We start from the raw sequence: 51,662 nt of genomic DNA, 5'->3' as shown, positions 1-51,662 counted from the left end.
ATGAGAATCGTCCCCTCGACCGGTGCGCAGCCGCACCGCCTCCTCGCATGGTGCCACTCCCGCACACGCGCGTGCAGGCGCTCTGCACCCGTTCGGCCCCCAGAAATCCCCGATCGGTAGGTTGGGACCCATGCGAGCTGTGGTGCAGAGGGTGGACGGCGCGAAGGTCGTCGTCGCAGGGGAGACGGTCGGCGAGATCACCGGCGAGGGGCTGTGCGTCCTGGTGGGGGTCACCCACGACGACACCCCCGAGCAGGCCGCCCGATTGGCGAGAAAGCTCTGGTCCGTCCGGGTGCTGGAGGACGAGAAGTCCTGCTCCGACGTGGCCGCGCCGCTCCTGGTGATCTCCCAGTTCACGCTCTACGGCGACGCCCGCAAGGGCCGCCGCCCCACCTGGAACGCCGCCGCCCCCGGCCCCGTCGCCGAACCCCTCGTCGACGAGGTCGTCGCCCAGCTGCGGAAGCTGGGCGCGCACGTGGAGACGGGCCGCTTCGGAGCCGACATGCGCGTCAGCCTCACGAACCACGGCCCGTTCACGGTCCTGCTGGAGGTCTGAACCCCTACGGCTCGACGACGGTCTCCTGCGCGGCGGCCGTCGTCCCCGCCACCAGCGGCGCGTCCACCGGCACGTTCCGCTTCACCAGCGCCAGGGCGATCGGCCCCAGCTCGTGGTGGCGGACGGCCGTCGTCACGAAACCGAGCTGACGCCCGTCCGGCCCGTCGGTCGCGAGCCGCAGCGGCGTACCGTGCGCGGGCAGGGCCACCTCGCTGCCGTCCAGGTGCAGGAAGACGAGCCGGCGCGGCGGCTTCCCCAGGTTCTGCACCCGGGCGACCGTCTCCTGCCCCCGGTAGCAGCCCTTCTGCAGGTGCACGGCCGTGCCGATGAGCCCGACCTCGTGCGGGATCGTCCGGTGGTCGGTCTCGAAACCGAGCCGCGGCCGGTGCCCCTCCACCCGCAGCGCCTCGTACGCGAGGACGCCCGCGGCCGGCCCGTGCGCCCCCGCGAAGGACTCCAGCTCCGCGCGCGGCAGGAACAGGTCGCGCCCGTACGCCGTCTCCCGCACGACGACGCCCTCGGGCGTCTCCGCGGTGGACCCGGCCGGCAGGTGCACGACGGCGAACCCGTCCGTCCGGTCGGCGACCTCGACCCGGTAGAAGAACTTCATCGACTCCAGGTAGGCGATCAGCTCGCCCTGCGTCCCCGGCTCGACGTGCGCCCACACCGTCTCGCCGTCGTCGACGAGGGAGAGGGCGTGCTCGATGTGCCCGTTGGCGGAGAGGATCAGCGCCTCCGTGGCCCGACCGGCCGGAAGCTCGCTGACGTGCTGGGTGAGCAGCAGGTGCAGCCAGCTCAGCCGGTCGTCGCCGGTGACGGTGACGACCCCCCGGTGCGAGAGGTCGACGAACCCCGCCCCGTCGGCGAGGGAGCGCTGCTCACGGAACAGGTCGCCGTAGTGCGCGGCGACGCCTTCGTCACGGCCTTCGGCGGGAACGGCGCCGGGCAGGGACAGCAAAGGGCTCTTCATGGGAAAAGCCTACGACTCCACCGTCAGGACTCCGCGGCGGCGGCCTTCCGCGCGCAGTCCGCGCACCGCCCGAAGATCGCGAAGTGCTTCATGTCGGTCTCGAAACCGAAGGTCTCGCGCAGCTTCCCGGTGAACCCGGCGGCCACCTCGACGTCCGCCTCGATGACCTCCGAGCAGTCCCGGCACACGAGGTGCAGATGGTGGTGCCGGTCCGCCAGGTGGTACGTCGGGGCCCCGTGCCCCAGGTGCGCGTGGCTGACCAGCCCGAGCTCCTCCAGGAGCTCCAGGGTCCGGTACACGGTGGAGATGTTCACCCCGGAGGCGGTCTTCCGCACCTCGACGAGGATGTCGTCCGGCGTGGCGTGCTCCAGCACGTCCACCGCCTCCAGGACAAGCTGCCGCTGCGGCGTCAGCCGGTAACCGCGCTGCCGCAGATCGCTCTTCCAATCGGTGCTCACCACGCCCCCCAGTGTAAGAGGGCGCGGCGGCCGGCCGGAGGTCCCGCGGGGGCCTACTTGAAGAAGGCGATGCCGTCGTCGGGCATGTCGGGGAGGTTGCGCGCCATCTCGGCGACCTCCTCGGGCGTGACGACCTTCTTCAGGTGGGCGGACATGTAGGGACGGAGCGGGACCTCGGGGGTCGCCTTCTCGCCGACCCACATGAGGTCGCTCTTCACGTAGCCGTACAGGCGCTTGCCGCCGGAGTACGGGCCGGAGGCCGCGGTGCGGGCCACGGCGTCCGTCGCCAGGTCGATCTGCGGCTTCTGGTCGGCGAGCTCGCCGTACCAGACCTCGACGACGCCGTCGTCGCGGACCATCACGACCTCGACCTTGCGGTCCTTGTCGATCCGCCAGAAGCCGCTCTCGCTCTCCAGCGGGCGGACCTTGTTGCCCTCCGCGTCGAGCACCCAGGAGTGCGAGTGGTACTCCAGGAAGTCCCGGCCGTCGTGGCTGAACGTCACGGACTGGCCGAAGTTGCACTTCTCGGCGCCGGGGAAGTCGGACACGCCGGCGCCCTCCCAGGTCCCGAGGAGGAACGCGAGCGGGACGAGGTCCGGGTTGAGGTCGGACGGGATCTGGATCATGAGCGACTCAGACGATCTGTGAAGGGGGCCGGGTGAAAGGGGAGGGACCGAGGGGTCAGCGCTGACCCTGGTACAGCTTCTTCACGGCCAGACCGGTGAAGGCGAGCACGCCGACGGCGACCAGGACCAGCAGGGTCTCGAAGAAAATGATCACGGGGTGCTCCTCGGCTGAGCGGTGAAGGCGGAACGGACCGGATCCCAGCTTAGTGGGCGGGGGCCCGGCCCACGCGGTGAGGTGGGTCTCCCCGGCGATCAAGCACCGGGACGGACCCGGCACTACAGTTCGGTCCATGGCGAAGAAGCTCGTGATCAAGGTGACCACCGGGGCCGACGCCCCGGAACGCTGCTCCCAGGCCTTCACCGTGGCGGCCGTCGCCGTCGCCAGCGGCGTCGACGTGTCGCTGTGGCTGACCGGCGAGTCCTCGTGGTTCGCCCTCCCGGGCAAGGCGGCCGAGTTCGAACTGCCGCACGCCGCCCCGCTGCCGGACCTCGTCGACTCGATCCTGGCGACCGGCCGGATCACCCTGTGCACCCAGTGCGCGGCCCGCCGCGAGATCACCGAGCAGGACGTCCTGCCGGGCGTCCGCATCGCCGGCGCGCAGGTCTTCGTCCAGGAAGCGACGGCCGACGGCGCCCAGGCCCTCGTCTACTGACCCGGGGCCGATCCGGCCCTACCGGTCCCGGCGCCTCCTGCCGTCGAGCTCGTCCCACCACTCGTCCGACTGCGGATCCCCGGACGGATCGTCCCACCACCGGTCCTCCGGCCCCCGCCGGTTCGCCACCATCGCCGCGACCGGCGGAATGACCATGGCGACCACGCACATCCCGATGGCCACCGGCATGGAGAACAGGCGCACGACGGCCCAGGCGCCCACGAAGAGCAGCAGGCAGGCGCCCATCATCCAGAAGTAGACACGCCGACGCCGTGCGTACACCCCTCCAGCCTACGACCGGCCCCCTGCTCCCGGACAGACCCTGGTGATGGCGTCCAACCGTCCCTCGGCACCGGAACGGACGTGTTCCCGGCGGGCTGCCCCGAACGGTGCTGGGCGGCCTGGAGCGCTGTCGGCGTCCGTCGGCGGGGCGCATCCCGTGCGCCGTCCTCCGGACCGTCGGCGGTCCTCTGCGCGCGAAGGGAACCGGGACCGCTGTCGTACGCGGCCGGGCGATGGGTCTCCGTGCCGGCCCGGCAGTGCGCATCGACGCGCGACCGCCCGGCCTCTTCCGTCTTCCCGCGGGGTACGGCCTTCTCTGCCCTGCGCCGCGCGCCCAGCCCCTGGCCGCGCCTCCCGATCACGATGGCCGAAGCCTCGTGCCGGGACGTCTTCACTCGTGTCGTACTCGTACTCCGCCGCCAGTGCTGCGCGCCCCACCGAGTGGTGTACGCGGGATCCACCGCGATCACCACAAGGTCGGCCCGATGGGCCATCACCACGAGCCGGGACAGGAAACGCCCGTACGGAATGCCTGCCACAGACGAACGGAAACGCCGCCCGGCCCGTCCTGACCATCCACAACGCTCCCGGCCGGCGCCGAACGCCAGGTCTTCGACGACCAGGGCTGTCGCACCGGTCCTCCTGGCCAGCCTGATGAGTTCGCTGCACAGGTGCCTCACCCGCGCATCGCGACGAGACGCCGTGCCGTGCTGAACGGCGTCGAGCCGGCTCGGCCGCCCCACCGGGTTCCCGTGCGCGTCCAGACGCCAGACGGCAAGGTGGTCCACGTTCTGGTCGATCCCCAGCACCCCGCCGGACAGCGCCGACGCCATCGGCGACTCGTCGTTCGAACCCATCGGCGGACGGGCTTCCGCCGGGGTGAACGAAGCGGCCAGATAACAGCGGCCACCCTCGAACCGGACGGTGTAGCCGACCGCCCGGTGCGCCTCGACCTGCGCCCGCCACTCCTCTGCCCGGTAGGCGAACCGACAGCGGGCGTCCAGGGTGTAACGGCCGAAGCGGTCGCAGTGCTCCCGGTGTCGCTCGGCAAGCGTCGGTGGAAGCTTCACCACGACGGCGCCGTCCGGTCCGACCCTCAGGGACTGGTTCCCGTAGGTCTTCCCGGCCTCGCCGTCGGCCTCGATCCGGTTCCGCGCCTCCCACCAGCGGTCCCGCCACTCCTCCAACGACCGCCCTGATCGGTCCAGATGCAGGCGGTCGCGCAGGAGAGCCTTGCTCCCGCGTACGACGTGCACCCGCCCCGCCGAGGCGTCAGCGGCGACCTCGGCCGCTCGCGCCCGAAGGATCTGGAGGCGCTGCTGCTTGGCAGCCCGCACGCGCCGCGTCGGATAGCCCTTGGCGCGTGTGGCTTCGTCGCGCCCGCCGACCGGCGTGGAGAGCCGCTGCTCGATCGCCTTGATCTCGGCGGCGAGCTGCTTGATGTGGGCCGCCTGCGCCCGTCGGGCCAGCTCCCATTGGTCGTTCGAACCGCGAGTGATCGTGCCCGCCCACCGGGAGGACGTGAGGGCCGTCAGCTCGCGTTTGCGACGGGCGAAGTCAGCGACGGTGTGCCGATCGCCCAGGGCCACCCGCTCGGCCAGATCGCGGGCAGCGAGCCGGGAAAGACACTCCGCGAGCTCACGAAGGATCACTGCGTCACGGTCGGACAACCGCAGCCTCGTCCGCACGGTCAGCGCCCCGGCCGGGGTGACCACACGCGGGAGAGAGAGCATTCTCAGCCCGGATGCCGCACGCTCGGCCGAATCCCCGGACAGGAAACGGCACGAAGGGCCGTGCCTCGTTGCTCGGCAGCGTCCAACCCCCGAGAGGCACGGCCCTCCGGCCGTCTGTGGTGTGACGGGTCAGACCGCGATGGCCACGTCCGTCAGGCTGCCCGTCTCGGTGACGACGACCTTGCGGTCGGCCTGGGCGCCGGGGACGAGGGCGCGGAGGGTCCACTCGCCGGTGGCCGCGTAGAAGCGGAACTGGCCGGTGGCGGAGGTGGGGACCTCGGCCGTGAACTCGCCGGAGGCGTCCAGGAGGCGGACGTAACCGGTGACGGGCTCGCCGTCCTTGGTCACCTGGCCCTGGATGGCCGTCTCACCGGGCTTGAGGGTGCTGACGTCGGGGCCGCCGATCGGTGCTCCACACATGTTCTCTGTCCTGTCCTAGAGGGGAGGGAAGGTCGCGCGACCCGGTCCTACTTGTTGGCGCCGAGCTCGATCGGCACGCCGACGAGGGAGCCGTACTCGGTCCACGAGCCGTCGTAGTTCTTGACGTTCGGGACCTCGAGGAGCTCGTGCAGGACGAACCAGGTGAGGGCGGAACGCTCGCCGATGCGGCAGTAGGCGACGGTGTCCTTCGCCAGGTCGACCTGCTCGGCCTCGTAGAGGGCCTTCAGGTCCTCGTCGGACTTGAAGGTGCCGTCGTCGTTGGCGTTCTTCGACCAGGGGATGTTGCGGGCGGACGGGACGTGGCCCGGGCGCTGCGACTGCTCCTGCGGGAGGTGGGCCGGGGCGAGCAGCTTGCCGGAGAACTCGTCGGGCGAGCGGACGTCGACCAGGTTCTGGGTGCCGATGGCGGCCACGACGTCGTCGCGGAAGGCGCGGATGGAGAGGTCCTGGGCCTGGGCCTTGTACTCGGTGGCCGGGCGGTTCGGGACCTCGGAGCCGTCGACGAGGTCGCGGGAGTCGAGCTCCCACTTCTTGCGGCCGCCGTCGAGGAGCTTGACGTCCTGGTGGCCGTACAGCTTGAAGTACCAGTAGGCGTACGAGGCGAACCAGTTGTTGTTGCCGCCGTAGAGGACGACCGTGGTGTCGTTGGCGATGCCCTTGGCCGAGAGGAGCTTCTCGAAGCCCTCCTGGTCGATGAAGTCACGGCGGACCGGGTCCTGGAGGTCCTTGGTCCAGTCGATCCGGATGGCGTTGCGGATGTGGTTCTTGTCGTAGGCGGCGGTGTCCTCGTCGACCTCGACGATCGCGACGGCCGGGTTGTCGAGGTTGGCCTCGACCCAGTCCGCGTCGACCAGTACGTCGCTGCGAGCCATGTCTGTTCTCCTCCGGGGCAGTGTGCGGCGGTGTGGTGCGGGGGTGGTGCTGCATGTGCGGGTGCGCGTCGGGTGGGGTTGCGCCCGACGGCGTCGTGCTGCGCGGTGCGGCCTCGACCTCGGGGGTCGGCGGACCGTGGGGAATACGGGCGCGGAGCGCGTCCCGCTCAGACGGAGCGACAGAGCATGGCGGCGATGCGGCACAGGTCTACTGCCCGCCGCTTCGTGAGTTCCGCCTGTCGCTTCATGCCGTCGATCGTAGGGACGGACAGGCGACCGTGTCACCGGCGTGTCGTATCGTGAGACGCGATCATCCGGAGAGTGAGATGGGAGGGGGGTCGCGAGGGGGTCCCGAGGGGCGGTGGACCGGCGCCCGGGCCCGTGCTTCTACGGATCGGACCCGGGCGTCTCAGTATGTGGAGGACGGGCCGCGGCGGGCCCTTTCGGCGGCCCACCGCCGGTCTTCCGGGGCCTGCCGCCGGCTTCCGGGCCGCCCTCGGCTTCCGGCGGCCCTCCGGTCCTTCGTCGCGACGCCCGCGGATCAGCCCGCGATCGCGACGTCCCGGCCGTGCACCGTCACCGCGAGCCCCTCGGGGCGCGGTTCCACCTTCGTGACCCGCATGCCGGCGACGCGGCCGATCGGGCGCTCGAAGTCGGTGCGCTCGCGGACCAGGTCCTCCAGGAGCGGGATGCCGCCGCCGGGCACCTCGTCGGCGCGGACCTTGATGGTGTCGCCGCCCACCAGCGTGACGGAGGAGACGACGGTACGGGTGACCTTGCGGCCCAGGACCTCGACGCTGCCCGTCACCTTCACCTTGCCGGGGCCGCCGTACTCCATGGCCGTGGCCCGCTCCGAGGCCTCGACCAGGTCCGCGTAGGAGATGAGCGCGGTGCCGGTCGCCTCGCCGGCGCGGTAGCCGCTCCAGTCGCCGGTGACCGTCACGTCCCGCAGGTCGACGGTGAGCTCGCCGATCCGGACGGGCTTGCCGCCGGCCTGGGTGCGGACGCCCCGCGCGACCACCTCGACCTCGCCGAAGCGCTTGTCGGCGGCCTGGGTGAGGAAGGGGAAGCCCTTGATGTCGACCTCGACCGACTCGGTCCCGCCGCCGGCGAGCGAGGCGCGCCCGGCGACCTCCGACTCGGCCCAGGTGGCGGCGAGCCGGTCGGTGCCCAGCAGGATTCCGCCCAGCACGACGGCCACGACCAGCAGGATCCGCAGTGCTCGCATGGCTTGTCTCTTCCCCCGTCGCCAGTTCGTCAGTGTGCCGGTGATGCGTGCCGGCCCCCCGACACGAAGATCGACGTGTCGGGGGGCCGGACGGTTCCCGGGCGCCCCGGGCGGGCCGTGCGTCGGTCAGACCAGGGCGCGGCCGAGAAGGTACACGGCGGGCGCGGCGGCCGTCAGCGGCAGGGCCACCCCGGCGGTCATGTGCACGAAGCGCGACGGGTAGTCGTAGCTGGCCACCCGCAGGCCGACGAGGGCGCAGACGCCGGCGGCGAGGCCGAGGAGCGCCCCGGAGGCGCCCATGCCGTTCAGGGTGCCGGCGGCGATGCCCGCGCCGGCGCCGGCGAGGAGCGAGACGACGAGCGAGACCGGGCCGGGCAGCGGGAGCGCGCGGGCCAGGACGGTCGCGCCGACCGCGACCGCGCCGGCGGTGACCGCGGCCGGCTCGGCGCCGAGGTGCCCGGCGGCGAGGACGGTCAGCGCCGCCGAGGTGACGGTGGCCATGAGGCCGTACATCCGCTCGTCGGGTTCGGCGTGGCTGCGCAGCTGGAGGACGAGGCAGAGCAGCACCCAGACGCCGAGGGTGCCGAGGAGGGCGGGGGCGGCGTGCTCGCGGCCCGTGGCGAGGAGGGCGGCGTCGGCGACGGCTCCGCCGAGGAAGGCGAGCGCGATGCCCTGCCGGGCCGGCCACATGCCGTTGAGCCGGAACCAGCCGGCGGCGGTCAGTGCCTGGAGCGCGACCAGCGGCAGCAGGAGCCCGTAGGTGCCGAGCGCGGCGCCGCCGGCGAGCAGCAGTCCGAGGACGGCGGTCAGCGCGGCGGGCCGCATCCCGGGCTCGATGATCGGCGACCGGCCCTCGGCGCGGGCGCGCTGCGCGTCGGTGATCCGGGTGTTCCCGGAGGTGGTGGGCGAGGAGTACGCGGGCGCCGCCGCCTCGTCGACGGGGGCGGGTACCGGGGCGGGCGCGGGCTGCGCGTAGGGCTCGGGCTGCGCGTACGGCTCCGGCCGGCCGTACGGCTGCGCGTAGGGCTCGGGCTGCGCGTACTGCTGCGACGCGTACTGCTGTTCCGGCTGCGCGTACGGTTCCGGCCGGCCGTACGGTTCCGGCTGCGCGTACGGGGCGTACGCCTGCCCGCCGTGGCTCTCCTGCCCGCCGTAGGACTCCTGCGGGTGCCCGTACGGCTGCTGCGCCTGCGTGCCCGGATGGCCGTGCGCCGCGTCCTCGGGGCGGACCGCCGGCTGGTACGCGGTGTCCCAGGTCTGGCCCTCCCAGGTCTGGGTGATCGAGGGGTCGTACGCGTTCGGGTCGTGCGGCGCGCCGCCGTACCGCTGGTCATTGCTCATGCTGTGGGGTTCACCCTCCTGCGAACGGGGGGAGCACCTCGACCGTGCCGCCCTCGGCAAGCCGTACCGTCTCATGGCTCCGGGTGCCGACCGGATCGCCGTCGACGAGGAACGAGCACCGCTGGAGGACCCGGACGAGCTCGCCCGGGTGGTCCGCGCGGGCGGCGTCCAGGGCCTCGGCGAGGGTCTCGGCGGTGTACGGCTCCTCGGCGACCCCGGCGGCGGCCTTGGCCGCGGCCCAGTAGCGGATGGTTCCCGCTGCCATAGCGGCGCTCCCTTCGTTCGTGTGCGCGCCGCTCCCCATGATGGGCTATCGGCGGACGAGCCAGGCGCCGAGCCGGTCGAGGAGCTCCTCGCCGGCCGCGTTCTCGGCGTGGCCCATGCCCCGCTCCAGCCACAGTTCGACCGGGGCGCCTTCGGGGGCGGCCGCGGCGAGCATCCGCGGGTGGTCGAGCGGGAAGTAGGGGTCGCGGTCGCCGTGGACGAGGAGCAGCGGCGCGGGGGCGATCAGGGGGACGGCCCGGAAGGGCGGGAGCGGTTCGGGGTCCCAGGGGCGGGCGTCGACGCGGGTGCGGAGCCCGTACCGGCCGACGAGCCGGCCGACGGGGCGGGTGACCATCCAGTGGAGGCGGCGCATCGGGGCCGTGCCCCGGTAGTACCAGCGGGCGGGGGCGGAGACGGCGGCGACCGCGTCGGGCCCGGCGGGGTCGGAGCGGTCGAGGGCGGCCTGCCGGAGGACGACGGAGCCGCCCATGGAGAAGCCGACGGTCGCCACGCGCGCGTGCCCCAGCTCACGGGCCCAGCGGACGGCGGCGGCGAGGTCGAGGACCTCGCGGTCGCCGAGGGTGGAGAGGCCGCCGGACCGGCCGTGGCCGCGGAAGGAGAAGGTGACGACGGCGGCCGCGTGCCGGCCGAGGACCCGGGCGGCGCGCCGGACGGCGGGGCGGTCGACGGCGCCGGTGAAGCCGTGCGCGACGACGACGGCGGTGTCGGCCACACTGGCGGGGAAGGGTTCGTGAACCGCCTCGATCCGGACGCCGTCGTCCGTCCTCAGCATGGCGCGGCGAGGTCCGGAAGTGAGCGAGGAAACATCCATCATGTGAAATCGGCCCTCTGCCTCGGAACTCATGTGGGCTATTCTCCTGGGCAGGGATCCGGGCGATGTCGCCACCGGGTCCTTTTGCGTTTTCCGGCCGTTGTTACGGACGGATGAACAAAAGCTCTCGGGGCGCGGGAGCAGCATGTGAGACCGCAGTACCGCAGATGTCCTCGCAGGGACCGAGGAGGAACCGACGTCATGGACGAGCGTACGAAGCACGACCGACCGACGAGCCGGCCGACCCTGGCAGGGGGAGAGGCCCGATGAGTTCTCTGCTGCTCCTCACGAACGCCCTCCAGCCGTCGACCGAGGTGCTGCCCGCCCTCGGCCTGCTGCTGCACAACGTGCGGGTGGCCCCCGCGGAGGGCCCGGCGCTGGTGGACACCCCCGGTGCCGACGTGATCCTCGTCGACGGACGGCGCGATCTGCCGCAGGTCCGTTCGCTCTGCCAGCTGCTGCGCTCCACCGGCCCCGGCTGTCCGCTGGTCCTGGTGGTCACGGAGGGCGGTCTGGCGGCGGTCACGGCCGACTGGGGCATCGACGACGTGCTGCTCGACACGGCGGGACCGGCCGAGGTCGAGGCGCGGCTGCGGCTCGCGCTCGGCCGCCAGCAGATCGTCGCGGACGACTCCCCGATGGAGATCCGCAACGGCGACCTGTCGGTGGACGAGGCCACGTACAGCGCGAAGCTGAAGGGCCGGGTCCTGGACCTCACCTTCAAGGAGTTCGAGCTGCTGAAGTACCTGGCGCAGCACCCGGGCCGGGTGTTCACGCGGGCGCAGCTGCTCCAGGAGGTGTGGGGGTACGACTACTTCGGCGGCACCCGCACGGTCGACGTCCACGTGCGGCGGCTGCGGGCGAAGCTGGGCCCGGAGCACGAGTCGCTGATCGGCACGGTCCGCAACGTGGGATACCGCTTCGTGACGCCGGAGAAGGTGGAGCGGGCCGCCGAGGAGGCGCGCGCCAAGGAGGCGAAGGGGTCGGCGGGCCGCGAGTCCGGCGGGACGAAGCGGGCGGAAGCGGGGCAGGACACCCGGGAAGAGGCCCGCACCGGGGGGCGTGCGGGGGCTCGCGCGGGGTCCGGAGTCAAGGGCGCCACGGCCGACACCACTCGTTAGGGGGACGGTAACGTGGCGTACGCCACAACGCGACCTGCCGGTAGGTAGGTCACCCCGCGTAGACTTCCGCGCGTGGCCAAGGTGACGCGGGATGACGTAGCGCGACTGGCGGGTACTTCGACCGCGGTCGTGAGTTACGTCATCAACAACGGACCCCGGCCGGTCGCCCCGGCCACGCGCGAGCGTGTCCTCGCCGCCATCAAGGAGCTGGGCTACCGGCCCGACCGGGTGGCCCAGGCGATGGCGTCCCGCCGCACCGACCTCATAGGCATGATCGTCCCGGACGCGCGCCAGCCCTTCTTCGCGGAGATGGCGCACGCGGTCGAGCAGGCCGCCGCCGAGCGCGGGAAGATGGTCCTGGTCGGCAACTCCGACTACCGCACCGAGCGCGAGATCCACTACCTGCGGGCCTTCCTCGGCATGCGGGTCTCCGGGCTGATCCTCGTCAGCCAGGGCATGAGCGAGCAGGCCGCGAGCGAGATCGAGGCCTGGGACGCGCGCGTGGTGCTGCTGCACGAGCGGCCCGAGGCGATCGACGACGTCGCCGTCGTCACCGACGACATCGGCGGCGCGCAGCTGGCCACCCGGCACCTCCTGGAGCACGGCCACCCGTACGTGGCGTGCCTCGGCGGCGTCCCCAACACCCCGGCCGTCGGCGACCCGGTCGCCGACCACGTCGAGGGCTGGCGGCGCGCCATGCGGGAGGCCGGCCGCGAGACCGAGGGCCGGCTGTTCGAGGCCCCGTACAACCGCTACGACGCCTATCAGGTGGCCCTGAAGCTCCTCGCGGGCCCGGACCGTCCGCCGGCCATCTTCTGCTCCACCGACGACCAGGCCTTCGGCGTGCTGCGCGCCGCCCGCGAGCTGCGCATCGACGTGCCGACCGAGCTGGCGGTGGCGGGCTTCGACGACGTGAAGGAGGCGGCGCTCACCGACCCGCCGCTGACCACCGTCTTCTCCGACCGCCCGGCCATGGCCCGCGCCGCGGTCGACCTGGTCCTCGACGACTCCGTCCGCGTCAACGGCTCCCGCCGCGAGCGCGTCAAGCAGTTCCCGTCGGCCCTGGTGGTCCGCCGCTCCTGCGGCTGCCGCTGATCCCGGCGGGCAACCGCCCCCTCACGCCTTTATTTCGGGCATACAGGGTTCTGTCGGGCTTCTCAGCCGGTCCTCAGACGGCTCTCATCTCCCGGGCGGAGAGTCGTTGCCATGACGGACCACACGCAGCCCCAGCAGCCGCACCACCCGCCGCGCCCGCCGTACGAGCCGACGCGGCCGATCACCACCGAGCCGGGCACCACGGTGTGGCCGTCCGGGAACGGGTCGGGGTACGGGCACGCGTCCGGGTACGGGTCCGGTGACGCCGGGCACGGCGGCGGCCATGGCGGGTACCCCGCTCCGCCGCCGACCGCGCCCCTCCCCGCCGCGCCGGCGCCGGGCGCCCGACGGCGGGCCAGGCGCGGGGTCGGCCTGATGGCGGCCGTGGCGATCGCGGCCGCGGCCGTCGGCGGCGGCACCGCCACCCTCGTCCAGCAGCTCACCGCCCAGGACGCGCCCGTCGCCGCCTCCTCCGCGGTGAGCGGCACCAACGTCTCCGCGGACAGCACCGGCACGGTCGCCGGGGTCGCCGCGGCCGTCTCCCCCTCCATCGTGGAGATCTCCGCGGCCTCCGCCTCCGGCGCGTCGACCGGCTCCGGCGTGATCATCACCGCGGACGGCGAGATCGTCACCAACAACCACGTCATCTCCGGAGCCTCCGAGCTCACCGTGCGGACCAGCGACGGCAAGACGTACGAGGCCGAGGTCGTCGGCACGGACCCCGACAAGGACCTCGCGCTCGTCAAGCTCAAGGACGCCTCCGGCCTCGAGGCCGCCGCCCTCGGCGACTCCTCCCGGGTGAGGGTCGGCGACGAGGTCGTCGCGATCGGCTCCCCCGAGGGCCTCACCGGCACCGTCACCAGCGGCATCGTCTCCGCCCTCGACCGCGACGTCACCGTCGCCAAGGACGACGGCGGCTCCGGGGGTCAGGACGGACAGCGGCAGTGGGACCCGCGGCAGGGCTGGCCGTTCGAGTTCGGCGGACAGCAGTTCAACGGCGACACCGGCTCCTCGAAGACCACCTACAAGGCGATCCAGACCGACGCCTCCCTCAACCCCGGGAATTCCGGCGGCGCGCTGATCAATATGAACGGAGAGATCATCGGGATCAATTCGGCCATGTATTCGCCCAGTTCTTCGAGCGGTTCCACCGCCGGCAGCGTCGGCCTCGGATTCGCCATCCCGGTGAACACCCTGAAGGCGGACCTCGACGCCCTCCGCTCCGGGGGCACGAGCTGAGCACACCGGCCCGGGACGCGTGGCACGCTGACACCATGACCGGGCAGCCGAACGACTCCGAACGCATCCTCATCGTCGACGACGAACCCGCCGTGCGGGAGGCCCTGCGCCGCTCCCTCGCCTTCGAGGGGTACTCGACGCGGGAGGCCGTCGACGGGGCCGACGCGCTCGCCGCCATGGAGTCGTACGCCCCCGACCTCGTCGTCCTCGACGTGCAGATGCCCCGCATGGACGGGCTGACGGCGGCCCGCCGGATCCGGGCCGCCGGCTCGACCGTGCCGATCCTCATGCTGACCGCCCGCGACACCGTCGGCGACCGCGTCACCGGCCTCGACGCCGGCGCCGACGACTACCTCGTGAAGCCCTTCGAGCTCGACGAGCTCTTCGCCCGCATCCGCGCCCTGCTGCGCCGCAGCTCCTACGCCGTCCCGGCCGCGCCCCCCGGCGAACCCGAGGACGTCCTGTCCTTCGAGGACCTGCGGATGGACCTGGCGACCCGCGAGGTCACCCGCGCCGGCCGGCCCGTCGAGCTCACCCGCACCGAGTACACCCTCCTGGAGATGTTCCTGGCCCACCCCCGCCAGGTCCTCACCCGCGAGCAGATCCTCAAGGCCGTCTGGGGCTTCGACTTCGAACCCAGCTCCAACTCCCTGGACGTGTACGTGATGTACCTGCGGCGCAAGACGGAGGCGGGCGGCGAGCCCCGCCTCGTCCACACCGTGCGCGGCGTCGGATACGTGCTCCGCGGCGGAGGCGGCACCGAGTGATCCGACCTCGTACCCCCCTGGCCTGGTTCCGGTCCCGGCCGCTGCGCTCGCGCCTCGCGCTGCTCACCGCCTTCGCCGTGGCCGTGGCCGTCGCCGCCGTCTCCGCGGCCTGCTGGTTCGTCACCCGGGCGCAGCTGGAGGGCGAGATGGACTCCGCGCTGCGGAACACCCGGCTGGACGCGAACGCCGTCCGCAGCCTCCTCACCCTCTGCCGACAGGGCGAAACCCCTCCGCCGGCGGCCGGTTCGTACACCGTGCAGATCATCGACTCGGCCGGCGGCGTCTGCACCTCCGGCAAGGCGGCGCTCCCGGCCGGCGAGGGTGACCTCGCGGTGGCCCGGGGCACGCTCGCGTACGTCCTGCACACGGTGAAGGACGCCGACGGGCGGGAGATGCGCGTCTACACCTACCCGCAGCCGGTCCCGCCCGGCCTCGCCGTCTCCGTGGCCCGCCCGCTCGCCGAGATCGACAACTCGCTCTCCACCCTGGGCTGGGTCCTGCTCCTGGTCTCCGGCATCGGCGTCGTCGGCGCGGGCGCGGCCGGCCTGTGGGTGGCGCGGACCGGCCTGGAGCCGGTGAACCGGCTGACCGGGGCGGTGGAGCACGTGGCGACGACGGAGGACCTGACGGTACGGATCCCGGCCGACGGCGAGGACGAGATCGCCCGCCTGTCGCGCGCCTTCAACCAGATGACGGCGGCGCTCGCCAGCTCACGGGACCGGCAGGCCCGGCTGATCGCCGACGCGGGTCACGAGCTGCGGACCCCCCTCACCTCCCTGCGCACCAACGTCGAGCTCCTGGTCCGCAGCGAGGAGACCGGCCGGGCGATCCCCCCGGAGGACCGCCGGGCCCTGATGGCCTCGGTGAAGGCCCAGATGACGGAACTGGCCGCGCTCATCGGCGACCTCCAGGAACTGGCCCGCCCGGACGCGGTCCGGCCCGGCCCCCTGGAGGTGGTCCCCCTCCACACCGTGCTGCGCTCGGCGCTCGACCGGGCGCGGCTGCGCGGCCCGGAGCTGACCTTCACGACGGACCTGGCGCCCTGGTACGTACGCGCCGAACCGGCCGCCCTGGAACGGGCCCTGGTCAACGTCCTCGACAACGCCGTGAAGTTCTCGCCGCCGCGCGGCACGGTCGAGGTGACCCTGATGCGCGGCGAACTGACCGTCCGCGACCACGGGCCCGGCATCGCCGCCGACGAACTCCCGCACGTCTTCGACCGCTTCTGGCGCTCCCCGTCGGCCCGCAGCCTCCCGGGCTCGGGCCTGGGCCTCTCGATCGTCGCCCACACGGTGAAGCGGGCGGGCGGCTCGGTGTCCCTCTCCCCGGCGGAGGGCGGCGGCACGGTGGCGACCCTCCGCCTCCCGGGCGCGCCGACGCCCCCGCCGGAGGTCGCGGCGTGACCGCCCGGTGACGCCTACTGGCCGACGCGCCCGTCGACGCGCTCGCGGAGGAGGTCGGCGTGGCCGCAGTGGCGGGCGTACTCGGTGATCTGCATGGTGAGGAGCTCGCGCAGCTGCCCGCCGCCGGGGGTCCGGGCGCCGAGGTCGGGGGCGGCGGCGAGGTACGCGTCGGTGGCCGCCGCCTCCTCCTTCCAGCGCCTCCGTGCCTCGGCGACGACGTCCGGGTCGGCGACCGCTCCGGTCCAGTCGGCCTCGCGGTCGTCCGGGGTGCGGTAGATCCGGGGCGACTCCTCGCCGGCGAGGCGCCGGAAGTGGCGTTCGTCCTCGGCCATGTGCCGGATCAGGCCGAGCAGGGACATGGTGGAGGGCGGCACGGACCGGCGGGCGAGCTGCTCGGCGTCCAGTCCCTCGCACTTCAGCTCCAGGGTGAGCCGGAAGTGGCGCAGGGCGTCGAGGAGGGCCCCGCGCTCGTCGCCCACGGCGGCGCCGCCCTCGCGCGGGTCCTCGCCGGGGTCGGCCCACATGTCGGTGTGGACGGTGGCGGCGGTCCACCGCCGTACGTCCGTGTCGCTGTCGCTGCTCTCCATGCGGGCATCGTCGTACGGGCGGAGGGGACGGCGCCACCGGACGGGGCCCGGGTTCAGTTGTGCCGCAGCAGCGACTCCACCAGTCCGGTGCGGGTCGCGGGGAAGTCCAGGGGGACGATGCCGAGGCCGGTGCGGCCGGCCAGTTCGGCGCCGTCGAGGAAGCCGTGGACCCAGGGGTTGAGCCGGTCGGAGTTCCAGCGCGGCGGCAGGTAGGCGGAGGTGCTGACGAAGTTCACGTACAGCGGGCCGGGCCGGGCGACGGCCGCGCGGAAGTGTTCCTGGATCTTGGGGTACTTGGCGTCGGGCAGCGCGTTCCAGTCGTCCTGGACGGCGAAGTACCGGGGGTCGGCCCAGCGCAGCCCGGGCAGGCCGCCGTTGTCGGCGAGCAGCACGACCCGGCCGCGCGCCTCGCCGAGGAGCGGTGGCGCGTCCCCGATCCGGAAGAGGGGGCGCCAGCCGCGCCGGTCGAGGTAGTCGTCGAAGACGGCCCGGAAGGTGGCGTCGGACTCCTCGGAGTACTCCTGCTTGACGCGCATGAGGACGGTCTCGGAGGGGTGGGCGGCGAGGAAGTCGCGGCAGGCGACGAGGACGTCGCCGAACATCATGTTCTGGTACGAGGCGCCGTGGTGGATGGCGAAGGACCCGCCGGTGACCCGGCAGCGCACGTCGAGGAAGCGCACGCCGCTGTCGAGCTGCTGGGCGACGGTGGTGTTCTGGCATGCGGCCCAGGGGCCGCCGAAGCGGGCCCCGGAGTCGTGCGTGCCGGGGATGGTGAGCCGCGCGAGCGCGGTCCCGTCCGCGTGTGCCGCCATCCACGCGCGCGTGTCCAGGGCCGAGGTGGTCGCGGCCCGCGCCGCGGGGGCTCCGGCGAGCAGTACGGCTCCGGCCCCGAGGGCCCCGGCGAGAAAGCGTCGTCGCTCCATGGGACGGGATAATGACAGGTCCGCGTCAATAAACGCCAGGGTGCCGCCGGACACGGGAAGAGGGGGCCGTCCCCGCGCCGGTCCGGCGCGGGGACGGCCCCCTTCACCCTTCGCCCCGGGCTACGGCGCCGCCGTCACCGCGTGACGGTGAACGCGCACCACGGGGTCCAGGCTGAGGTCGCGTTGCCGCCGACAGTCCGCAGGCGGAACCGGTAGTCGCCCGGCTTCAGCCGGCCCGCGCCGACAGCGAGATTGAAGACCATGCCGTTCGGCCAGATCTTCTCGGTCTTGGTGAGGAGCGCGGCCTCGTCCGGCTTCGCGACCTCGAAGGTCGCCTTCAGGGCGTGGTAGCTCCTGTTCTTGCCGGCGTCCTTGCCGAACGCGGTCGCCGAGGCGGCGAGCGCGCCGCCGTTCGCGCCGGAGATCGCCGGCGTCGGGCCGTTCTCGCAGAACTGCGCCTGCTCGTACGGGCCGGCGAAGACCCGGAGGGTCCCCGGGACGCTGGGTTCGGGCTGCGACGCCGTCGCGTTCGTACCGGCGACCGCGACGGAGGCGGCGACGAGCGCGGCGATCGCGCCGGCGACCGCGCCGGTGCGACGGAGATGCTTTCTGTTCACGGGAAGAGCATCCTTTCCAGTGTCCGGTACTAGCGCGGGACGTAGTAGATGTGCGACTGGCCGTCGTAGCCGTTCGCGCAGGCGTACGAGTTCCAGAGCAGCTGGTGGTAGGACATATCCGCCCCGTACTCGTCACACCAGTACCAGTTCTCGCTGGCGCCGCCGTACATGTGCCCGGCGCTCGTGGCGCCGATGTACTTGATCAGCCATTCCTTGCCCACGGTGGAGAGAGTCGGGCTGTAGTACCTGGGATTCATGTCACTGGCGCTCGTCCAGCCGTATCCGTTCCTGAGGACCTGGCTCGCGGCCTTCCGGCCCGTCGCGACGCCCAGATCGCCGTCCCACTGGTAGTGGACGCCGAGGTAGACACGGCTCCGGGCGTTCTCGGTGGCCGCCGCGCTGAAGCTGGGGAAAGTGCGGGTGACCCCGACCGCGTGCGGATCGTCGGTGGTGCCGGTGAAGGAGATCGCGTCCGTTCCGAAGAACTGCTCCATCGACTCGGCCCACGCTCCGCCGAAGGTCGCGTGTCCGGAGACGTAGGCGGGGAACGGCGGGCTGAAGTGGTTCCCGGCGGTGTCGGCCGAGAGCGGCTGCCAGGAGCTGTCCTGCGCGGTGTCCGGGTTGCCGTCCGAGTCGGCCAGCCGGACGGCGCTCTCGGGCCGCCACAGGTCGATCGCGGTCTGGTACTTCTGGTCCCAGGCGGAGATCCCCGCGTCCGCCATCGCGCCCGCGACCAGCGCGAAGAGCTGGACGTTGGCGGTCTGGTCGAGTCCGCGCTGCGCGGAGACGATCCGGGTGTGCTCGAAGAGCTGGCCCGGAGGCTTGTAGGTGCCGTTCAGGTCGTTGGCCCAGAACCAGGCGATCTCGGTCTGTTCCGCGGTCCGCGTCGTGCTGTTGGCAGCGCCGAGCTCCGCGACCTCCTTGAACTGGGCCGCGTAGGCGGGGCTCTTCAGCAGCTCGGGCATGGTCGCGATCCCGCCCGGTGCCTGCGGACGCAGGTCGGCCGCCGTGGTCTTGTAGTACGTCCACGGGTAGTTGCCGTAGTCGACGAACTTCTTGACCTTGCCCCAGTTCGGATCCGCCGCGGCGCCGGAGCCCGTCGGCCGCCACTGGCCGGGTGCGGTGCCCGGGGTGTACGGCGTGGCGTCAGTGGAGCCGTCGCCGGTGCGGCGGGCGATCATCGCGGCGGCGGCCTTCTGGCCGACGCTCTGACCCTCCGCGGTGGTGGCGTCGACCGGCTCACCGGAGCGGGCCGCCGTGAGATAGGGGGTGAAGTCGAGGGCGGGGAAAGCGGATTCGAGGACGTTGTAGGCGGCGTGGTCCAGGGCCGCGTTCACGTCGGGAGCGACGCCGGCCTTCACGCTGATGCCGGGGGTGTAGAGCGCCCCGAAGCAGTTCTCCGGCTTGAAGCCGCCGGAACTGTAACAACGGCTGGCGTTGGCGGCGTCGTACATGGCCAGGTGCATCATGGCCCCGGCACGGGACAGGGGTCCCGGTGAGCCGCCCGTGGTCACGTAGGCGTCGAGCAGCGCCTGGTTCCAGTAGAGGACGCGGTCGCCGGTGGTCGAACTGGCCTGTGCGGGCGCCGACAGGCCCGCGGACGCCAGGAGCAGGGTCAGGCCGACGGTGATGGAGCGTCTGACGGGTTGTCTCACGTTCTTGCCCCTCCAGAGATCACGAAAATTGATCGCGTACCGACAAGATCACGTGCAGCATAGGAGCAGCGTCCGGCCGAGGGGACGGTTCCGGCCGGAAACGTTCGCCGGCAAGGCCTGCGTCAAGAGAAGTTCGACCGTCCCCCGACGCGCCCGGGGCCCCGCCCGGCCGCCATGGCCGGGCGGGGCCCCGGGGCTGCGCCACCGACGCCGGTTACTGCTTCGGCGGGTACACCACGTCGATGCGGTCCGCCGCCGGCACCTGCAGCGGGGCGTCCGCCGAGGAGTTGGCCCGCAGGTACCCCTCGAAGGCCGCCAGGTCGTCCGCGCCGACCACCTTGTTCGTCCCCTTCGCCAGTTCGCCGAAGCCGTCTCCGCCCTCGGCGAGGAAGGAGTTGACGGCGACCCGGTAGGTCGCGGCCGGGTCCAGCGGAGCGCCGTTCAGCCGCACCGAGTCGGCGACGACGCGGTCCGCGCCGGTCCTGGTGAGGTCCAGGGTGTAGCGGAGGCCCGACGAGGGCTGCAGCACCTTCGGCGCCCCCTCGTTCTTCGGACCGGTGACCTGCTGCTGGAGGACCGTGAGCAACTGCGCGCCGGTCAGGTCGAGCAGCTGCACCGTGTTGGAGAACGGCTGCACGCCGAACGCCTCGCCGTAGGTGACGACGCCGTCGCCCTCTCCGGCCTCGGAGGACGCGTGCACCAGGCTCTCCCGCACCCCGCCCGGGTTCATCAGCGCCAGGTCGGCGCCCGGGTCGAGGGTCTTGGCGTGCGCGAGCTGGGCGTCCGCGACCAGGTTGCCGAGCGGGGAGTCGTCCGTCGTCGCGGGCTTGGCGGCGTCGGAGGCGATCCAGCCGATGGGGCGGTTCCCGATCGGGGCGGACAGCGCCCTGTAGCGGGCGATCAGGTCGGTCATGTCGGAGGCCGGGTTCTCCCGGACGACGACGTGGTTCGCCGACGTCACCGACGTGCGGACGATGTCGCGGGTGCGCCGGTCGTAGGTGAGCGTGGTGTCCGTGTAGAGGCGGCCGAAGGACGCGGCGGAGGTCACCGTGCGCGGCTTGCCCTCCGGGTCCGGGATGGTGCACGCGTACGCGGCGTGGGTGTGGCCGGTGACCAGCGCGTCGACCTTGGCGTCGACGCCCTTGGCGATGTCGACGATGGGGCCGGAGATGCCGCTGCCGGGGCCGTTTCCGTCACAGCCGTAGTTGTACGCCTCGGACGCCGGGGCGCCGCCCTCGTGGATGAGCGCGACGATCGACTTCACGCCCCGCTTCTGCAGCTGACGCGCGTACTTGTTGATCGTCTCGGTCTCGTCGAGGAACTTCAGCCCCTTGACGCCGTCGGCGGTGACGATGTCCGCCGTGCCCTCCAGGGTCACGCCGATGAAGCCGACCTTGATGCCGTCCTTCTCCCACACGAAGGTGGGGTCGAGCATCGGCTTGCCGGTCTTCTCGTCGACGACGTTCGCGGCCAGGTACGGGAACTGCGCGCCCTCGAAGGTCCGGCCCTCCTCATAGCAGCCGTCCTTCGGGTGGCAGCCCCCGTCCTGCAGCCGCTTGAGCTCGGCGGCGCCCTCGTCGAACTCGTGGTTGCCGACGCCGGTGACGTCCAGGTCGAGCGCGTTCATCGCCTCGATCGTGGGCTCGTCGTGGAAGAGCGCGGACACGAGGGGGCTGCCGCCGATCAGGTCACCGGCGGCGGCCGTGATCGAGTACGGGTGCCCCTGTCGAGCGGTACGCAGGGAGCCGGCCAGGTATTCGACGCCGCCGACGCCCTCGATGGTCTTGACGCTGCCGTCGGGCTGGAGCTCCGTGAGCCGCCCCGAAGAGCTCCTGGGGGGCTCCAGATTGCCGTGGAAGTCGTTGAAGGACAGCAGCTGGATGTCCGCGTAGCGGCCCTCCTGCTTGCCCGGGCGGCCGTTCTCGCCGGCGCTCGCGGTGCCCGGCATCGCCGCGGCGAGTGCGCCCACGGTGACGAGGCCGGTGGCGGCCGCGAGAAGCCGGTGCTTCCGGCGTCTGTGGTGCGGGTGCTGAGAAGTGGTAGGCATGCGCCCCCCTGTGGTGCAGGTAAAGGGAAGTCTCGGTTCGGGCGCAGCCTAGGGTCAACGCGCGTAGCGCAACAGGGGGAGGGGGTTACGAGCCGGTTGATTTTGCTCACCTCGCGACCCCCGGGAGACCTCCAAGGTGCACCCGGCGGCCGCGGGCGGACGCCCGAAGGGCACTTCCCGAGAACCCGGCGGCCCGTCGGCTGACGCCCGGCCGGGCTGACGGCCGCCTCCGCCGACGGGCCGTCGGCCGGCCGGCCGACGGCCTCCGGTCGGTCTCCCCCGCACCGGCGCGGGCCCGCCGTAGGCTCAGGGGCATGACTTCCTCCGACACGGCGCCCGCCCTCGAACCGGGGCGGCAGATCCAGACGTACGACGAGCTCACCGCCGAGCAGGTCCAGGAGGTCATGGACCTGCTCGCGGCCGCGGACGGCGCCGACGGCGTGCACGCGGTGTCCGAACAGGGGCGGCTCTACCTCCGGCACGGGCGGCGCGAGGGGGTGCGGCACTTCCTCCTCACCGTCGGGCCCCGCCTCTACGGCTACGCCCAGCTGGAGGAGACCGACCCCGTCGAGGCGCCGGCCGCCGAACTGCTCGTCCACCCCGACCAGCGCGGCCGCGGCCACGGACGCGCCCTCGGCACCGCCCTGCTCGCCGCCACCGGCAAGCGGGTGCGGGTCTGGGCGCACGGCGGCAAGCCGTCCGCGCGCCACCTCGCCCAGGTCCTCGGCCTCACCCTCTTCCGCGAACTGCGCCAGCTGCGCCGCCCGCTGGCGCCGCTGGACGTCCCCGAGCCGGTCCTCCCCGAGGGCGTCACGATCCGCACCTTCGTCCCCGGGCAGGACGACGCGGCCTGGCTCGCGGTCAACGCCGCCGCCTTCGCCCACCACCCGGAGCAGGGCTCGCTGACCCGGCGGGACCTGGACGACCGGATCGCGGAGCCGTGGTTCGACCCGAAGGGCTTCTTCCTCGCCGAGAAGGACGGGGAGCTGGTCGGCTTCCACTGGACGAAGGTCCACGCCGAGGAGCGGCTCGGCGAGGTGTACGTGGTCGGGATCCTGCCGGGGGCGCAGGGCGGCGGCCTCGGCAAGGCGCTCACCGCGACGGGCCTGCGGCACCTGGCGGCGCAGGGGCTGCCCACGGCGATGCTGTACGTGGACGCCGACAACTCCGCGGCCGTGCGGGTCTACGAGGGGCTCGGCTTCCGGACCCACGAGGTGGACCTGATGTACCGCTCGGAGTCCTGAACCGGCAATTCCCAGGGGGCGGTTGACACCGCCCCCTCCCTTACACCACTCTTTCACTACTTGATTAGTGAAAGGGTGGTGTAAGGGACGTGGTCGAGTACCGCATCGACCGGCGCAGCGGCGTCGCCACCTACCTCCAGATCGTCCAGCAGACGAAACAGGCCCTCCGCATGGGCCTCCTGGAGCCGGGCGACCGACTGCCCACCGCACGCGAGGTCGTCGAGGCGACGGCCATCAACCCGAACACGGTCCTCAAGGCCTACCGCGAACTCGAACGCGAAGGACTCGTCGAGGCCCGCCGCGGCCTCGGCACCTTCGTCCGCGCCACGCTCGGCACCGCCGCCCCCGCCGGCTCCCCCCTCCGGGGCGAGCTCGACGCCTGGGCCCGCCGGGCACGCGCCGAGGGCATGGACCGCGAGGACGTGGCCGCGCTCTTCACCGCCGTACTGGCACAGCACTTCGAGGGGGACGACGAAAAGTGAGTACGACCACCGCCTTGGGAGCCGAGCTCCTGGGCAAGAAGTACGGCGGACGGAGGGGCGGCTGGGCCCTGCGCGCCTGCGACTTCGCGCTCCCCGCCGGGCGGATCTGCGCGCTCGTCGGCCCCAACGGCGCCGGCAAGTCCACCCTCCTCGCCCTCGCCGCCGGCCTGCTGCGCCCCACCGAGGGCACGCTCACCGCCCCCGCCCGCGAGGACCTGGCCTACGTGGCCCAGGCCAAGCCGCTGCACCCCCGGCTGACCGTCGCCGACACCCTCCGCATGGGCCGCGAGCTCAACCCCGGCCGCTGGGACGACGCCGCCGCGCTCCGGGTCGTCGAGGGCGGCGGCTTCTCCTCCGACACCCTCGTCCACCACCTGTCCGGCGGCCAGCGCACCCGCGTCGCCCTCGCGCTCGCCCTCGGCAAGCGCGCGGAACTCCTCCTCCTGGACGAGCCGATGGCCGACCTCGACCCGCTCGCCCGCCACCAGCTCATGGGCCTGCTGATGGCCGACGCCGCCGAGCGCGGCACCACGGTCGTCATGTCCTCCCACATCCTCACCGAGCTGGAGGGCGCCTGCGACCACCTGATGCTGCTCGCCGGGGGCCGCGTCCGCCTCGACGGCGCCGTCGACGACCTGCTCGCCGCCCACGCGCTGCTGCGCGGCCCGGTCGCCGACCTGGCCCCGCACCGGGTGGTCGACGCGCGCACGACGGGCCGTCAGCTCACCGCCCTCGTCCGGCGGGAGGGCCCCGTCGAAGGCCCCTGGGAGACCAGCGAACCGTCCCTGGAGGAACTCCTCCTCGCCCACCTCCGCAACCCCGAAGGAGCCCCCGCATGAGCACCCTCGCCCTCAAGGGCCCCGCCTGGGTGACGGTCCGCCAGTACCGGCGGACGCTGTGGCTGGCGGGCGCGCTGGCGGTGCTGGCGCTGGCCGTGGTCGCGGGGCTGCGGATCTGGGCCGCGCAGCATCCGGTGGCCCCCATGAAGGACGGGGTCTGGGCCGCTTCCCCCGACAACGACGGGTACCTGACGCTCCGCTGGTTCCTGGAGTACGTCGGCGTTGCCGCCGCCGTACTGCCGCTCGCCGTGGCCGCCCTCGTCGCGGGTCCGATGGTGGCGCGCGAGTACGAGTCGGGGACGTACCAGCTCTCCCTCACCCAGTCGATGAGCCCGGCCGACTGGCTCCGCTCCAAGCTCACGGTCGCCACCGGCGTCGCGGTCCTCGCCGCGCTCGCCGTGGCGGGCATCTTCTGGTTCGGCCGGCTGGGGGTGCGGGCGGGATGGGACTACCACTGGTCCCACCCCGGCCCCTACGCGGCGGCCGGCATCACCGTCTTCGCCTACGCCCTCGCCGCCGTCGCCGTCGGCGCCCTCGTCGGCCAGCTCGTCCGCCGCACGCTCCTCGCCATGTCCGCCGCGGGGCTGGTCACGGGCCTGCTGGTCCTCGCCTTCAACGCGTACCGCTGGTCCATCCTTCCGACGGAAAGGCTCACCGGCCCCCTCGGCTCCTCCCTCGACCTGCCGGTCGAGCACATGTACATGGACGTCGGCCTGCTCACCTCCTCCGGCGCCCGCTTCGACCAGACGATCTGCTGGGACCGGGCGAACCGGACCCCCGGCACCGACACCCAGGAAGGCCTGTGGGGCAAGGTCGAGGCCCAGTGCCAGGCCGAGCACGACGTCACCACCCAGTTCATCGACTATCACCCCTCCTCGCACTACTGGCCCACCCAGCTCATCGAGACCGGCATCGTCCTCGCGCTCGCCGCCCTCGCGGCCTTCGCCGCCTTCCGGCTGCTCCGCGCCCGGCACTCGTAACCCGTACGGGCGAGTCCCGGGGGCGGGGCCCGGCACAGGCCCCGCCCCCGATTCCCGCACGACATGTCGTCGTCACCCGCCATTCAGACGCGCTTGCGACGCTCACGCAATGAAGCGATCCGTGATCACTCCTGGCGGGGCTCCCTCCCCGGGAAGACTCCCCAAGGGGAGACTGCCCTCCCCCACGGCCCGCTCCGACGCGCCCGAGGACCCCTTCGCGCGGAAGAATGGGGCCATGAGCCAGCACCCCGAGGTCCCGGTCCAGACCTCCGCCACCGCGTCCCCGCAGCCGCCCCTGGGTTCCATGGCGGCGCACCGCCCGCACGCCGTCGAGGGCGGAGCCGTGAGCGACCTCGAACCCGACCTCGACTCCGAGATCGACGCGTACGAGGCCGACGAGGACGCCTCCGCCGAGCTTCCGCAGGCCCGCTTCCTGGACCGTGAGCGCAGCTGGCTCGCCTTCAACGAGCGGGTCCTCGAACTCGCCGAGGACCCGACGACGCCCCTCCTCGAACGGGCGAACTTCCTCGCCATCTTCGCCTCGAACCTCGACGAGTTCTTCATGGTCCGGGTCGCGGGCCTCAAGCGCCGCATCGCCACCGGCGTCGCCACCCGCTCCGCCTCCGGCCTCCAGCCGCGCGAGGTCCTCGACCTCATCTGGACCCGCTCGCGCGAGCTGATGGCCCGGCACGCCGCCTGCTACCAGCAGGACGTGGCCCCGGCCCTGGCCGACGAGGGCATCCACCTGATCCGCTGGCCCGAGCTCACGGAGAAGGAGCAGGCACGGCTCTTCACGCTCTTCCGCCAGCAGATCTTCCCGGTCCTCACGCCGCTCGCCGTGGACCCGGCGCACCCCTTCCCGTACATCTCCGGGCTCAGCCTCAACCTGGCCGTGGTCGTGCGCAATCCGGTCAGCGGTCACCGCCATTTCGCGCGCGTCAAGGTGCCGCCGCTGCTCTCCCGGTTCCTGGAGGCCTCCCCGCAGCGGTACGTCCCCCTGGAGGACGTGATCGCGGCGCACCTGGAGGAGCTGTTCCCCGGCATGGAGGTGCTGGCGCACCACATGTTCCGGGTGACCAGGAACGAGGACCTGGAGGTCGAGGAGGACGACGCGGAGAACCTCCTCCAGGCCCTGGAGAAGGAGCTCATGCGGCGCCGCTTCGGCCCGCCGGTCCGCCTGGAGGTCGAGGAGTCCATCGACCCGTACGTGCTCGACCTGCTGGTGCGCGAGCTGAAGGTCTCCGACGCCGAGGTCTACCCGCTGCCCGGCCCGCTCGACCTCACCGGCCTGTTCGGGATCGCCTCGCAGGACCGGCCCGAGCTCAAGTACCCGAAGTTCGTCGCCGGCACCCACCGGGACCTCGCCGAGGTGGAATCCGCGTCCGCGCCCGACGTCTTCGCCGCGATGCGCGAGCGGGACGTCCTGCTCCACCACCCGTACGACTCCTTCTCCACCTCCGTCCAGGCCTTCCTGGAGCAGGCGGCGGCCGACCCGGACGTCCTCGCGATCAAGCAGACGCTGTACCGGACCTCCGGCGACTCCCCGATAGTCGACGCCCTGATCGACGCCGCCGAGTCCGGCAAGCAGGTCCTCGTCCTCGTCGAGATCAAGGCCCGCTTCGACGAGCAGGCCAACATCAAGTGGGCACGGAAGCTGGAGGAGGCCGGCTGCCACGTCGTCTACGGCCTCGTCGGCCTCAAGACCCACTGCAAGCTCTCCCTGGTGGTCCGTCAGGAGGGCGACCTGCTGCGCCGCTACTCGCACGTCGGCACCGGCAACTACCACCCCAAGACGGCCCGGCTCTACGAGGACCTCGGCCTGCTCACCGCCGACCCGCAGGTCGGCGCGGACCTCTCCGACCTCTTCAACCGGCTCTCCGGATACTCGCGCCGCGAGACCTACCGCCGCCTGCTGACCGCCCCGAAGTCGCTCCGCGACGGGCTCGTCTCCCGGATCACCAAGGAGATCGCCCACCACCGGGCGGGCCGGCCGGCGTACGTCAAGATCAAGGTCAACTCGATGGTCGACGAGGCCGTCATCGACGCCTGCTACCGGGCCTCCCGGGCCGGTGTCCCGGTCGACATCTGGGTCCGCGGCATATGCGCCATCCGCCCCGGCGTCCCCGGCCTCTCGGAGAACGTCCGGGTCCGTTCCGTCCTCGGCCGCTTCCTGGAGCACTCCCGGATCTTCGCCTTCGGCAACGGCGGCGAACCGGAGGTGTGGTTCGGCAGCGCCGACATGATGCACCGCAACCTGGACCGGCGCATCGAGGCGCTGGTCCGGGTCTCCGACCCCGCCCACCGGGCGGCCCTCACCCGGCTCCTGGAGACCGGGATGTCCGACACCACCTCCTCCTGGCACCTCGGCCCGGACGGGAACTGGACGCGCCACGCGACCGATCCCGAGGGCAAGCCGCTGCGGCACGTGCAGGAGATGCTCATCGACGCGCGGAGGCGCCGGCGTGCACAACCCTGACCCCACGCAGTCCCCGCGGGCCACGAGGGACCTGACCGCGGGCGAGGTCCTGGCCCCCTACCTGCACGCCCGGGCCGCGGACTTCCTCCGCGGCCTGCGGCAGCACGGCGAGAGCGGCGCGGACACCTCCGGAGCGGACGAGGCCGCCGGTACGCTGCGGGCCGCCGCCCGGCGCATCAGCGGCAGCCTGCACACCTTCCGGCCGCTGCTCGACACCGCCTGGGCCGACCAGCTCAGGACCGAGCTGGCCTGGCTCTCCGGCACCCTCGCCCAGGAACAGGCGTGCACCTCCCGGCTCGTCCGGCTGATGGACGCGCTGAACCGGCTGGCCGGCGGCCCCGGGCCGGTGCCGGCCGCCCGCGGCTCGGAGAGCGCCGGCCTCACCGTCGGCGCCGCCCGGGCCGGCGCCCTCCTGGAACGGCAGCTCACCCTGGCCAGGACCCGCGCCCACTCGGCGGCCCTCCAGGCCCTCGGCTCCTCCCGCTTCCACGCGCTGGCCGACGCCGTCGCGCTGCTCGCCTCCGAGGTGCCGCTCGGCCCGGCGGGCGCGGCCCCCGCCCCCGAGGTGCTCGACGCCTCCGCGTCGGTCGCCCGCCGGCGCCTCCTCGACGCGGTCGACGCGCTGCCGCTGAGCCGGGCCGCCCACCCGTACAACGCGGAGGCGCTGGCCCTGGCGGGCGAGAACCAGGACGCGCCCTGGCACCACACCCGGCTGCTGCTCCGCCTCCACCGGTACGCCACCGAGGTGACGGCCCTCGGCTCGGAGCCTGACGCCCCGCTGTACGAGGCCGCCCGAGCCCTCGACCGGCACCGGGACGCCGCCGAGGCGGCCGCGGCGGCGTCGGCGGCGGCCCGCACCCCCCGGATCGCGCCGGCCACCGCGTACGCCCTCGGGGTCCTCCACGCCGACCAGCGCCACGAGGTCGAGGCGGCCCGCTTCGCCTTCCAGCGCGTCTGGCACACGGCCGCCGTCCCCGTCCCATGACCGCCCCGGAACCGGAACCGGCCCAGGGCCCGGAGCCGGTCCTGGTCCAGGGCCAGGAGTCGCCCCCTGGCCCGGCTCCGGCCCAGGGCCAGGATCCAGTCTCGGGCCGGGACCAGGATCCGGTCCCGGGCCAGGCACCCGCCCAGGGCCCCGAGCCGGAGCCGGTCCTGGCGGCGGGGTGTGTCCTGTGGCGCCCCTCGCCGACCGGGCACGGCATCGAGGTCGCGCTCGTCCACCGGCCGAAATGGGACGACTGGTCCCACCCGAAGGGGAAGCGCAAGCGCGGCGAGACCGCCGAGGCCTGCGCCCTCCGCGAGGTCCTGGAGGAGACCGGGCACCACTGCGAGCTGGGCGGGGGCCTCCCCACCGTCCGCTACGTCGTCGCGGGCCGCCCCAAGGAGGTCGCCTACTGGGCGGCCCGCGCCCTCGACGGCGCCTTCGTCCCCGGCCGGGAGGTGGACCGGCTGTGCTGGCTGGTGCCGGCCGCGGCCCGCACCCGCCTGACCCATCCGCGCGACCGCGAACTCCTCGACGCCCTCCTCGCGGGGACGGCCGCCCCGGGCGGACAGCCGCACGACGCCTCCTAGCCCGTGGCCTCCGCGTCCGGACCGGCACGGGCCGGGCGCGGTGTGGCACGTCGTGACGGCACCCCGTGCCCGGCCGCACCGTGGCTTACGGCACGGTTCACCTCGCGTTCACTCTCCACGGCTGACCGCTTCACCTGATCTGCCTAATTTCGGCCTTACGCGGTGCACGGAGCCTGACGATGCACCCGACAAACCCGACACGCGCCGCCCTCGAAGCGACGGACACCCGGTCCGGGCACGGCGGCTTCTGGAAGGAACATCCGAAAGTGAAGCTTTCGCGCAAGAACGGGCTTCGCGCCTCCGCGATCGGTGCCCTCGTCGTCTCCGGCGCGCTCGTCCTGTCGGCGTGTGGCTCCGACGACAACACCGAGCCCACCAAGGGCGGCGGCGAGAAGACCTCGGCCGCGGCGTCGAACATCAAGTGCGACGGCGCCAAGGGCCAGCTGCTCGCCGCGGGCTCCAGCGCGCAGAAGAACGCCATGGACCTCTGGGTCAAGAACTTCCAGGCCGCCTGTGAGGGTGTCGAGGTCAACTACCAGAGCATCGGCTCCGGCGGCGGCATCACCAAGTTCAACCAGGGCCAGGTCGCCTTCGCCGGCTCCGACTCCGCCCTGAAGGACGAAGAGGTCGCCGAGTCCAAGAAGATCTGCAAGGGCGGCACCGGCATCAACCTGCCCATGGTCGGCGGCCCCGTCGCCATCGGCTACAAGCTGGAGGGCGTCGACAACCTCGTCCTGGACGCCTCCACGATCGCCAAGATCTTCGACAACAAGATCACCAAGTGGAACGACCCGGCGATCGCCAAGCTGAACCCGGGCGCCAAGCTTCCTGACTCCACCATCCAGGCCTTCCACCGCTCGGACGAGTCCGGCACCACCCAGAACCTGGGCAAGTACCTCTCGACCGCCGCCCCGGCCGACTGGAAGCACGACCCGAAGTCGAAGTCGTGGCCCGCCCAGGGCGGCCAGGCCGCCAACGGCTCCTCCGGCGTCGCGACCGCCGTCAAGGACGCCGAGGGCTCCATCGGCTACTTCGAGCTCTCCTACGCGACCGCCAACAAGATCTCCACGGTCAGCATCAACACCGGCGCCTCCGCCCCGGTCGCGGCCACCACGGAGAACGCCTCCAAGGCCATCGCCGCCGCCAAGGTCAAGGGCACCGGCAACGACGTGGCCCTCTCCCTCGACTACGCCACCAAGGCCGAGGGCGCCTACCCGCTGGTCCTCGTCACCTACGAGATCGCCTGCGACAAGGGCAACAAGGCGGAGAACCTGCCGACCCTGAAGGCGTTCCTCAACTACGCCATCAGCGAGGAGGGCCAGAAGGTCCTCGCCGACGCCGACTACGCCCCCATGCCGGCCGAGATCGCGGCCAAGGTCCGCGCGATCGTCCCGACCCTGTCCTGACCCCCGGCCGGGGGCGGCTCCTCACCTCCCGTGGAGGGCCGCCCCCGGCATCCGGTGCACCGCCGCCAGGAGTCCGTACGCACGTACGGCTCCGCAGACCGGAGAAACCGATGGTTACCACGACACCACCCGCCATAGAGAAGAACAGGAGCAGGCGCGCCAAGAGCGCGGCCCGCCCCGGGGACCGCATCTTCAGCGGCCTCTCCAAGGGCTCCGGCATCACCCTGCTCGTCATCATGGCCGCGATCGCGGTCTTCCTGACCTACCGCACCGTCCTCGCCGTCTCGAAGGACGAGGCCAACTTCTTCACCACCTTCGAGTGGAACCCGGCCGGCAACCCGCCGGTCTTCGGCATCGCCGTCCTGGCCTTCGGCACGATCGTCTCCTCGGTCATCGCCATGGTCATCGCCGTGCCGGTCGCGATCGGCATCGCGCTCTTCATCTCCCACTACGCCCCGCGCAAGCTGGCCAAGCCGCTCGCGTACGTGGTCGACCTGCTCGCCGCCGTGCCCAGCATCATCTACGGCCTCTGGGGCGCGATCTTCCTCGTCCCGTACCTGGACGGCCTGAACCAGTGGCTCGACCAGTACCTCGGCTGGACGTACATCTTCGACAAGTCCGCCGACGGCGTCGCCCGCAACCTCTTCACCGTGGGCATCCTGCTGGCGATCATGATCCTCCCGATCATCACCAACGTGACCCGCGAGGTCTTCCTCCAGGCCCCGAAGATGCACGAGGAGGCCGCGCTCGCCCTCGGCGCCACGCGCTGGGAGGTCATCCGCATGGCGGTGCTGCCCTTCGGCCGCTCCGGCATCATCTCCGCCTCCATGCTGGGCCTCGGCCGCGCACTCGGTGAGACCATGGCCGTAGCGGTCGTCCTCTCCCCGAGCTTCGTCCTCTCGGGCCACCTGCTCGACCCGGGCGGCGGCACCTTCGCCCAGAACATCGCCGCGAAGTTCAACGAGGCCGACGAGTTCGGCCGCGACGCCCTGATCGCCTCCGGCCTCGTCCTCTTCGTCATCACCCTGCTGGTCAACGGCGCGGCCCGGTGGATCATCGCCCGCCGCAAGGAGTACTCGGGGGCCAACGCATGAGCCACGCCGTCCAGGAACGCCCGGTCGCGTTCGCCAAGTCCCGCGGCCCCCTCTCCCACGCCCGCCTCCCGCGCTGGACCCCGGCCGCCATCGCCGTCGGCTCCGTCGCCGCGGGCATCGGCATCGGCCTCGCCGCCGGCTGGCACAGCAAGGTCCAGTGGGGCCTGATCGCCGCCCTGGTCTTCGTCCTCGCCACCTACGCGATCACCACCAAGGTGGAGGGCTCCCGCCAGGCCAAGGACCGCATCGCCACCAGCCTCGTCTGGGTCTGCTTCGTCCTCGCCGTCGTCCCGCTGCTCTCCCTCGCCTGGGTGACGATCAGCAAGGGCATGGAAGTCCTCGACGGGTACTTCCTCACCCACTCGATGAACGGCGTCCTCGACGCCGAGACCGGCGGCGGCGTCTACCACGCCCTCCTCGGCACCATCGAGCAGGTCGGCATCGCGACCCTGATCGCCGCCCCGATCGGCCTGCTCACCGCGGTCTACCTGGTCGAGTACGGCACCGGGAAGCTCGCCAAGGCGGTCACCTTCTTCGTCGACGTCATGACGGGCATCCCGTCGATCGTCGCCGGTCTCTTCATCCTGTCCACCTGGACCCTGATGCTGGGCTTCGGCCCCTCCGGCTTCGCCGGCGCGATGGCCCTCGCCATCCTGATGATGCCGGTCGTCGTCCGCTCCACCGAGGAGATGCTCAAGCTCGTCCCGAACGAGCTCCGCGAGGCCTCCCTCGCCCTCGGCGTCCCCAAGTGGCGCACGATCCTGAAGGTGGTCCTCCCCACCGCGATCGGCGGCATCACCACGGGCGTCATGCTCGCGGTCGCCCGCATCACCGGTGAGACGGCCCCCGTCCTGCTCCTCGTGTTCGGTACGAAGCTCATCAACCCGAACCCCTTCGAAGGCGCCCAGTCCTCGCTGCCGCTCTACGTGTACGAGCAGTACGCGGTCGGCACCGACGCCGCCGTGGCCCGCGCCTGGGCCGCCGCGCTCGTCCTGATCGCCTTCGTCATGATCCTCAACCTGGTGGCCCGCGGCATCGCCCGCTGGAAGGCCCCGAAGACCGGCCGCTGAGCCGAACGGAAGTGAACTAGTTATGGCCAAGCGAATCGACGTCAGCGGCCTCTCCGCCTACTACGGCAACCACAAGGCGATCGACGACATCTCCATGACCGTCGAGCCCCGCTCCGTGACGGCCTTCATCGGCCCCTCCGGCTGCGGCAAGTCCACCTTCCTGCGCACCCTGAACCGCATGCACGAGGTCACCCCCGGCGGCCGCGTCGAGGGCAAGGTGATGCTGGACGACGAGAACCTGTACGGCTCCGGCGTCGACCCCGTCGCCGTCCGCCGCACCGTCGGCATGGTGTTCCAGCGCCCCAACCCCTTCCCCACCATGTCGATCTTCGACAACGTGGCGGCGGGGCTGCGCCTGAACGGCTCGTACAAGAAGTCCGAGCTCGCCGACGTCGTGGAGCGCTCCCTCAAGGGCGCGAACCTGTGGAACGAGGTCAAGGACCGCCTCAACAAGCCGGGCTCCGGCCTCTCCGGCGGTCAGCAGCAGCGCCTGTGCATCGCCCGCGCCATCGCGGTCGAGCCGGACGTCCTGCTCATGGACGAGCCCTGCTCGGCCCTCGACCCGATCTCGACCCTCGCGATCGAGGACCTGATCGGCGAGCTGAAGGAGCGCTTCACGATCGTCATCGTGACGCACAACATGCAGCAGGCCGCCCGCGTCTCGGACCGCACCGCCTTCTTCAACCTGGCGGCGGTCGGCCAGCCCGGCAAGCTCATCGAGCTGGACGACACCGAGCGCATCTTCTCCAACCCGAGCGTCCAGGCGACCGAGGACTACATCTCCGGCCGCTTCGGATAACCAGGACGTCCCGCCCGTGTGCACGGGCCGCCGGGGTCGACCACGTCGCCCCCGGCCCCCCTCGCGCACGGTGCCGGGCAACCGCGTCTGCGGTGCTGCATGGCGGTGCCACCGCACGACGAAGGGCCCGGCTCCCCCCAGGGGAGCCGGGCCCGACCACTTTCCCGCGGCCGTCAGCCGAAGAAGAGCTGCACCACGTAGAAGCTGAGCGCGGCCACGAGCGCCGCCGCCGGCATCGTGATGAACCAGCCCAGGATGATGTTCTTCGCGACGCCCCAGCGCACCGCGTTCACCCGCTTCGTCGCGCCCACGCCCATGATCGCGGAGGTGATGACGTGGGTCGTCGAGATCGGCGCGTGGAAGAGGAACGCCGAGCCGAACATGATCGACGCACCGGTGGTCTCCGCCGCGAAGCCCTGCGGCGGGTCCAGCTCGATGATCTTGCGGCCGAGGGTCCGCATGATGCGCCAGCCGCCCGCGTACGTACCGAGCGAGAGCATCACGGCGCAGGCGATCTTGACCCAGATCGGGATCTCGTCGCCGGCCTGCTGCACATCGGCGATGACCAGGGCCATCACCACGATGCCCATCGTCTTCTGGGCGTCCTGGAGGCCGTGGCCGAGCGCCATGCCGGCCGCCGACACCGTCTGCGCGATGCGGAAGCCGCGCTTGGCCTTGTGCGGGTTGGCCCGGCGGAACATCCACATGATCGCGCACATGACCAGGTAACCGGCGACGAGGCCGACGACCGGCGAGATGAACATCGGGATGACGACCTTGTCGAGGACGCCGCCCCAGATCACCTCGGTGCCGCCGGCCAGCGCCGCGCCCACCATGCCGCCGAACAGGGCGTGCGAGGAGGACGACGGAAGGCCGAAGTACCAGGTGATCAGATTCCAGATGATCGCGCCCACGAGGGCGGCGAAGAGGATGCCCATCCCCTTGTCGCCGTGCGGCGTCTCGATCAGGCCCTCACTGACCGTCTTGGCGACGCCGCTGCCCATGAAGGCACCGGCGAGGTTCATGACCGCCGCCATCGCGAGCGCCGCGCGCGGGGTCAGCGCCCGCGTCGACACCGAGGTGGCGATCGCGTTGGCGGAGTCGTGGAAGCCGTTCGTATACGTGAAGCCGAGCGCGACACCGATGGTCACGATCAGGGCGAAGGTGTCCACGAAGCCTCAGGACTCCTTGACCGCGATGGTCTCCACGGTGTTCGCCACGTGCTCGAAGGCGTCGGCCGCCTCTTCCAGCACGTCCACGATCTGCTTCAGCTTGAGCACCTCGATGGCGTCGTACTTGCCGTTGAAGAGGTGGGCGAGCAGCTTGCGGTGGATCTGGTCGGCCTGGTTCTCCAGCCGGTTGACCTCGATCCAGTACTCCGTGAGGTTGTCCATGGTCCGCAGGTTCGGCATCGCCTCGGCGGTGAGCTCCGCCGCCCGGGCCAGGACCTCGATCTGCTGCTCGACGCCCTTGGGCAGTTCCTCGACGTTGTAGAGGACGACCAGGTCGACGGCCTCCTCCATGAAGTCCATGATGTCGTCGAGGGACGAGGCGAGGGAGTAGATGTCCTCACGGTCGAACGGCGTGATGAACGAGGAGTTCAGCTGGTGGAAGATCGCATGGGTGGCGTCGTCGCCGGCGTGCTCCGCTGCCCGCATCCGCTCCGCGATCTCGGCCCGGGCGGAAGGCTCCGCTCCGAGCAGTTCCATCAGGAGCTTCGAGCCCGTGACGATGTTGTCCGCGGACGCGGCGAACATGTCGTAGAAGCTCGTCTCCCTGGGGGTCAGACGAAATCGCACGTGAGGTCCTCGGGGTGCTGGGTTTCGGTCAGGCTGATGCTAGGCGCATCATCCGGCCACGGCTAACCGGCGTCCTCTCAGTGTCGCCCATCAGGCACAGTGAACTGCACGAGACCCCCGTCCCCAAAGGGCGGGGATCGGTACCATATACCCACGAGGGGTATACACCCCCTTATCTGGACAACGGGAGGACGCGATGACGACCACCGAGGCGGACCAGGTCACCCCCGACACCGTCGAATCCGTCGAGCCGGCCGACCACGCCCACGGGGTGCACGGCTACCACAAGCAGAAGGACGAGCACCTCAAGCGGCTGCGGAGGATCGAGGGCCAGATCCGCGGTCTGCAGCGGATGGTCGACGAGGACGTCTACTGCATCGACATACTCACCCAGGTCTCGGCCTCCACGAAGGCGCTGCAGTCCTTCGCCCTCCAGCTCCTGGAGGAGCACCTGCGGCACTGCGTGGCGGACGCGGCCGCCCACGGCGGAGACCTCGACGCCAAGGTCGAGGAGGCCACCAAGGCGATCGGCCGCATGCTCCGCACCTGAGCCCGCGCCCGCGACGCGCTCAGCCGGCCGGTTCGACCCGGAGCACCTCGTCGATCAGGTCCGCGCTGAGCCGTTCACCGTCCGCGGCCGAGGCGGCGATCATCAGGTCGCCGCACAGCTCTATCTCGGCGAGGGCGACGCCGTCGGGGTCGGCGATCGCGGTTGCGGTTGCGGTACCGAGCGGAGCCACGCGCCTTCACCCTCTTCCGGACGGAGTCGGTGTCCCAGCGTACGGATCGGGCCACGGCCCGCGCATGACACGGACGGACCATTTGCCGATGGTCCGGACCCCTCAGACCTCGACCTTCCCCGCGTAGATGTCGCGCCCGTGCGGCAGCGTCACCAGGACCCGCGTCCCGAAGCCGTACAACAGGGTCGTCGAGGAGACGGCGACCGTCCGCCCCTGGTTGCTGAAGCTGAACCGGTGGCGGACCTTCCGCAGCCTGCCGTCCCCGTCGAGGTACGCGTCGAAGGGCACGGCGTCGGTGGAGAACCCTTTCGCCGCCGCGGTGAGCGCGCCCCGCAGCTGCGGCGCGGCGACCCTCGCCGCCGCCGCGATGTCGGCGACCCCCCGGTAGTGCCGGACCCTCACCCCGGCCAGCTCCGTCTCCCCCACGTACGTGACCTCCCGCGCGCCCCGCAGCAGCTCGGCCGCCGCGCCGGGATCGGTGGCCCCGCCGGTGACGAGGTTGCCGTCGTCGAGGGTGGTGGTGTCGACCCGTACCCACTTGTCAGCGGGGACGCCCGCGCCGCGGTTCTTCATGTAGAGGGCGCCGGGGATGAGGAGCTCGGTGATCGGCCGGTGCGGGCTGGCGCCGGACGCGTCCGTGGGGAGCACCACCCGGAGGTGGCCGGTGCGGCGGCGGAAGTCGTAGCCGCCCTCGCCGCGGATGGTGACCCGGGTGCCGCCGGAGGCCATCTCCATCGCGGTCGACGTCTTGGAGCTGCCGGCCCTGACCAGGGCGTCGGCGGCGCCCCGCACGGCGCCGGCCGGATCCGGCGGCGGCGGCTCCTCGGGGGCGGCGCAGCCGGTGGCCGCCGCGGCGACCAGGGAGGCGGTGACGGCGAGCGCCCCGCCGCCGACCCCTCGCGGAAGCCGGTACCGCCGTACCACCATCGCCCGTCGACCCCCAAAAGCCTGGATTCCCGATGCGCATAACGACGGCACGGGCGAGCCGTCACGCGCAGTACGGTGGGGGTGTGCACGAGCAGTCGGCGACCGGCCCGCATCACACGACGACCATGGAGCGCGGTTCCTTCGCGCTCGCCCGCTGTACCTGCGGCTGGAGCGGCCCGGCCCGCCGCTCCCGGGACCGCGCCCGCACCGACGCCACCGACCACGTGAGCGCGACGTCCGACGCGGACGCGCCGACGGCCTAGGCGGCGAGGCCCCGCTCGCCCCGGCCGTCCTCGGCCGGGCCTCCGACGTGGCGTTCGGGGATGCCGACGGCCTCCGGGCGGCCCGCCGGGGACGTCCCGGCGCGGCGGGAGCGGACCAGCCGGCCGGCGCGGCGCGAGCGGGCGACGGCGGACGTCAGCGGGGTCAGCAGCGCGAGCGTCAGCGGGGCGAGGAGCAGGGCGACGGCGGTGCCGAGGGCGAGGCCGCCGAGGACGTCGGTGGGGTAGTGGACGCCCATGTAGACGCGGGCGAAGGCCTCGGCGAGGGCGAGCCCGATGGCGACGAGCCCGAAGCGGCGGTGGGCGACGAAGAGGGCGACGGCGATCGCCATCGCCATCGTGGCGTGGTCGCTGACGAAGGAGTAGTCCGTCTTCCCCTCGACCAGGACCTCCAGGCCGTCGTGGTCCTCGAAGGGCCGGGGGCGCTCGACGAAGCCGCGGATGGGGATGTTGACGAGGAGGGCGACGCCGGCCGCGAGCGGCGCCCAGACGATCCCGGCGACGGCCGAGACGGAGTCGGCGAGCGCGCCGCGCCGGCGGACGCTCCACCAGCACCAGAGCGTCACGAGGACCATCGCGAGCATGATCCCGTACTCGCCGGTGAACTCCATGACCCGGTCGAACCACGGGGGAGCGGCCTTCGCCAGCCCGTTGATGTCGTACAGCAGCGCGACATCGGGACTGGAACCGTCCGATGCGAGTTCAGCCATCTGCCGCGGCCCCTTGCTCTCGTGTCGTCGGAGGGGGAACGAACCCGCTGAGGGAGTCGTTCCGCCGGACCCGGTGGATCATGATGACGTTACCGAAGAGTGATGCTCCCCCGCAGCTCAGGGCCCGCGCCTGACGGAGGGTCCCGTACGGGCGCACCGTCAGTTCACGCCTGCTGCCCGGGCGGACGGGTCGGCAGCGCGGCGGCGCCGTCCTCGGTGACCCGGGTGGCCCCGAAGTAGTCGGGCGTGTCGATGCGGTCGAAGCGGATCACCGCCCCGGTGCGCGGCGCGTCGATCATGTAGCCGCCGCCCACGTAGATGCCGACGTGCCGGATCGCCCGAGAGTTCGTCAGGTCGTCGGAGAAGAAGACGAGGTCGCCGGGGAGCAGCTCCTCCCGGCTGGGGTGCGGTCCCGCGTTGTACTGGTCGTTGGCGACGCGCGGCAGCTTGATGCCCACCGCGTCGTACGCGGCCTGGGTCAGGCCCGAGCAGTCGAAGCGCCCGCCCTGCGCCGCCGTGCCGGTGCCGCCCCAGAGGTACGGGGTGCCCAGCTTGCCCTGCGCGTAGTGGATGGCGCCGGCCGCCTGCTGCGAGGGGGCCAGCCGGCCCTTCGGCCGCGCGAAGCTCTTCTCCAGCGAGCGGATGATCCGCACGTAGTTCTGCGTCTCGCGGTACGGCGGGACGCCGCCGTTCTCGATGACCGCGTAGGGACCGGCGTTGTACGCCGCCAGCATGTTGCTCGCCGGATCGCCCGGCACGCTCTTCACGTCCTTCGCCAGCGCGCAGTCGTACGAGGCGGCCGACGGGATCGCGTCCTTCGGGTCCCAGATGTCCCGGTCCCCGTCCCCGTCCCCGTCGACGCCGTAGGCCGCCCACGTGCCGGGGATGAACTGCGCGATGCCCCGCGCGTCCGCCGGCGACACCGCCCGCGGGTTCCAGCCGCTCTCCTGGTACAGCTGCGCCGCGAGGAGCGCCGGGTTGATGGCCGGGCAGAGGTTGCCCCACTTCTGCACCAGCCCCTGGTACATCGCCGGCACCGAACCCTTGGCCAGCGCCACCGTGCCCGTCGCCGCCGTGCCCGCGCCGCCGAGGATGCCGGCCGCCGCCGCGTACGTACCGACCAGCAGCAGGGCCAGGAAGCCGGCGCAGAGCCCGAAGGCCCCGCCGGTCAGCAGCCACGCCTTGCCCGCCCTACGCACCGTCAACCACCCCTCGGCTCATGGCAGTACGCCCAGGGGCGCCAGTCTAGGCGGGCATCCCCCGCCCGGAAACGGTGCCCGCCCGACGCGGCCCCAAGAGTGCAACAACGACAATCATTGCCCGGAGTCACCCTCCGTGATACACAGAGTGACCATACGCGTCTTTGCATGGAATCCGGCCGCACCACCGCAGGTCAAGACGGTCAGACCGGTCAAGTGTGCGGGGATCGGGTAAAGAGAGCCGCCAAGCCGTCACACGCGAGCGGTTTCATCAGCGAAGATAGTGGCGATGACCCATGCCGTCCGGCAGGGGTGACCAACGACCCGACAGGGGCGGTGAGTTCTATGTACCTGGCGGCCGAGAAGGGCGACATCACCACCATCATCGGTGGAATCGCCCCGAACTGGGGCCCTTTCGGGGGCCTCGGCGCCGAAGCGAAGATCATGATCGAGGTCGTGATGGCCGTGGCCATCCTGCTCTGCCTCGGCATCGCCATCTGGGGAGCGGCCAAGCAGCGCATCGGCGCGACGGCGCTCCGCGACACCTTCAGCGCGGAACAGGGCAAGGGCCTGATCGTCGCCGGCCTCACCGGCGTCTTCATCATCGGCTCCCTGGGGACGCTCTTCACCATCGTCTACGGAATGGCGATCTGACCGCACGTCACCAGCGGTCCCACCGACGAACGAACGAGGGGGCGTACCCGGCATGAGTCCCGGCGACGAGCACGACGGCTACGGCGGCTCGGGCCAGACCCGTACCCGCCTGCCCGAGGGCAACACCGGGGACGTCCACGGCGGCCCCCGACGGCCCGCCCGGGGCTCGCGCTCCCTGCTCATGGGCGTGGGCGTGGTGGTGCTGCTCGTCGCCGCCATCGCCTTCGCCAACCGCGGCGGCGACCCGGCGGACCCGCCCGCCTCCTCCGGCACCCCCGGCAGGTCCGCCACCGCCCCCACCGGAACCCGCCCCGTCCCCCACACCAACGGCACCGTCCCCACCGGCCACGCCCACGACGAACAGGGCGCCCAGTCCGCCGCCGCCAACTACGCGGCGGCCCTGGGCTCCCCGGACATGTACCAACGGGGCCCCCGCGAAGCCCTCGTGCGGGCCGTCTACGCCCCGGAGGTCGTCGACGACCTCCTGAAGCGCCTCGACGCCTCGTACTCCCCCGAACTCATGGCGAGCACCGGCCTCGAAGCGAACGGGACCGCACCCAGCGGCCTCACCTTCGTCGCCCGCGCCGTACCGATCGGCACCAGGGTCACCGAGTACTCCGAGGACAAGGCCACCGTCGAGGTCTGGTACGTCAACCTCACCGGCCTCGCGGGCGAGGGCTCCGTCAAGCCGGTCACCTCCGCCTGGTTCACCAGCACCCAGAAGCTCCGCTGGACCGCGCAGGGCTGGCGCCTCACCTCGACCGACGAACACGAGGGTCCGACACCGGTCAACGGGGACGGCCGCGCCTCCGTCGCGGAGGAGATCGCCGAGGCCGTCGAGCAGTACGGAGGGTTCACCTATGCCCGCTAGCAGCAGCCGGGCGGGACGCGTGAGGGCGACGCTCACCACCACGCTCCTCACCCTCCCCCTCCTCCTCGCCTCGAACGCCCACGCGGCACCCACGCCGACGCCCACCGCGCCCACCCCGTCGCCCACTCCCACCGACAACGACTGCAGCCTCCTCTTCGGCCAGGCGCGGCGGATCTGCGAGCGCGGCCAGACCGACGGCGGGACCGGCGGCGCCGGCGGAGGCACGGGCGACGCCCCCGCCTCCGCCCTCGACCCCCTCAGCTCCCTCGCCCGCGGCTGCGCCGACGCCGCCGTGGCCGTCGTCGACTACCTCTCGAAGGCCGTGAAGGAGACCGCCGAGGTCGACTTCACGAACGCCGAGTTCCTCTCCCGCTACGCCGTCGTCTTCGCCGCCGCCACCTTCCTCACCGTCCTCCTCTGGCTGCTCGCCGTCGCCAAGCGCGCCATGCGCGGCGTGCCGCTCACCACCGCGCTCTCCGAGGCCGTCGGCTTCCTCTGGCTGACCGTCCTCGCCTCCGCCTTCACCCCGCTGATCCTCTACACCGTCGTCAACGCCACCGACGCCATCACCGAGGTCATCGCCTCCGGCACCGGCCAGCAGACCGACGTGTTCTTCGGCGCGTTCAAACAGGCCCTCCAGAAGGGCGACTCCATCAGCGGCGGACCGATCATGCTGATCATCGTCAGCCTGGTCACCGTCCTCGCCGCCGGCGTCCTCTACCTGGAGCTCTTCCTCCGCGCCGTGCTCCTCTACGTCGGCGCCCTCCTCGGCGTCGTCGTCTACTCCGGCCTCGTCGACAAGAACATGTGGGGCCACGTCCGCCGCTGGGCCGGCATCATGATCGCCGTCATCCTGGTCAAGCCGATCATCGTGATCGTCCTCGGCCTCGCCGGCGCCCTCTCCTCCGGCACCGGCCCCGACTCCTTCTCCGCCGTCGTCTCCGGCCTCGCGATCATCCTGCTCGCCATCTTCGCCTCCGCGATGATCTACCGCTTCGTCCCCGGCTTCGGCGACGAGATCGTCGCCTCCCGCAACAACCGCCTCCACCGCGCCGGCGAGAACACGGCCGCCGCCGTCATCTCCTCCCCCGCCTCCCTCGTCTCCCAGGGCATCAAGACCCACAGCACCCGCGACGGCGGCTCCGGCGGCGGCCAGGCCTCCTCCTCCGCCACCCCCCGCCCCGCGAACCCGCTCTCCGGCGGCGTCGCCGCCCACAGCAGCCGCCCCTCCCAGGGCAGCGGCTCCACGCCCCCGCCCCGGAGCAGCAGCCCCACCTCGGGCACCCCGCACAGCAGCCGCAGCAACAGCAAGAACCCAGGAGCAGGAGGTGCAGGGCGTTGACGACCCAGTCCCAGCCGGTCACGCCCCGCCGCACGTATCTCATCGGCCGCGCCCGGCCGAACGCGATCGTCGGCAAGAACCGCGAGACCGGCGAGATCGCCCTGATCGTCGTCGGCGCCTTCCTCGGCATGATGAGCGGACTCCTCGTCCCCCTCCTCCCCCTGCGGATCGCGCTCCTCGCCGGCCTGCCCATCCTCGCCATCGCCGCCGTGTACCTGCCGTACAAGCAGCGCACGTTCTACAAGTGGTTCGAGATCAACCGCAGCTACAAGCGGATGCTCAAGCGCGGCACCGCCTACCGCTCCACCGCCGTCGAGGCCGGCACCCGCCTCGACGGCCGCGAGGTCGAGGTCGGCCCGCCCCCGGGCATCGGCCGCGTCAGCTGGCTCTCCGCCCCCTTCGGCCCCGACGAGATCGCCGTCCTCCTGCACGCGGACCGCCGCACCGTCACCGCCGCCATCGAGATCGAGGGCCCCGGCGTCGGCCTGCGCGACTCCGAGGACCAGGAGGCCCTGGTCGACCGCTTCGGCACCCTCCTCAAGCACGTCGCCAACGGCGACGGCTTCGTCACCCGCCTCCAGATGCTGGCCCGCACCCTCCCCGCCGACCCCGACGCCCACGCCAAGGACGTCGCCCAGCGCGGCGACCCGACCGCGCCCGGCTGGCTCCAGGAGTCGTACGACCAGCTCCAGTCCATGGTCTCCACCTCCAGCGAGCAGCACCGCGCCTACCTCGTCGCCTGCATGCACTACACGCGCGACCTCGCCGCCGAGGCCAACGCCATGGCCCACGCCACCCGGCAGGCCACCGGCGCCCGCCGCCTCGACCGCGACGGCGGCCTCGCCGTCGTCATGGCCCGCGAGCTCACCGACATCTGCGCCCGCCTCACCGAGGCCGACATCCGGGTCCGCCAGCCCCTCGGCCAGTCCCGGCTCGCCTCCCTGGTCCACTCCATGTACGACCCGGACCACCCGATCGACCACATCCAGGCCATGACGAAACGAAACGCTTGGCCGGCCGAACTCGACGCCATGGAGGCCACCTACCTCCAGGCCAAGACCCGCGAGTCCTCCACCCGCGCCCCCTGGTGCCACGCCACCGCCTGGGTCAAGGAGTGGCCGATGACCCCGGTCGGCGTGAACTTCCTCGCCCCGCTCCTCGTCCACACCCCCGACGTCATCCGCACCGTCGCCGTCACCATGGACCTGGAGCCCACCGAGGTCGCCATCGAGCGCATGCTCACCGAGAAGACCAACGACGAGGCCGAGGCCTCCCGTCAGGCCAAGATGAACCGCACGATCGACCCCCGCGACATCGCCGCCCACGGCCGGCTCGACCAGCGGGGTGAAGATCTCGCCAGCGGCGCGGCAGGCGTCAACCTCGTCGGGTACATCACCGTATCGGCGCGCTCGCCCGAGGCCCTGGCCCGCGACAAGCGCACGATCAGGGCCTCCGCCGGCAAGTCCTACCTGAAGCTGGAGTGGTGCGACCGCGAGCATCACCGGGCCTTTGTGAACACCCTGCCGTTCGCGACCGGCATCCGCCGCTAAGGCCGAAGGGGCACCGACCGATGCGAGATCCGCTGTCCGTCCTCACCGAAGCCTTCACCTCCTTCGTCCTCGGGAAGGTGGAGACCACCCGCCCGCCCGTGCGCACCTCCACCGGGCAGGCCCAGGCCGTCTACCTGCCGACCGCCGCCCCCGGCCTCGGCGACTCCGGCGTGATCATCGGCCGCGAGGTCTACAGCGGCAAGGGCTACGTCTACGACCCCTTCCAGCTGTACGGACAGCAGCTCCCCGCCCCCCACTGGCTCGTCCTCGGCGAATCCGGCAACGGCAAGTCGGCCCTGGAGAAGACGTACGTGCTCCGCCAGCTCCGCTTCCGCGACCGGCAGGTCGTCGTCCTCGACGCCCAGGGCGAGGACGGCGTCGGCGAGTGGAACCTCATCGCCCAGGAGCTGGGGATAACCCCCATCCGCCTGGACCCCATGGTCGCCAACGACTCCGGGATCCGCCTCAACCCGCTCGACCCCGCCATCACCACCACCGGCCAGCTCGCCCTGCTGCGCACCATCATCGAGGTGGCGATGGGCCACGGCCTCGACGAGCGCTCCGGCTTCGCCCTCAAGGTCGCCCACGCCCACGTCAACGAGCACATCGCCGACCGCCAGCCGATCCTCACCGACATCGTCGAGCGGCTCCGCCACCCCGAGGCCGAGTCGGCGGAGGCCATGAACGTCGACATAGACGACGTACGGGCCTGGGGCCTCGACGTGGCCCTCGTCCTCGACCGGCTCGTCGACGGCGACCTGCGCGGCATGTTCGACGGCCCGACCACCGTCGGCATCGACCTCGACGCGCCCCTGATCGTCTTCGACCTCTCCCACATCGACCGCAACTCCATCGCCATGCCCATCCTCATGGCGATCGTCGGCGTGTGGCTGGAGCACACCTGGATCCGCCCCGACCGGAAGAAGCGCATCTTCCTCGTCGAGGAGGCCTGGCACATCATCAACAGCCCCTTCGTGGCCCAGCTGTTCCAGCGCCTGCTCAAGTTCGGCCGCCGCCTCGGCCTCTCCTTCGTCGCCGTCGTCCACCACCTCTCCGACGTCGTCGACGGAGCGGCCGCCAAGGAGGCCGCGGCGATCCTCAAGATGGCCTCCACCCGGACCGTCTACGCCCAGAAGGCCGACGAGGCCCGGAACACCGGCCGTGTCCTCGGCCTGCCCCGCTGGGCCGTCGAGATCATCCCGACCCTCACCCCCGGCATCGCCGTCTGGGACGTCAACGGCAACGTGCAGGTGGTCAAGCACCTCATCACCGAACGGGAACGCCCGCTCGTCTACACCGACCGCGCCATGACCGAGTCCTCCGAACCCGCCGACCCGGAACTGGAGTGGGAGACCGAGCAGCGCGCGCTGATGAGGGAGCGGCAGATGGACGACAGCCCGCGGTCGACGGTGGCGTGACGTGACGGAGGCACGGCAGAAGCAGGGCGGCGGCGTCTCGGACGGGCTCCTCCTCGGGCTGTTCGCCCTGATCCTCGGCCTCTCCCTGCTCGTCTGGTCCGCGACCGGCCTCTCCGGCCTCCTCGCACACGGCGCCTGGCCCGACGGGGTGGAGCTCACCCGCACCCCGCCGGCCCTCCGCGCCCTGGCGACCGCCCCCACCGACCTCCCGGCCGCCTGGCCGGACACCCCGCCCGGCCAGCTCTCCGGCTACGGCCTCTTCTGGGGCCTGGTCATCGGCCAGGCGATGGTCCTCGCCGTCCTCGCCGTCTTCCTGCTCGGCACCTACGCCCGCTGGCGCGCCGTCCGCGCGCACCGCAAGGCGGGCGCGTACGCCGGTGGCCCCGCCCCGGCGCACACCCCGGACCCGGCCCCGTCCCCCGTACGGGAGGAAGCGCCCGCCCCCGTACGGGAGAACCCCGCGCCCGCCCCCGTACGGGAGAGGCCCGCGCCCGCCCCCGTACCCCCGCAGAAGACCGCTCCGGCACCGGAGCCCGCACCCGCACCGCAGGACCGGTCCCGGCCCGCCGGCGGCATGGTCTACGGCCCGCCCGGCACCCGCCGCCCCCTCGCCGTCCAGGCGGTCCACGACGCCGAGGGCCCCGTCCTCGTCGTCACCTCCGACCCCACCGTCTGGTCCGACACCAAGGACGTCCGCGGCAAGCTCGGCCCGGTCCTCGTCTACGACCCCGGCCACCTCTGCGACACCCCGGCCCGCCTCCACTGGTCCCCCGCCGAAGGCTGCGGCGACCCGGACACCGCCCGGACCCGCGCCGCCGCCCTCCTCGCGCCGGTCCGCCCGCACGCCCGGCTCGACGCGGCCACCGTCACCACCGCCGAAACGCTCCTGCGCTGCTGGCTGCACGCCGCCGCCGTCGACGGCCGCCCCTTCCGCCAGGTCCACCGCTGGGCCCAGGGAACCGACGCCCACGAGCCCGTCCGCATCCTCCGCGGCCACCCCAAGGCCGCCTCCGGCCTCGCCGGCCTCCTCGAAGCGGCCCTCACCGCCCACCCCGACACCCGGCGCACGGCCCAGGAACTGACGGCCCGTGCCTTCTCCGCCTTCTCCGCGGTCCACATCCGCGAGGCCTGCACCCCGAATCGAACGGATTCGCTGGCCCTGGCATCTTTCCTCGCCGAAGGGGGCACCCTCTACGTGGTGGGCGAAGCGATCGAGGACCCGCGCACCCACCCGGGCGCGATGCCCCTCCTCACCGCGCTCGCGTCGCACGTGGTCGAGCACGGCCGCCGCATGGCCGCACGGTCATCCGACGGTCGGCTCGACCCACCACTCACCCTCGTCCTCGACGACATCGCCGCCGTCGCCCCGCTCCCGGAGCTCCCGGCCCTCGTCGCCGACGGCCCCCGGCAGGGCCTCCCCGCCCTCGCCCTGATGCGCTCCCCGGAACAGTCCCGCACCCGCTGGCCCGAGCACTCGCTCCCCTGACGGCTACGGCCGCTCCCGCACGTACCCGCCGTGCCGGGCCGCCGGCGGCGGCAGCAGCTCGTACTCGATCTCGTCCGCGCCCCCGCCCCCCCCGGCACCGGCACCCTCTCACCGGACGGCGCGAAGCCGAAGCGGCGGTAGAAGGCGGCGGCGCGGGCGTTCTCCTCGTGCACGTACAGCCGCACGCGCCGGACCCCCGCCACGCTCCACGACCACTCCACGGCCGCCCGGAACAGCGCGTCGACCACACCGCCGCCGCGCGCCTCGGGCCGGACGTAGACGCCCACCAGATGCGTCTGGTCGACCTTCGCCGGCTCCCCGAACCGCACCTCGTCCGACGGCCGTTCCACAAGTGCCGTCACCGTGCCCAGCCAGCGCCCGTCCGGCGCCTCGGCGACGAACTGCCGCACCCGCCCCTCGCCGGACTCCGAGGCGGCGGAGGTCCGCTCCTGCCAGAAGTCGTCCGGACGCGCCACGGCGTCCTCGTGGGTCTCCAGGAAGGCCAGGTGCGCGACGGGGTCGAGGAGCGCGGCGAGCCGCAGCTCGCGCGCCTTCTCCCACTCGTCGGCCAGGACGGTGCGGATCGTGAGGTTCATGCGGCATCCTCACCCGCCACCGCCCCGGCCCACAAGGGAGATTCGCAGCTCAGGACCGTGCGTGGTACCCCGGTACGACACCGCCCGGCCCGCTGCCGACCACGGTCGGACGCCCGCGCCCCGCCCGCTCCGTAGCGTCGAAGCCATGATCCGAGCAGAGCGACTCACCAAGCGGTACGGCGACCGCACCGTCGTCCGGGACCTCTCCTTCACCGTCCGCCCCGGCACCGTCACCGGCTTCCTCGGCCCCAACGGCGCCGGGAAGTCCACCACCCTGCGCATGATCCTCGGCCTCGACGCCCCGACCCGCGGCACCGCGACCGTCGACGGCCGCGCGTACGCCGGCCACCCGGCACCGCTCACCCGCGTCGGCGCCCTCCTCGACGCCCGCTCCTTCCACCCCGGCCGCATCGCCTTCCACCACCTCATGGCCCTCGCCCACACCCACGGCATCCCGCGCTCCCGCGTCGAGCACGTCCTCGGCGTCACCGGCCTCACCGAGGTCGCCGGCCGCCGCGTGAAGGGCTTCTCGCTCGGCATGGGCCAGCGCCTCGGCATCGCCGCCGCCCTCCTCGGCGACCCGGCCGCCGTCGTCCTCGACGAACCCGTCAACGGCCTCGACCCGGAGGGCGTCCGCTGGGTCCGCACCCTCCTCAGGGACCTCGCCGCCGAGGGCCGCACGGTCCTCGTCTCCTCGCACCTGATGAGCGAGATGGCCCTGACCGCCGACCGGCTCGTCGTCATCGGCAAGGGCCGGCTGCTCGCCGACACCACCGTCGCCGAGCTCGTACGCGACGCCGGCGCGGCCTCCGTCCTCGTCGTCTCCCCCGACGCCGACCGCCTCCGCACCCTCCTCCCGGCCCCCGCCCGCACCTCCGACGAAGGCCCCGGCACCCTCCGCGTCACCGGCCTGGACGCACCCGCGATCGGCCGGGTCGCCGCCGCCCACGCCGTCGAACTCCACGCCCTCACCCCCGAGACCGCCTCCCTGGAGCAGGCGTTCATGGACCTCACCCACGACTCCGTCGAGTACCAGGGAGCCCCCGCGTGACCACGATCTCCTACGACATCACCCCGTCCCGCGTGCTCCGCTCCGAATGGCACAAGCTGTGGACGCTCCGCTCCACCTGGATCACGGTCGTCTCCGCGGTCCTCCTCGTCCTCGGCGTCGGCGTCCTGATGGGCACCACGTACACCTCCGACGGCGGCGACTCGGACGTCGACACCGTCGTCCTCACCCTCTACGGCTCGCAGCTCGGCGGCGTCTGCCTCGCCGTCCTCGGCATCCTGGTCACCGCCGGCGAGTACTCCTCCGGTCTGGCCCGCGCCACCTTCACCGCCGTCCCCGCCCGCCTCCCCGTCCTGTGGGCCAAGGCCGCGGTCCTCGGCACCACGGTCCTGACCCTCTCCCTGCTGACCAACCTGGCCACCTTCCTCACCGCCCAGGTCTTCCTCGGCGACACCGACCAGGCCGCCGCCCTGACCGACGACGGCGTCCTCGGAGCCCTCGCCGGCAACGCGGCCGGCCTCACCCTGCTCTCGCTCCTCGCCCTCGGCCTGGGCGCCGCTCTCCGCTCCGTCCCCGGCGCGCTCGGCGCGTTCATCGGCGGCGTCCTGGTCCTCCCGGAGGTCATCGGGATGCTCCCGTACGACGCCGTCGACACCGCCCTGCGCCACTTCCCCACCCAGGCCGCCGGCGTCCTCGGCTCCGCGACCCCGCTCCCGGACGCCCCTTCCGCGGGAGCCGCCCTGCTCGCGCTCACCCTGTGGGCCGCCGCCGCGCTCACGGCCCCCGCCCTGCTGCTCCGACACCGGGACGTACGGGGATGACGGCGGGGATGATGACGAGGTGACGACGGAGACGACGGCGCCCAGCCGGTGGACGCAGCAACTCATCACCCGCGTCCGGGCCGCGGACGCGGCCCGCCCCTGGCTCTGGGACGCGGTGCTGACGCTCGGCTGGACGCTCGCCGCCCTGGTGGACGCGGCGGGCGGCTGGCGGAACATCGCGCGCGACCCGTCCCTCCCCACCGCCCTGGTCGTCGGCCTCAGCCTGGCCCTCTCCCTCCCCCTGTACGCCCGCCGGCGCCGGCCGACGACGGTCCTCGCGGTGATGACGGCGGCGGCCTTCGTGAGCGAGGCGTCCGGCGCCTTCCTCCAGGCCGCCTTCCTCCAGTCCCTCCCGCTCTTCCACATCGCCCTGACCCGCCCGCCGCGCCGCCTCCCGTGGGCCTTCGCGCTGCTCGTGGCTCCGCTCCTGACGGGGGCGCTGCGCTTCGACGGCGACGCGTGGGACCTGCACGTCGTCCCGGCCATGTGGGGGTACCTGATCGTGGCCCTGATCGGCATCACGGTCCGCTCCCGCCGCGACCACACGGCGGGCCTCGTCGACCGGGCCCGCCGCCTGGAGGTCGAGCGCGACCAGGAGGTGCGCCTCGCGGCCGCCGCCGAACGGGCCAGGATCGCCCGGGAGATGCACGACATCATCGGCCACAACCTGTCGGTCATCACGGGCCTCGCGGACGGTGGCCGGTACGCGGCGGCCAAGAGCCCCGAGCGGGCCGCCCAGGCCCTGGACGCCATCGGCACGACGAGCCGCCAGGCCCTGGACGAACTCCGCCGCCTGCTGGGCGTCCTGTCCGCCCCCGACGACGGCACCCCGTCCGCCGCCCGCGCCCCCCAGCCCACCCTGGAGGACCTGGACTCCCTCCTGGAGGGCGTGCGCAAGGCGGGCCTGCCGGTCACGTCGGAACTCCCCGCTCCTCTCCCACTCCTGCCCCCGGGCGCCCAGCTGACGGTCTACCGCGTCGTCCAGGAATCCCTGACGAACACCCTCAAGCACGCGGGCCCGCGGGCCACGGCCGCCGTCCGTCTCCGGACCACCGCGGACGGGCTCCTGGTCACCGTCACCGACACGGGCACCCCGTCCGCCACCCCGGGGCAGGGCCAGGGCCTCACCGGAATGCGCGAGCGCGCGGCCCTCTACGACGGCACACTCGACAGCGGCCCCCTGCCCGGCGGCGCCGGCTGGCGGGTACGGCTCCGCATCCCCACCACCCCGGAGGACGAACGCCCGTGACGACGGTTCTGATCGCCGACGACCAGCCGATGCAGCGCTTCGGCTTCCGCATGCTCCTGGAGAGCCAGGACGACATGACGGTCGTCGGCGAGGCCGCGAACGGCACCGAGGCCGTCCGCCAGGTCGCCGCCCACCATCCCGACGTGGTCCTGATGGACATCCGCATGCCGGGCCTGGACGGCATCGAGGCCACCCGCCGGATCATCGCCGCGGGCGCCCGCACCCGCGTCCTGATCATCACCACCTTCGACCTGGACGAGTACGCGTACGACGGCCTCCGCGCCGGCGCGAGCGGCTTCCTGGTGAAGGACGCCCAGCCCGAGGAACTCCTCGCGGGCGTCCGCGCGGTGGCCGCCGGCGACGCGGTCGTCGCCCCCAGCCTCACCCGCCGCCTCCTGGACACCTACATCCACCACCTGCCCCCGACGCCCCGCGCCGCCCCCGCCCCGGAGGACCCGCGCCTGACCTCCCTGACGGACCGCGAACGCGAGATCCTCACGGTGATCGGCCAGGGCTGGACCAACACGGAGATCGCGGAACGCCTCCACCTCGCCGAGTCCACGGTGAAGACCCACGTGGGCCGCGTCCTCGCGAAGACGGGCACCCGGGACCGCATCCAGGCGGTCATCCTGGCCTACGACACCGGCCTGGTGAAGCCGGCCTGAGACCTGTCCCGGGCGTCGCTCGGACAATCCGGTCGACGGTGGCCGCCGCGGTACTCGATCATGCGTTCATGCCCATCGGAGAGACCCTCGTCCGAGTCGACGCCGACCTGGCCGCCGGCCGGGTTCCCCTGGCCCGTCAGCGCCTGCGCGGCCTCGTCTCGTCCTTCCCGCACGACCTGACGCTCCGTCGGCGCCTGGCCGAGGTGTACCGGCTCTACGGGGACGCCGCCGAGGCCGGACGCTGGATGTACCTCGAAGAGGATCGCGACGCCGACGAGACCGCCGCCTTCGAGGAGCGGTACGGGTCTCCCGCGCGGCGGATGAAGGCCCTCGCCTGGCGCGGCCCCGAGGCGCTGGCCGCCACCGCCTTCGCGGAGGGCCGGCTGGCCGCGCTGCGGGCCGCCTGCGCCGAGGAACTGGGGCACCCCGTCGACTGGCACGACCCCGCCTCCTACCGGGACGGCCTGGAGAAGAAGTACGAGGGGGCACCGTGGACGCTCAGCGACGTGCTCGCGGGCACCGGTTGCCTGGTGGCGGCCCTCGCGTTCGCCGCGGTCTGGGTGTACGGCCTCGTCGCCCTCTTCCGCTGAACACGACCGTGAACGCGGAAAAGCCCCGCACCACAAGGGTGCGGGGCTTTCCCACAATAATTGTTCGGCGGCGTCCTACTCTC

53 protein-coding genes and 1 pseudogene are annotated in these 51,662 nt (G+C 72.5%); 31 read left to right on the top strand and 23 right to left on the bottom strand.

Going from position 1 to position 51,662, the window contains the following annotated elements; genetic code table 11:
• The first annotated feature begins 130 nt into the window (after positions 1-130).
• Positions 131-556, top strand: coding sequence for a D-aminoacyl-tRNA deacylase (dtd, locus tag IE245_RS23890; protein ID WP_189950945.1), 426 nt, complete (start codon positions 131-133; stop codon positions 554-556).
• Positions 557-560: 4 nt separating this feature from the next.
• On the opposite strand, the gene ygfZ is transcribed toward dtd, so the two are convergent.
• From ygfZ to IE245_RS23875, 3 genes are read right to left on the bottom strand one after another with little or no spacing between them, the layout of a single operon-like run.
• Positions 561-1,526, bottom strand: coding sequence for a CAF17-like 4Fe-4S cluster assembly/insertion protein YgfZ (gene ygfZ, locus IE245_RS23885; RefSeq protein WP_189950943.1), 966 nt, complete (start codon positions 1,524-1,526; stop codon positions 561-563).
• A 23-nt stretch (positions 1,527-1,549) separates the two neighbouring features.
• The gene (locus IE245_RS23880) at positions 1,550-1,987 is read right to left on the bottom strand and encodes a Fur family transcriptional regulator (RefSeq protein WP_189950941.1); all 438 of its coding nucleotides are present in this window, start codon (positions 1,985-1,987) and stop codon (positions 1,550-1,552) included.
• 50 nt (positions 1,988-2,037) lie between these two features.
• Positions 2,038-2,610 (bottom strand): heme-binding beta-barrel domain-containing protein, encoded by a 573-nt coding sequence (locus tag IE245_RS23875; RefSeq protein ID WP_189950939.1) that lies wholly within the window; start codon positions 2,608-2,610, stop codon positions 2,038-2,040.
• Between the two features lie 290 nt (positions 2,611-2,900).
• Here IE245_RS23875 and IE245_RS23870 point away from each other — a divergent pair, with 290 nt between their 5' ends.
• Positions 2,901-3,263: a DsrE family protein gene (locus IE245_RS23870; protein WP_189950937.1), complete on the top strand. Its 363-nt coding sequence runs from the start codon at positions 2,901-2,903 to the stop codon at positions 3,261-3,263.
• An 18-nt stretch (positions 3,264-3,281) separates the two neighbouring features.
• Here IE245_RS23870 and IE245_RS23865 read toward each other — a convergent pair whose 3' ends face one another.
• The 8 genes from IE245_RS23865 to IE245_RS23830 form a co-directional block, all read right to left on the bottom strand.
• Positions 3,282-3,545 (bottom strand): DUF3099 domain-containing protein, encoded by a 264-nt coding sequence (locus IE245_RS23865; RefSeq protein ID WP_189950935.1) that lies wholly within the window; start codon positions 3,543-3,545, stop codon positions 3,282-3,284.
• Positions 3,509-5,197, bottom strand: a complete 1,689-nt coding sequence (locus IE245_RS23860) for a transposase (RefSeq protein WP_189950933.1) — start codon at positions 5,195-5,197, stop codon at positions 3,509-3,511. Before IE245_RS23860 ends, IE245_RS23865 begins: the two co-directional genes overlap by 37 nt.
• A gap of 210 nt (positions 5,198-5,407) precedes the next feature.
• Positions 5,408-5,698, bottom strand: a complete 291-nt coding sequence (locus tag IE245_RS23855; RefSeq protein WP_030495528.1) for a DUF1416 domain-containing protein — start codon at positions 5,696-5,698, stop codon at positions 5,408-5,410.
• Positions 5,699-5,745: 47 nt separating this feature from the next.
• Positions 5,746-6,591: a sulfurtransferase gene (locus IE245_RS23850; protein WP_189950931.1), complete on the bottom strand. Its 846-nt coding sequence runs from the start codon at positions 6,589-6,591 to the stop codon at positions 5,746-5,748.
• A gap of 541 nt (positions 6,592-7,132) precedes the next feature.
• Positions 7,133-7,819 (bottom strand): LmeA family phospholipid-binding protein, encoded by a 687-nt coding sequence (locus IE245_RS23845; protein ID WP_189950929.1) that lies wholly within the window; start codon positions 7,817-7,819, stop codon positions 7,133-7,135.
• Positions 7,820-7,945: 126 nt separating this feature from the next.
• Positions 7,946-9,160: a hypothetical protein gene (locus tag IE245_RS23840; protein ID WP_189950927.1), complete on the bottom strand. Its 1,215-nt coding sequence runs from the start codon at positions 9,158-9,160 to the stop codon at positions 7,946-7,948.
• A gap of 10 nt (positions 9,161-9,170) precedes the next feature.
• Entirely contained in the window at positions 9,171-9,425 is a 255-nt protein-coding gene (locus tag IE245_RS23835; protein WP_169087723.1) for a MoaD/ThiS family protein, read from the bottom strand.
• Between the two features lie 45 nt (positions 9,426-9,470).
• On the bottom strand, positions 9,471-10,289 hold the full coding sequence (locus tag IE245_RS23830) for an alpha/beta hydrolase (RefSeq protein WP_189950925.1): 819 nt from the start codon (positions 10,287-10,289) through the stop codon (positions 9,471-9,473).
• Between the two features lie 233 nt (positions 10,290-10,522).
• On the opposite strand from IE245_RS23830, the gene IE245_RS23825 reads away from it, so the two are divergent.
• From IE245_RS23825 to IE245_RS23805, 5 genes are all read left to right on the top strand, one after another.
• Positions 10,523-11,377, top strand: a complete 855-nt coding sequence (locus tag IE245_RS23825) for a response regulator transcription factor (protein ID WP_189950923.1) — start codon at positions 10,523-10,525, stop codon at positions 11,375-11,377.
• 72 nt (positions 11,378-11,449) lie between these two features.
• Positions 11,450-12,472, top strand: coding sequence for a LacI family DNA-binding transcriptional regulator (locus tag IE245_RS23820; protein WP_189950921.1), 1,023 nt, complete (start codon positions 11,450-11,452; stop codon positions 12,470-12,472).
• A 111-nt stretch (positions 12,473-12,583) separates the two neighbouring features.
• A complete protein-coding gene (locus IE245_RS23815) occupies positions 12,584-13,711 on the top strand; it encodes a S1C family serine protease (protein ID WP_189950919.1) in 1,128 nt (375 codons plus the stop codon).
• A 35-nt stretch (positions 13,712-13,746) separates the two neighbouring features.
• Entirely contained in the window at positions 13,747-14,478 is a 732-nt protein-coding gene (locus IE245_RS23810; RefSeq protein WP_189950917.1) for a response regulator transcription factor, read from the top strand.
• Complete coding sequence (locus tag IE245_RS23805; RefSeq protein WP_189950915.1) at positions 14,475-15,881, top strand: sensor histidine kinase; 1,407 nt, start codon at positions 14,475-14,477, stop codon at positions 15,879-15,881. The genes IE245_RS23810 and IE245_RS23805 overlap by 4 nt, the downstream gene beginning before the upstream one ends.
• A 14-nt stretch (positions 15,882-15,895) precedes the next feature.
• Here the strand turns inward: IE245_RS23805 and IE245_RS23800 are convergent, their stop codons facing one another.
• From IE245_RS23800 to IE245_RS23780, 5 genes are all read right to left on the bottom strand, one after another.
• Positions 15,896-16,468 carry a mycothiol transferase gene (locus tag IE245_RS23800; RefSeq protein ID WP_229851469.1) on the bottom strand — a complete coding sequence of 191 codons (573 nt, stop codon included), beginning with the start codon at positions 16,466-16,468 and terminating at the stop codon, positions 15,896-15,898.
• Between the two features lie 53 nt (positions 16,469-16,521).
• Positions 16,522-17,391, bottom strand: a complete 870-nt coding sequence (locus IE245_RS23795) for a phosphatidylinositol-specific phospholipase C (RefSeq protein ID WP_189950913.1) — start codon at positions 17,389-17,391, stop codon at positions 16,522-16,524.
• A 134-nt stretch (positions 17,392-17,525) separates the two neighbouring features.
• Positions 17,526-18,008 (bottom strand): hypothetical protein, encoded by a 483-nt coding sequence (locus tag IE245_RS23790; RefSeq protein ID WP_189950911.1) that lies wholly within the window; start codon positions 18,006-18,008, stop codon positions 17,526-17,528.
• 29 nt (positions 18,009-18,037) lie between these two features.
• Entirely contained in the window at positions 18,038-19,663 is a 1,626-nt protein-coding gene (locus tag IE245_RS23785) for a vanadium-dependent haloperoxidase (protein ID WP_229851468.1), read from the bottom strand.
• A gap of 214 nt (positions 19,664-19,877) precedes the next feature.
• Positions 19,878-21,710, bottom strand: coding sequence for a bifunctional metallophosphatase/5'-nucleotidase (locus IE245_RS23780; protein ID WP_189950909.1), 1,833 nt, complete (start codon positions 21,708-21,710; stop codon positions 19,878-19,880).
• 314 nt (positions 21,711-22,024) lie between these two features.
• On the opposite strand from IE245_RS23780, the gene mshD reads away from it, so the two are divergent.
• The 11 genes from mshD (at position 22,025) to pstB (ending at position 33,672) form a co-directional block, all read left to right on the top strand.
• Positions 22,025-22,954 carry a mycothiol synthase gene (gene mshD, locus IE245_RS23775; RefSeq protein WP_189950907.1) on the top strand — a complete coding sequence of 310 codons (930 nt, stop codon included), beginning with the start codon at positions 22,025-22,027 and terminating at the stop codon, positions 22,952-22,954.
• A gap of 89 nt (positions 22,955-23,043) precedes the next feature.
• A complete protein-coding gene (locus tag IE245_RS23770; RefSeq protein WP_189950905.1) occupies positions 23,044-23,436 on the top strand; it encodes a GntR family transcriptional regulator in 393 nt (130 codons plus the stop codon).
• Positions 23,433-24,275 (top strand): ATP-binding cassette domain-containing protein, encoded by an 843-nt coding sequence (locus IE245_RS23765; protein ID WP_189950904.1) that lies wholly within the window; start codon positions 23,433-23,435, stop codon positions 24,273-24,275. The genes IE245_RS23770 and IE245_RS23765 overlap by 4 nt, the downstream gene beginning before the upstream one ends.
• Positions 24,272-25,255 carry an ABC-2 membrane transporter-related protein gene (locus tag IE245_RS23760; protein WP_189950902.1) on the top strand — a complete coding sequence of 328 codons (984 nt, stop codon included), beginning with the start codon at positions 24,272-24,274 and terminating at the stop codon, positions 25,253-25,255. The genes IE245_RS23765 and IE245_RS23760 overlap by 4 nt, the downstream gene beginning before the upstream one ends.
• A gap of 235 nt (positions 25,256-25,490) precedes the next feature.
• Positions 25,491-27,731: an RNA degradosome polyphosphate kinase gene (locus IE245_RS23755; protein WP_189950900.1), complete on the top strand. Its 2,241-nt coding sequence runs from the start codon at positions 25,491-25,493 to the stop codon at positions 27,729-27,731.
• Positions 27,718-28,716: a CHAD domain-containing protein gene (locus IE245_RS23750; protein WP_189950898.1), complete on the top strand. Its 999-nt coding sequence runs from the start codon at positions 27,718-27,720 to the stop codon at positions 28,714-28,716. The genes IE245_RS23755 and IE245_RS23750 overlap by 14 nt, the downstream gene beginning before the upstream one ends.
• A 167-nt stretch (positions 28,717-28,883) precedes the next feature.
• Positions 28,884-29,303 (top strand): NUDIX hydrolase, encoded by a 420-nt coding sequence (locus IE245_RS23745; protein ID WP_229851479.1) that lies wholly within the window; start codon positions 28,884-28,886, stop codon positions 29,301-29,303.
• 266 nt (positions 29,304-29,569) lie between these two features.
• Positions 29,570-30,709, top strand: coding sequence for a phosphate ABC transporter substrate-binding protein PstS (gene pstS, locus IE245_RS23740; protein WP_189950894.1), 1,140 nt, complete (start codon positions 29,570-29,572; stop codon positions 30,707-30,709).
• A gap of 110 nt (positions 30,710-30,819) precedes the next feature.
• Entirely contained in the window at positions 30,820-31,803 is a 984-nt protein-coding gene (pstC, locus tag IE245_RS23735; protein WP_189950892.1) for a phosphate ABC transporter permease subunit PstC, read from the top strand.
• Positions 31,800-32,873 carry a phosphate ABC transporter permease PstA gene (gene pstA / locus IE245_RS23730; RefSeq protein ID WP_189950889.1) on the top strand — a complete coding sequence of 358 codons (1,074 nt, stop codon included), beginning with the start codon at positions 31,800-31,802 and terminating at the stop codon, positions 32,871-32,873. The genes pstC and pstA overlap by 4 nt, the downstream gene beginning before the upstream one ends.
• Before the next feature lie 22 nt (positions 32,874-32,895).
• Complete coding sequence (gene pstB, locus IE245_RS23725) at positions 32,896-33,672, top strand: phosphate ABC transporter ATP-binding protein PstB (RefSeq protein WP_189950888.1); 777 nt, start codon at positions 32,896-32,898, stop codon at positions 33,670-33,672.
• Positions 33,673-33,845: 173 nt separating this feature from the next.
• Here the strand turns inward: pstB and IE245_RS23720 are convergent, their stop codons facing one another.
• Both IE245_RS23720 and IE245_RS23715 read right to left on the bottom strand, forming a co-directional pair.
• On the bottom strand, positions 33,846-34,844 hold the full coding sequence (locus IE245_RS23720) for an inorganic phosphate transporter (RefSeq protein WP_189950886.1): 999 nt from the start codon (positions 34,842-34,844) through the stop codon (positions 33,846-33,848).
• A 6-nt stretch (positions 34,845-34,850) separates the two neighbouring features.
• Complete coding sequence (locus tag IE245_RS23715) at positions 34,851-35,471, bottom strand: DUF47 domain-containing protein (RefSeq protein WP_189950884.1); 621 nt, start codon at positions 35,469-35,471, stop codon at positions 34,851-34,853.
• Positions 35,472-35,667: 196 nt separating this feature from the next.
• Between IE245_RS23715 and IE245_RS23710 the strand changes: the two genes are divergently transcribed.
• Complete coding sequence (locus IE245_RS23710; RefSeq protein ID WP_189950883.1) at positions 35,668-36,021, top strand: metal-sensitive transcriptional regulator; 354 nt, start codon at positions 35,668-35,670, stop codon at positions 36,019-36,021.
• 19 nt (positions 36,022-36,040) lie between these two features.
• Here the strand turns inward: IE245_RS23710 and IE245_RS23705 are convergent, their stop codons facing one another.
• Together IE245_RS23705 and IE245_RS23700 are read right to left on the bottom strand one after the other, a co-directional pair.
• Entirely contained in the window at positions 36,041-36,211 is a 171-nt protein-coding gene (locus IE245_RS23705) for a hypothetical protein (RefSeq protein ID WP_189951157.1), read from the bottom strand.
• A 102-nt stretch (positions 36,212-36,313) separates the two neighbouring features.
• Complete coding sequence (locus IE245_RS23700; RefSeq protein WP_189950881.1) at positions 36,314-37,138, bottom strand: SCO4651 family lipoprotein; 825 nt, start codon at positions 37,136-37,138, stop codon at positions 36,314-36,316.
• Positions 37,139-37,221: 83 nt separating this feature from the next.
• Here IE245_RS23700 and IE245_RS23695 point away from each other — a divergent pair, with 83 nt between their 5' ends.
• A complete protein-coding gene (locus IE245_RS23695) occupies positions 37,222-37,401 on the top strand; it encodes a hypothetical protein (protein ID WP_189951156.1) in 180 nt (59 codons plus the stop codon).
• On the opposite strand, the gene IE245_RS23690 is transcribed toward IE245_RS23695, so the two are convergent.
• Together IE245_RS23690 and IE245_RS23685 are read right to left on the bottom strand one after the other, a co-directional pair.
• Positions 37,398-38,129 carry a phosphatase PAP2 family protein gene (locus IE245_RS23690; RefSeq protein ID WP_189950879.1) on the bottom strand — a complete coding sequence of 244 codons (732 nt, stop codon included), beginning with the start codon at positions 38,127-38,129 and terminating at the stop codon, positions 37,398-37,400. The genes IE245_RS23695 and IE245_RS23690 overlap by 4 nt on opposite strands.
• A gap of 164 nt (positions 38,130-38,293) precedes the next feature.
• On the bottom strand, positions 38,294-39,334 hold the full coding sequence (locus tag IE245_RS23685) for a C40 family peptidase (RefSeq protein ID WP_189950877.1): 1,041 nt from the start codon (positions 39,332-39,334) through the stop codon (positions 38,294-38,296).
• Between the two features lie 339 nt (positions 39,335-39,673).
• Here IE245_RS23685 and IE245_RS23680 point away from each other — a divergent pair, with 339 nt between their 5' ends.
• The 6 genes from IE245_RS23680 to IE245_RS23655 are packed head-to-tail and all read left to right on the top strand — an operon-like array spanning position 39,674 to position 46,649.
• A complete protein-coding gene (locus IE245_RS23680) occupies positions 39,674-39,982 on the top strand; it encodes a DUF8827 family protein (protein WP_189951126.1) in 309 nt (102 codons plus the stop codon).
• A 52-nt stretch (positions 39,983-40,034) separates the two neighbouring features.
• On the top strand, positions 40,035-40,853 hold the full coding sequence (locus tag IE245_RS23675; protein ID WP_189950875.1) for a hypothetical protein: 819 nt from the start codon (positions 40,035-40,037) through the stop codon (positions 40,851-40,853).
• Positions 40,843-42,195, top strand: a complete 1,353-nt coding sequence (locus tag IE245_RS23670; RefSeq protein WP_189950873.1) for a hypothetical protein — start codon at positions 40,843-40,845, stop codon at positions 42,193-42,195. The genes IE245_RS23675 and IE245_RS23670 overlap by 11 nt, the downstream gene beginning before the upstream one ends.
• On the top strand, positions 42,192-43,745 hold the full coding sequence (locus IE245_RS23665) for an SCO6880 family protein (protein WP_189950872.1): 1,554 nt from the start codon (positions 42,192-42,194) through the stop codon (positions 43,743-43,745). Before IE245_RS23670 ends, IE245_RS23665 begins: the two co-directional genes overlap by 4 nt.
• Before the next feature lie 20 nt (positions 43,746-43,765).
• Positions 43,766-45,163, top strand: a complete 1,398-nt coding sequence (locus IE245_RS23660) for an ATP-binding protein (protein WP_189950870.1) — start codon at positions 43,766-43,768, stop codon at positions 45,161-45,163.
• A 1-nt stretch (position 45,164) separates the two neighbouring features.
• Positions 45,165-46,649, top strand: coding sequence for a type VI secretion protein (locus IE245_RS23655; RefSeq protein ID WP_189950868.1), 1,485 nt, complete (start codon positions 45,165-45,167; stop codon positions 46,647-46,649).
• Positions 46,650-46,813: 164 nt separating this feature from the next.
• On the opposite strand, the pseudogene IE245_RS23650 reads toward IE245_RS23655, so the two are convergent.
• Positions 46,814-47,245 (bottom strand): annotated as a pseudogene (locus IE245_RS23650) (GNAT family N-acetyltransferase); the annotation flags it as partial.
• A 145-nt stretch (positions 47,246-47,390) separates the two neighbouring features.
• On the opposite strand from IE245_RS23650, the gene IE245_RS23645 reads away from it, so the two are divergent.
• From IE245_RS23645 to IE245_RS23625, 5 genes are all read left to right on the top strand, one after another.
• Positions 47,391-48,296, top strand: a complete 906-nt coding sequence (locus IE245_RS23645; RefSeq protein WP_189950866.1) for an ABC transporter ATP-binding protein — start codon at positions 47,391-47,393, stop codon at positions 48,294-48,296.
• Positions 48,293-49,075 (top strand): ABC transporter permease, encoded by a 783-nt coding sequence (locus tag IE245_RS23640; RefSeq protein ID WP_189950865.1) that lies wholly within the window; start codon positions 48,293-48,295, stop codon positions 49,073-49,075. Before IE245_RS23645 ends, IE245_RS23640 begins: the two co-directional genes overlap by 4 nt.
• Before the next feature lie 19 nt (positions 49,076-49,094).
• Positions 49,095-50,324, top strand: coding sequence for a sensor histidine kinase (locus tag IE245_RS23635; RefSeq protein ID WP_189950863.1), 1,230 nt, complete (start codon positions 49,095-49,097; stop codon positions 50,322-50,324).
• Positions 50,321-50,989: a response regulator gene (locus IE245_RS23630; RefSeq protein ID WP_189950861.1), complete on the top strand. Its 669-nt coding sequence runs from the start codon at positions 50,321-50,323 to the stop codon at positions 50,987-50,989. Before IE245_RS23635 ends, IE245_RS23630 begins: the two co-directional genes overlap by 4 nt.
• A 68-nt stretch (positions 50,990-51,057) precedes the next feature.
• Entirely contained in the window at positions 51,058-51,579 is a 522-nt protein-coding gene (locus IE245_RS23625; protein WP_189950859.1) for a DUF6584 family protein, read from the top strand.
• Positions 51,580-51,662: the final 83 nt, after the last annotated feature.

The organism is Streptomyces roseolus (assembly GCF_014649855.1).
GTDB lineage: Bacteria > Actinomycetota > Actinomycetes > Streptomycetales > Streptomycetaceae > Streptomyces > Streptomyces roseolus.
This window is presented reverse-complemented; position numbering and strand designations above follow the sequence as displayed.

What these genes read in the sequence shown, in the direction of transcription:
- IE245_RS23855 (WP_030495528.1), bottom strand. Translation starts at nt 5,698, where the DNA reads ATGTGTGGAGCACCGATCGGCGGCCCCGACGTCAGCACCCTCAAGCCC.
- IE245_RS23780 (WP_189950909.1), bottom strand. Translation starts at nt 21,710, where the DNA reads ATGCCTACCACTTCTCAGCACCCGCACCACAGACGCCGGAAGCACCGG.
- IE245_RS23755 (WP_189950900.1), top strand. Translation starts at nt 25,491, where the DNA reads ATGAGCCAGCACCCCGAGGTCCCGGTCCAGACCTCCGCCACCGCGTCC.
- IE245_RS23670 (WP_189950873.1), top strand. Translation starts at nt 40,843, where the DNA reads ATGCCCGCTAGCAGCAGCCGGGCGGGACGCGTGAGGGCGACGCTCACC.
- IE245_RS23645 (WP_189950866.1), top strand. Translation starts at nt 47,391, where the DNA reads ATGATCCGAGCAGAGCGACTCACCAAGCGGTACGGCGACCGCACCGTC.
- IE245_RS23800 (WP_229851469.1), bottom strand. Translation starts at nt 16,468, where the DNA reads ATGGAGAGCAGCGACAGCGACACGGACGTACGGCGGTGGACCGCCGCC.
- IE245_RS23815 (WP_189950919.1), top strand. Translation starts at nt 12,584, where the DNA reads ATGACGGACCACACGCAGCCCCAGCAGCCGCACCACCCGCCGCGCCCG.
- IE245_RS23830 (WP_189950925.1), bottom strand. Translation starts at nt 10,289, where the DNA reads ATGAGTTCCGAGGCAGAGGGCCGATTTCACATGATGGATGTTTCCTCG.
- IE245_RS23700 (WP_189950881.1), bottom strand. Translation starts at nt 37,138, where the DNA reads ATGGTGGTACGGCGGTACCGGCTTCCGCGAGGGGTCGGCGGCGGGGCG.
- IE245_RS23875 (WP_189950939.1), bottom strand. Translation starts at nt 2,610, where the DNA reads ATGATCCAGATCCCGTCCGACCTCAACCCGGACCTCGTCCCGCTCGCG.
- pstA (WP_189950889.1), top strand. Translation starts at nt 31,800, where the DNA reads ATGAGCCACGCCGTCCAGGAACGCCCGGTCGCGTTCGCCAAGTCCCGC.
- IE245_RS23675 (WP_189950875.1), top strand. Translation starts at nt 40,035, where the DNA reads ATGAGTCCCGGCGACGAGCACGACGGCTACGGCGGCTCGGGCCAGACC.
- IE245_RS23680 (WP_189951126.1), top strand. Translation starts at nt 39,674, where the DNA reads ATGTACCTGGCGGCCGAGAAGGGCGACATCACCACCATCATCGGTGGA.
- IE245_RS23760 (WP_189950902.1), top strand. Translation starts at nt 24,272, where the DNA reads ATGAGCACCCTCGCCCTCAAGGGCCCCGCCTGGGTGACGGTCCGCCAG.
- IE245_RS23870 (WP_189950937.1), top strand. Translation starts at nt 2,901, where the DNA reads ATGGCGAAGAAGCTCGTGATCAAGGTGACCACCGGGGCCGACGCCCCG.
- mshD (WP_189950907.1), top strand. Translation starts at nt 22,025, where the DNA reads ATGACTTCCTCCGACACGGCGCCCGCCCTCGAACCGGGGCGGCAGATC.
- IE245_RS23795 (WP_189950913.1), bottom strand. Translation starts at nt 17,391, where the DNA reads ATGGAGCGACGACGCTTTCTCGCCGGGGCCCTCGGGGCCGGAGCCGTA.
- pstC (WP_189950892.1), top strand. Translation starts at nt 30,820, where the DNA reads ATGGTTACCACGACACCACCCGCCATAGAGAAGAACAGGAGCAGGCGC.
- IE245_RS23840 (WP_189950927.1), bottom strand. Translation starts at nt 9,160, where the DNA reads ATGAGCAATGACCAGCGGTACGGCGGCGCGCCGCACGACCCGAACGCG.
- IE245_RS23825 (WP_189950923.1), top strand. Translation starts at nt 10,523, where the DNA reads ATGAGTTCTCTGCTGCTCCTCACGAACGCCCTCCAGCCGTCGACCGAG.
- IE245_RS23690 (WP_189950879.1), bottom strand. Translation starts at nt 38,129, where the DNA reads ATGGCTGAACTCGCATCGGACGGTTCCAGTCCCGATGTCGCGCTGCTG.
- pstB (WP_189950888.1), top strand. Translation starts at nt 32,896, where the DNA reads ATGGCCAAGCGAATCGACGTCAGCGGCCTCTCCGCCTACTACGGCAAC.
- ygfZ (WP_189950943.1), bottom strand. Translation starts at nt 1,526, where the DNA reads ATGAAGAGCCCTTTGCTGTCCCTGCCCGGCGCCGTTCCCGCCGAAGGC.
- IE245_RS23660 (WP_189950870.1), top strand. Translation starts at nt 43,766, where the DNA reads ATGCGAGATCCGCTGTCCGTCCTCACCGAAGCCTTCACCTCCTTCGTC.
- IE245_RS23710 (WP_189950883.1), top strand. Translation starts at nt 35,668, where the DNA reads ATGACGACCACCGAGGCGGACCAGGTCACCCCCGACACCGTCGAATCC.
- IE245_RS23845 (WP_189950929.1), bottom strand. Translation starts at nt 7,819, where the DNA reads ATGCGAGCACTGCGGATCCTGCTGGTCGTGGCCGTCGTGCTGGGCGGA.
- IE245_RS23850 (WP_189950931.1), bottom strand. Translation starts at nt 6,591, where the DNA reads ATGGCTCGCAGCGACGTACTGGTCGACGCGGACTGGGTCGAGGCCAAC.
- dtd (WP_189950945.1), top strand. Translation starts at nt 131, where the DNA reads ATGCGAGCTGTGGTGCAGAGGGTGGACGGCGCGAAGGTCGTCGTCGCA.
- IE245_RS23810 (WP_189950917.1), top strand. Translation starts at nt 13,747, where the DNA reads ATGACCGGGCAGCCGAACGACTCCGAACGCATCCTCATCGTCGACGAC.
- IE245_RS23625 (WP_189950859.1), top strand. Translation starts at nt 51,058, where the DNA reads ATGCCCATCGGAGAGACCCTCGTCCGAGTCGACGCCGACCTGGCCGCC.
- IE245_RS23835 (WP_169087723.1), bottom strand. Translation starts at nt 9,425, where the DNA reads ATGGCAGCGGGAACCATCCGCTACTGGGCCGCGGCCAAGGCCGCCGCC.